Source organism: Pseudobdellovibrionaceae bacterium (genome assembly GCA_023954155.1).
Lineage (GTDB): Bacteria > Bdellovibrionota > Bdellovibrionia > Bdellovibrionales > UBA1609 > JAMLIO01.
Genome location: JAMLIO010000002.1, coordinates 1 through 57,671 on the forward strand (window position 1 = coordinate 1; position 57,671 = coordinate 57,671).

General features: G+C 42.3%; 46 protein-coding genes and 1 tRNA gene (1 of these 47 running past the window's edge). 9 read left to right on the forward strand and 38 right to left on the reverse strand.

Going from position 1 to position 57,671, the window contains the following annotated elements; all coding sequences use genetic code 11:
* Positions 1-108: 108 nt before the first annotated feature.
* The 3 genes from M9899_02810 to lgt form a co-directional block, all read right to left on the reverse strand.
* Positions 109-813, reverse strand: a complete 705-nt coding sequence (locus M9899_02810; GenBank protein MCO5113086.1) for a hypothetical protein — start codon at positions 811-813, stop codon at positions 109-111.
* Between the two features lie 288 nt (positions 814-1,101).
* Positions 1,102-3,132, reverse strand: a complete 2,031-nt coding sequence (locus M9899_02815) for a hypothetical protein (protein ID MCO5113087.1) — start codon at positions 3,130-3,132, stop codon at positions 1,102-1,104.
* A 269-nt stretch (positions 3,133-3,401) separates the two neighbouring features.
* Complete coding sequence (lgt, locus tag M9899_02820; GenBank protein ID MCO5113088.1) at positions 3,402-4,499, reverse strand: prolipoprotein diacylglyceryl transferase; 1,098 nt, start codon at positions 4,497-4,499, stop codon at positions 3,402-3,404.
* Positions 4,500-4,545: 46 nt separating this feature from the next.
* Between lgt and M9899_02825 the strand changes: the two genes are divergently transcribed.
* Positions 4,546-5,136, forward strand: coding sequence for a Maf family protein (locus tag M9899_02825; protein MCO5113089.1), 591 nt, complete (start codon positions 4,546-4,548; stop codon positions 5,134-5,136).
* A gap of 10 nt (positions 5,137-5,146) precedes the next feature.
* Here M9899_02825 and M9899_02830 read toward each other — a convergent pair whose 3' ends face one another.
* The 7 genes from M9899_02830 to cdd all read right to left on the reverse strand — a co-directional run bounded on the left by M9899_02830 (position 5,147) and on the right by cdd (position 17,202).
* Positions 5,147-5,803, reverse strand: coding sequence for an HD domain-containing protein (locus M9899_02830; GenBank protein ID MCO5113090.1), 657 nt, complete (start codon positions 5,801-5,803; stop codon positions 5,147-5,149).
* A 302-nt stretch (positions 5,804-6,105) separates the two neighbouring features.
* Entirely contained in the window at positions 6,106-8,706 is a 2,601-nt protein-coding gene (uvrA, locus tag M9899_02835) for an excinuclease ABC subunit UvrA (GenBank protein MCO5113091.1), read from the reverse strand.
* A 79-nt stretch (positions 8,707-8,785) separates the two neighbouring features.
* The gene (locus tag M9899_02840) at positions 8,786-9,355 is read right to left on the reverse strand and encodes a transcriptional repressor (GenBank protein ID MCO5113092.1); all 570 of its coding nucleotides are present in this window, start codon (positions 9,353-9,355) and stop codon (positions 8,786-8,788) included.
* A 20-nt stretch (positions 9,356-9,375) separates the two neighbouring features.
* Positions 9,376-10,296 (reverse strand): GTP cyclohydrolase FolE2, encoded by a 921-nt coding sequence (folE2, locus tag M9899_02845; GenBank protein MCO5113093.1) that lies wholly within the window; start codon positions 10,294-10,296, stop codon positions 9,376-9,378.
* Between the two features lie 534 nt (positions 10,297-10,830).
* Positions 10,831-15,615, reverse strand: coding sequence for a zinc-dependent metalloprotease (locus M9899_02850; GenBank protein MCO5113094.1), 4,785 nt, complete (start codon positions 15,613-15,615; stop codon positions 10,831-10,833).
* A 49-nt stretch (positions 15,616-15,664) separates the two neighbouring features.
* Positions 15,665-16,501 carry a hypothetical protein gene (locus M9899_02855; protein ID MCO5113095.1) on the reverse strand — a complete coding sequence of 279 codons (837 nt, stop codon included), beginning with the start codon at positions 16,499-16,501 and terminating at the stop codon, positions 15,665-15,667.
* Between the two features lie 275 nt (positions 16,502-16,776).
* On the reverse strand, positions 16,777-17,202 hold the full coding sequence (gene cdd, locus M9899_02860) for a cytidine deaminase (protein ID MCO5113096.1): 426 nt from the start codon (positions 17,200-17,202) through the stop codon (positions 16,777-16,779).
* 131 nt (positions 17,203-17,333) lie between these two features.
* Between cdd and cysS the strand changes: the two genes are divergently transcribed.
* Positions 17,334-18,827 carry a cysteine--tRNA ligase gene (cysS, locus tag M9899_02865; GenBank protein MCO5113097.1) on the forward strand — a complete coding sequence of 498 codons (1,494 nt, stop codon included), beginning with the start codon at positions 17,334-17,336 and terminating at the stop codon, positions 18,825-18,827.
* Here the strand turns inward: cysS and M9899_02870 are convergent.
* Positions 18,822-19,739 carry an alpha/beta hydrolase gene (locus tag M9899_02870; GenBank protein MCO5113098.1) on the reverse strand — a complete coding sequence of 306 codons (918 nt, stop codon included), beginning with the start codon at positions 19,737-19,739 and terminating at the stop codon, positions 18,822-18,824. The genes cysS and M9899_02870 overlap by 6 nt on opposite strands.
* A gap of 98 nt (positions 19,740-19,837) precedes the next feature.
* Complete coding sequence (locus M9899_02875; protein ID MCO5113099.1) at positions 19,838-20,767, reverse strand: hypothetical protein; 930 nt, start codon at positions 20,765-20,767, stop codon at positions 19,838-19,840.
* Between the two features lie 213 nt (positions 20,768-20,980).
* Here M9899_02875 and M9899_02880 point away from each other — a divergent pair, with 213 nt between their 5' ends.
* On the forward strand, positions 20,981-22,366 hold the full coding sequence (locus M9899_02880; GenBank protein ID MCO5113100.1) for a hypothetical protein: 1,386 nt from the start codon (positions 20,981-20,983) through the stop codon (positions 22,364-22,366).
* Here M9899_02880 and M9899_02885 read toward each other — a convergent pair.
* The 5 genes from M9899_02885 to M9899_02905 all read right to left on the reverse strand — a co-directional run bounded on the left by M9899_02885 (position 22,363) and on the right by M9899_02905 (position 30,166).
* The gene (locus M9899_02885) at positions 22,363-23,967 is read right to left on the reverse strand and encodes a hypothetical protein (protein MCO5113101.1); all 1,605 of its coding nucleotides are present in this window, start codon (positions 23,965-23,967) and stop codon (positions 22,363-22,365) included. The genes M9899_02880 and M9899_02885 overlap by 4 nt on opposite strands.
* Positions 23,954-24,415 carry a hypothetical protein gene (locus tag M9899_02890; protein ID MCO5113102.1) on the reverse strand — a complete coding sequence of 154 codons (462 nt, stop codon included), beginning with the start codon at positions 24,413-24,415 and terminating at the stop codon, positions 23,954-23,956. Before M9899_02890 ends, M9899_02885 begins: the two co-directional genes overlap by 14 nt.
* A gap of 109 nt (positions 24,416-24,524) precedes the next feature.
* A complete protein-coding gene (locus M9899_02895) occupies positions 24,525-26,669 on the reverse strand; it encodes a hypothetical protein (GenBank protein ID MCO5113103.1) in 2,145 nt (714 codons plus the stop codon).
* A gap of 195 nt (positions 26,670-26,864) precedes the next feature.
* Positions 26,865-29,228, reverse strand: a complete 2,364-nt coding sequence (locus M9899_02900) for a penicillin acylase family protein (GenBank protein MCO5113104.1) — start codon at positions 29,226-29,228, stop codon at positions 26,865-26,867.
* Positions 29,225-30,166, reverse strand: a complete 942-nt coding sequence (locus M9899_02905) for a lysophospholipase (GenBank protein ID MCO5113105.1) — start codon at positions 30,164-30,166, stop codon at positions 29,225-29,227. Before M9899_02905 ends, M9899_02900 begins: the two co-directional genes overlap by 4 nt.
* Positions 30,167-30,465: 299 nt before the next feature.
* Here M9899_02905 and M9899_02910 point away from each other — a divergent pair.
* Positions 30,466-30,542, forward strand: a tRNA-Asp gene (locus M9899_02910).
* Between the two features lie 117 nt (positions 30,543-30,659).
* Here the strand turns inward: M9899_02910 and M9899_02915 are convergent.
* The 3 genes from M9899_02915 to M9899_02925 all read right to left on the reverse strand — a co-directional run bounded on the left by M9899_02915 (position 30,660) and on the right by M9899_02925 (position 32,018).
* The gene (locus M9899_02915) at positions 30,660-30,908 is read right to left on the reverse strand and encodes an endo-1,4-beta-xylanase (GenBank protein ID MCO5113106.1); all 249 of its coding nucleotides are present in this window, start codon (positions 30,906-30,908) and stop codon (positions 30,660-30,662) included.
* Positions 30,909-30,963: 55 nt separating this feature from the next.
* Positions 30,964-31,713, reverse strand: coding sequence for a type I methionyl aminopeptidase (gene map / locus M9899_02920; protein ID MCO5113107.1), 750 nt, complete (start codon positions 31,711-31,713; stop codon positions 30,964-30,966).
* Positions 31,714-31,790: 77 nt separating this feature from the next.
* Positions 31,791-32,018: a hypothetical protein gene (locus M9899_02925; GenBank protein ID MCO5113108.1), complete on the reverse strand. Its 228-nt coding sequence runs from the start codon at positions 32,016-32,018 to the stop codon at positions 31,791-31,793.
* A gap of 159 nt (positions 32,019-32,177) precedes the next feature.
* Here M9899_02925 and M9899_02930 point away from each other — a divergent pair, with 159 nt between their 5' ends.
* Positions 32,178-32,639, forward strand: a complete 462-nt coding sequence (locus tag M9899_02930) for a deaminase (protein MCO5113109.1) — start codon at positions 32,178-32,180, stop codon at positions 32,637-32,639.
* A gap of 68 nt (positions 32,640-32,707) precedes the next feature.
* Entirely contained in the window at positions 32,708-33,256 is a 549-nt protein-coding gene (locus tag M9899_02935) for a hypothetical protein (GenBank protein MCO5113110.1), read from the forward strand.
* A gap of 9 nt (positions 33,257-33,265) precedes the next feature.
* Here the strand turns inward: M9899_02935 and M9899_02940 are convergent, their stop codons facing one another.
* The 10 genes from M9899_02940 to M9899_02985 form a co-directional block, all read right to left on the reverse strand.
* A complete protein-coding gene (locus M9899_02940; protein ID MCO5113111.1) occupies positions 33,266-34,393 on the reverse strand; it encodes a CapA family protein in 1,128 nt (375 codons plus the stop codon).
* A gap of 340 nt (positions 34,394-34,733) precedes the next feature.
* Positions 34,734-35,078 carry a rhodanese-like domain-containing protein gene (locus M9899_02945; protein MCO5113112.1) on the reverse strand — a complete coding sequence of 115 codons (345 nt, stop codon included), beginning with the start codon at positions 35,076-35,078 and terminating at the stop codon, positions 34,734-34,736.
* Between the two features lie 15 nt (positions 35,079-35,093).
* On the reverse strand, positions 35,094-35,585 hold the full coding sequence (locus M9899_02950) for a hypothetical protein (protein MCO5113113.1): 492 nt from the start codon (positions 35,583-35,585) through the stop codon (positions 35,094-35,096).
* Positions 35,586-35,725: 140 nt separating this feature from the next.
* Positions 35,726-37,063 (reverse strand): hypothetical protein, encoded by a 1,338-nt coding sequence (locus tag M9899_02955; protein ID MCO5113114.1) that lies wholly within the window; start codon positions 37,061-37,063, stop codon positions 35,726-35,728.
* A gap of 44 nt (positions 37,064-37,107) precedes the next feature.
* Entirely contained in the window at positions 37,108-37,662 is a 555-nt protein-coding gene (infC, locus tag M9899_02960) for a translation initiation factor IF-3 (protein MCO5113115.1), read from the reverse strand.
* Positions 37,663-37,719: 57 nt separating this feature from the next.
* Positions 37,720-39,675 carry a threonine--tRNA ligase gene (gene thrS / locus M9899_02965; protein ID MCO5113116.1) on the reverse strand — a complete coding sequence of 652 codons (1,956 nt, stop codon included), beginning with the start codon at positions 39,673-39,675 and terminating at the stop codon, positions 37,720-37,722.
* 153 nt (positions 39,676-39,828) lie between these two features.
* Complete coding sequence (locus tag M9899_02970) at positions 39,829-40,911, reverse strand: hypothetical protein (GenBank protein MCO5113117.1); 1,083 nt, start codon at positions 40,909-40,911, stop codon at positions 39,829-39,831.
* A 21-nt stretch (positions 40,912-40,932) separates the two neighbouring features.
* Positions 40,933-42,030: an alpha/beta hydrolase gene (locus M9899_02975; GenBank protein ID MCO5113118.1), complete on the reverse strand. Its 1,098-nt coding sequence runs from the start codon at positions 42,028-42,030 to the stop codon at positions 40,933-40,935.
* A gap of 14 nt (positions 42,031-42,044) precedes the next feature.
* A complete protein-coding gene (gene menE / locus M9899_02980; GenBank protein MCO5113119.1) occupies positions 42,045-43,544 on the reverse strand; it encodes an o-succinylbenzoate--CoA ligase in 1,500 nt (499 codons plus the stop codon).
* Positions 43,541-44,551 (reverse strand): ketoacyl-ACP synthase III, encoded by a 1,011-nt coding sequence (locus M9899_02985; protein MCO5113120.1) that lies wholly within the window; start codon positions 44,549-44,551, stop codon positions 43,541-43,543. The genes menE and M9899_02985 overlap by 4 nt, the downstream gene beginning before the upstream one ends.
* Before the next feature lie 141 nt (positions 44,552-44,692).
* On the opposite strand from M9899_02985, the gene fabG reads away from it, so the two are divergent.
* Both fabG and M9899_02995 read left to right on the forward strand, forming a co-directional pair.
* Positions 44,693-45,442 (forward strand): 3-oxoacyl-ACP reductase FabG, encoded by a 750-nt coding sequence (fabG, locus tag M9899_02990; protein ID MCO5113121.1) that lies wholly within the window; start codon positions 44,693-44,695, stop codon positions 45,440-45,442.
* A gap of 133 nt (positions 45,443-45,575) precedes the next feature.
* Entirely contained in the window at positions 45,576-46,394 is an 819-nt protein-coding gene (locus M9899_02995; GenBank protein MCO5113122.1) for an alpha/beta hydrolase, read from the forward strand.
* A gap of 183 nt (positions 46,395-46,577) precedes the next feature.
* Here the strand turns inward: M9899_02995 and M9899_03000 are convergent, their stop codons facing one another.
* Genes M9899_03000 through M9899_03025 form a run of 6 tightly spaced genes read right to left on the reverse strand, consistent with a single transcriptional unit; the run spans position 46,578 to position 53,833 of the window.
* Positions 46,578-47,780, reverse strand: coding sequence for a molybdopterin oxidoreductase (locus M9899_03000; protein MCO5113123.1), 1,203 nt, complete (start codon positions 47,778-47,780; stop codon positions 46,578-46,580).
* Between the two features lie 2 nt (positions 47,781-47,782).
* Positions 47,783-48,346 carry a cytochrome c gene (locus tag M9899_03005; GenBank protein MCO5113124.1) on the reverse strand — a complete coding sequence of 188 codons (564 nt, stop codon included), beginning with the start codon at positions 48,344-48,346 and terminating at the stop codon, positions 47,783-47,785.
* Between the two features lies 1 nt (position 48,347).
* Positions 48,348-48,869, reverse strand: a complete 522-nt coding sequence (locus M9899_03010) for a DUF3341 domain-containing protein (GenBank protein ID MCO5113125.1) — start codon at positions 48,867-48,869, stop codon at positions 48,348-48,350.
* Positions 48,862-50,229 carry a polysulfide reductase NrfD gene (gene nrfD / locus M9899_03015; protein MCO5113126.1) on the reverse strand — a complete coding sequence of 456 codons (1,368 nt, stop codon included), beginning with the start codon at positions 50,227-50,229 and terminating at the stop codon, positions 48,862-48,864. The genes M9899_03010 and nrfD overlap by 8 nt, the downstream gene beginning before the upstream one ends.
* Entirely contained in the window at positions 50,229-53,279 is a 3,051-nt protein-coding gene (locus M9899_03020; protein MCO5113127.1) for a TAT-variant-translocated molybdopterin oxidoreductase, read from the reverse strand. The genes nrfD and M9899_03020 overlap by 1 nt, the downstream gene beginning before the upstream one ends.
* Positions 53,280-53,299: 20 nt before the next feature.
* On the reverse strand, positions 53,300-53,833 hold the full coding sequence (locus M9899_03025) for a cytochrome c family protein (protein ID MCO5113128.1): 534 nt from the start codon (positions 53,831-53,833) through the stop codon (positions 53,300-53,302).
* A gap of 362 nt (positions 53,834-54,195) precedes the next feature.
* Here M9899_03025 and pepF point away from each other — a divergent pair, with 362 nt between their 5' ends.
* Entirely contained in the window at positions 54,196-56,079 is a 1,884-nt protein-coding gene (gene pepF, locus M9899_03030; protein ID MCO5113129.1) for an oligoendopeptidase F, read from the forward strand.
* Positions 56,080-56,349: 270 nt separating this feature from the next.
* Here the strand turns inward: pepF and M9899_03035 are convergent, their stop codons facing one another.
* Both M9899_03035 and M9899_03040 read right to left on the reverse strand, forming a co-directional pair.
* Positions 56,350-57,597 (reverse strand): hypothetical protein, encoded by a 1,248-nt coding sequence (locus tag M9899_03035; protein MCO5113130.1) that lies wholly within the window; start codon positions 57,595-57,597, stop codon positions 56,350-56,352.
* Positions 57,594-57,671, reverse strand: partial view of a hypothetical protein gene (locus tag M9899_03040; protein MCO5113131.1) — the 3' end only. It continues 594 nt past the right edge of the window; only the last 78 of its 672 coding nucleotides appear in the window; its start codon lies beyond the right edge, outside the window; it ends in the stop codon at positions 57,594-57,596. Before M9899_03040 ends, M9899_03035 begins: the two co-directional genes overlap by 4 nt.

Genomic DNA, 57,671 nt, shown 5'->3' on the forward strand with positions numbered 1-57,671 from the left:
ATATATGGTCGAAATGCGAGTTCGGCTTGGCATTCTTTTGCGAACGCAAAAGCATGCCAAACGTCACTGTCTGAGCATTTTGAGTATATATATCAATAGATAAGAATCTTAAGGCTGGGTGCCGTCGTAGTTATAGGCACACGAGTCTCTCAGACTCTCTGACCATAAATAGAATTTATCTTTAGGAATACCTGTACAACCTTTTGTTGTGGGCCCAGTGTTATAGGTGATAGGATGAAACGCCACACCTCTGGCTGAAGCATTTCTGTTTTTAGGCTCTAAGCCTGAGGTTTGAATATAATTAAATTTATTTCCGCGGGTATCTCTAAATATAGGCCATGTGTACCAAGCCCCATTTTCGCGGCGTCCATCGTACATGCCAAATCCGTTTAAACGCAAAAGACCTGAAGGAGACATATTAGATCCAGATTGATTACTAACACCTTTTCCTTGTCCCGTTTGAAACTGATCCACCTTAGTGTACTCACCGTTAGCACCTCTGCGTAGAATGTAAGTCATATTATTATCTGTTCCCGCACTGAGATCCGTAATTAAAATATAAGGTTTATTTAAACAGTCTTTAGAATACTTTGTAGCTGCTGCTTTAAAAGCCTTTGTGGCAGCCGCTAAGCCTCTTCCGCCACCTGAACCTGCGCTTCCAAGATCAATCTCGCCTACACCAGAGCGACCACAGAATAAACAAAATCCTGCTTCGGTTCCTGTGTTGCCAGGGTTTCTTCCTGCTCGTCCCCACGCCTCTGAGCCTAATACCATACAGCCCATCAATAAGAATAAAATAGATATACGAGTCATCTTAAGTCTTATATCGGGACGTTTTACTTGAATCTTAACTTTTAAGTGCGTCTCAGATTGAGACACTCTAAAAACTAGCCTCTAGTTGGTGTACCCTATTCGGTTTAACTTAAGTCAAAATCACAACGGGCTTTCCTAGCATCCTAATGCTGATGGGTATTATGTGGTGAGACACATGAATGGCAATACTCCTGGACGCGTGCTACAGTGGGTGTGGGCGCAAAAAAACACAAAAGGCCCATCAACACACGATGGCCTCATTGGGAAAGGGATTAGACACTTAAAATTTTATTCTACGCCTGAGCTGTCAGAAGGTCTATCCGAAGCAGGCACACTCATCAGAGGGTTATAGTCCTCTCTCTTACAAGAGATATTATAGAAAGAGAAATCTTTGTTCAAAGAAGCAATCTGTTCAAAAGGTTTTTTAGGGTTCACTTCAAAAGTTTTGGTTTGTTTATCCCCTGTGGCATCCCCTAATTGAGCATACAAAACCATTTTATTTCTATTGGCCTTAGCTTTATCTGCTTCACTGAGTTGGATATTGGCAAAGTCTGAAGTGTGCTTATCCATCATACGGATCGCTTCTTCGATCTTTTGGCGACCCTCAACAAGCAGCACACGCCCAGGAGTATTGCCATTCATGTGTCTCACCACATAATACCCATCAGCATTAGGACCGTAGATTTGAATTTGCAGATCAGTGGCCACATTAGACTCTAGTCTTACTGGCATGGTTATAGTTTTCACATGAGGCATACGCTGAGCCGATTCAAAACCAAATCCAAGACTGCACACTTTAGTTCGGTCATGACAGCTGATCGTATAACGATTCACTGCAGGTGCGGACTGAGAGACAAATCCAAGATGACCGTTTTGTAAAAATCTTGAGATGGCCTCATAACTGTCTTTTCTATCTTTTGTGACTTTTTCAATCACTTTATTTAAGGCATCATCATCCGAATAAGTCACCTGTCCCACAGAAAGCTTATAACATTTTTTATCATTTTTACTCATGGCCAGTACGGCATCACCTTGGTTAAGGCCAGAGCGCACTAGTCGTTCTATTGGAAGCAACTTACAATTTGGATTTTGATTCGTCAGATAGCTGAGATATTCAGGATTAGTACATGTAGACACAGGCACTTCTGCAGGAGCTGCTTCTGGCGCAGCCACAACTGCTGCGGCATCTTCAGGTTTAGCCTCATCCTCTTTAATCTCTTCAGCCGCTGGGCCTTGAGCCGTGCCATTGACTTTTACAGGTGTACTCGCCGTTAAAGTTTCACCACTTGTTGTCAGGAGCTTACTTTGAGGTACCATCAGTCGACGACGATCAAAACCATGAAGGAATTCAACCTCTCTCCATGTTTCACCATTGATAACTTCTGTTTTACCATCAGGAATGATTTTCACTCTTGCACCCTTAATCAAATCATAATTACCCGATTGAGAGGCTCCATTATTAGAAAGTATTTCCGCTTGTAAATTATCTTTTACCGCTAGAGTGATTCCTTCTAAAGCTTCTGTTGAATACTCTGCAAGCGCAGGACGAGGTTTAGGAATAGGAATTGGGGACGTAGCACCATCTGGAGTTTCTGGTTGCTCTCCAGCAGAGCTATCACCTGCTAAATCGACACTGATGTCATTACCAATATCTGAGGTGGCAGGAGGTGTAACGGTTTGACCTGTGGTGTCTGCAGGAGTCGCACCCGCTCCTTGTCCTTCTTCCACAACACCTTGAGCTTCAGACCCAGGCGCAGGCTTATAACCGTCTCCAAGATATCCTGCAGGCGAACTTACAGCCGCCCGATATAGATCTCTGTTCACATGATAAGGAGCCGCTTCACTACTAGGAGGAATGCCTTGAAGTGGTGTAGACAGATAGAGCCTTCTATAGGCATCAAAATTCTTTTCATAAAGAGACTGACTTGAACCCTCTTCATAAATATATCTAGCATCCGTGTAATAGGTCACACCGTTAATGACAATCGCCACTCCTGGCGTGTAGTACTTCACATCCGCATATTTATTTTCTAATATTGCAGGGCTTAGATTTTTAATTTCAACACTTTGATTATGACTTAAGAAAGTCGCATTTTCACTAAGCCCACCAGCTTTATCCCCTTGTTTCTCAGCATAGGGCTGATATTTAAAGGCAAGCAAAATATTATCTTGGTTTGTTACAGGTGGCAGAATGATTCTGTATTTAGGAGTGGTGTTAGACCAAGCACTCCAAGAGGAGAAGAATAACGTCAGCAGACAGACCACTCCTAAGAGTCTCTGATGCTGTTTTTTGAAATTCCACTGTATGCGTTTCATCATACTTTTCCCCACTTAATAACTATCCTACAAAAAAATTGGGGCTTCTGAAATACTTAGAAGTTCTACACGAGTAAAACTTCTGGACAAAATTTAAATGTGTAAGCACTTAAAACGCATTTAAAAGCACATAGGGTGATTTGTACTGTTTTGTCGCAACAAAAAAAATATTTTTTATGAAAAAAATGTTTCATTTTGAGACGTTTGAGATAAAAAACTTGAAAACGCTTTCACAATGTAGGCTTCGCACCCGCCCATTTTGCAGTTTTAGCCTAATTACGCTTCGTCCACCCACCTAAAGGTTGATTTTTTCTCGTCAATGAGAACCACATCAACAGAGCCGCAGCAGCCACCATGGCCACACTCAGCCACTGTCCTCGTGTCAGACCAAGAAGTTGAAATCCAATGTTAGAGTCTGGCATCCTGAACTGTTCCCCAGCAATACGAGCGAAGGCATATAAAAAGCCAAAACTTGCTGCAATCACACCTGGCTTACGGGGCACCCACCAGATAAGATTTAAAATCACAAATACCAAAAGCCCCTCTAAAATAGCTTGATAAAGCTGCGAAGGATGACGTGCTGTAAGTATATGCTGTAAGGCTTCAAGCACTTGAGCATTGCCCTTCATCGCTTCCATCTGAACATGATCAACAAATTGATTCACACTCCAGTTTGCATGCAGATTGATACGATAGTTGTTCACCCACTCCGTCCACTGTTCAGGAGTCGCTAACATAGTTTGCTCTCCATTTTCACCACGAATTTTTAAAGGGGACAACTTAGTGACCAAATCCCCTAAAGACAAAAGACTTTGAGGTGAGTAATACGTCCACTCTTTGAGCTCTTGAGGGAACTTCACCGCCCACTTCACCGCAGACTCAACGGGGCGACCATATAATTCCCCGTTAATAAAGTTAGCAATACGACCAAAGAAAAAACCTAAAGATCCCCCAAGGACTGTGATATCTAAACAATGCAAAACATTTAATTTATGTTTACGTGCAAACAAAAAGCAGGCCACAGACACACCAATGATTCCCCCATGGCTAGCCATGCCTCCTTTATGCACCTCTAAGACCCCCCAAAAAGGAAATCCTGAATGAAACTCTAGGAACAAATGAGGAGCATAGAACAGGCAATACCCTAATCTTCCACCAATAAAAATCCCAAAGGCCATCCAGGTGGCAAAATCTGCTAAAACCTCAGCCTTGATCTCCATCCTGCCTAATTTGATCATCTTCATGATGATAAAATACCCCAGAATGATCCCTGCCAAATAAGCTAGGCCATACCAGCGGATTCCCATAGTTTCAGTAAATTGTAAGGCAAACGGATTTATATGATGTACATAAGCATTGAAGTTTTCCATACCAATAATATTGACCTAACAAAGGCTCACTGGCAACTTGTGACTCATGAAAGTCATCTTAGCCAGCCAATCTCCCTATCGTCGTGCCCTCCTAGAGGCTTATGGCCTTGCCATCACTTGCATCTCACCTCTTGCTGACGAAGAGGTCCTTAAAAATGAGCTACTGAGAGTCTCTACACCACCTCAAGAGATAGGACTCAGACTAGCAGAAGCCAAAGCCTTATCGGTTCTAGAAACACAGTCTACCAACTGTGTGGTGATTGGCGGAGACCAACTGTGTGTCTTTAAAGATGAGATTTTAAATAAACCAGGAACTTTTTTGAAAAATGTAGAGCATCTGCGAAAGCTTCAGGGGCAGTCCCATCAACTGATCACGTGTGTATGTATAGCAAGCTCCACACATAAAGTGACCTTTGCGGACATCACCACACTCACAATGAAAGCCTTAACAGATGAAGAGATCAAAGACTATGTCACCAAAGATCAACCCATGGACTGTGCGGGAGGATATAGATACGAGCTTGATGGACACCTTTTGTTTGAAAGTGTGGTCAGCCAAGATCTTACAGCCATCCAAGGCCTGCCCTTACAACAGACCCTAGAAACCCTGCGCTCAGAATTTCAACTTCACATTTAGTGATTTATGACTAAGAGGCGACCTTAAGCAGGCTATGTGCGATCTGCTCGCCCTCTTTAATATTTTTAATCTCTTGGTTCCAAGATTGATAAGATTCAATATAGACCTTAACTAAAGTTTCATCAAACTGAGTGCCCACACATCTTTTGATCTCTTCTAACACACGATCCATAGACATGCCTTTTCTATAGGGGCGCGTGCTCACCATGGCATCAATAGCGTCCACTAAAGTGATCACTCTGACTTCCATACTGATGTCTTTAGATTTAAGACCATAGGGGTAGCCTAGACCATCTAGACGTTCGTGATGCAGTTCCACACCAGGAGCTACATCTTGAAAAAACGGATCATCCAATAGAGGTTTAATGATTTGCAAACTTTTTACAGGATGCATCTTCATCATGTGAATCTCTTCAGCACTAAGTTTAGCAGGTTTAAATAAAATTTGATCAGGAATACCCACTTTACCTACATCATGCAGTAGGCCCGAATACTCCAGAATATTTTGAGTGTACTCATCCATACCTGCTGACTTGCCAAGTAGTCTTGCATTTCTCCCCACACGACAACAGTGATAAAATGTATGCGGATCTTTTGCTTTTAAAGTTTCCAGAATGGCTCTGACTGCATTAAATGCCCAGCTTGGAATCTCTTTCCCACTACTCACAACGTTTCTCCCCAATCTAGGCTTATCTTTTTATTTATTATGTTCATATACCTAGTTTTTAGCGCTTGATAAGACCTTGGTATGACTGTCTATCACCCTGATGTCTTATGTAAACCTATCGGGTTTTTACGAAGAATTACTTTAAATAAAAATCACAATCTTTAGCGTAGAATTTCAATTTTTCTCAAAATTAGACACTTTTATTTACTGGCGTTTTCATCTTATTTGCAACTCGAGTTGGGGCGCAAATTTTGGGGAAAGAACAACCCAATAAACACCAACTGTTATAAAAGTGCTTTTGTTTAAAGTAGCTGTTTTAAGAATTGGGCTGTCACACTGTTTTTAGAAAGAAGCATGTCTTCTGGTGTACCTTGAAATAAAAGCTCTCCCCCACTTTCACCACCTTCGGGGCCAAGCTCGATCAAAGTGTCGCAATTTTTAAGAAGGTCTAAATTGTGCTCAATGACCACCACAGTATTTCCTTGATCTGTCAGACGATGCAATAGCTCCACAAGCTTTTTGATGTCCTCAAAATGCAAACCTGTTGTGGGCTCGTCTAAGATATAAAATGTTTTACCCGTGGCACGTTTTGAGAGTTCTTTACTGAGCTTCACTCTTTGCGCCTCACCCCCTGAAAGGGTCAAAGAGCTTTGTCCTAAACGCAAATAACCCAAACCTACTTCGTCAAGGGTTTTCAGTTTTTCATAAATCTTAGTGTGGTTCTGAAAAAAGTCTGCCGCATCTTTGACAGACATCTCTAACACATCACCAATGCTTACACCTTTGTACTTCACACTTAGAACGCTACTGTTATAACGTTTGCCATAGCAACTTTCACAGGGCACATACACATCACTTAAGAAGTGCATCTCCACTTTGACCTGTCCATGTCCCATACAGGTTTCGCAACGGCCCCCTTTGACATTAAAACTAAAATGTCCAGGCTTAAAACCACGAATCTTAGCTTCAGGAAGTCTAGCGTATAAATCCCTCACCAAAGGAAAAACACCCACATAGGTGGCAGGTGTAGAACGTGGAGTACGACCAATAGGTTTTTGATTGATCTGAATGACCTTATCTAAAGCCTCATAGCCTTCAATACTTGCAAAGGGTTGAGCACTCTTTTTAAATCCATACACTTTTTCTGACAAAGCAGGGTAAAGCGTATCAATGATCAAGGTGCTTTTTCCACTTCCAGAAATTCCAGCCACACCAATCAGATGCCCTAACGGAAATTCCACATCTATATTTTTTAAGTTATGTCCATGCGCCTTGGTGATTTTAATTTGTCCTTTGCCTATTGCGCGTCTTTGCTCAGGCACTTCAATTTTTTTAGACCCTGATAGATATTGTCCTGTAAGACTCTCTTGATGTTTAGCAATCTCTTGCAAAGTCCCTTGGGCCATCACTTGCCCGCCATACTCTCCAGCACCTGGTCCTAAATCGACAATATGATCGGCAGAGCGCATGGTGTCCTCATCATGCTCGACGACAATCACGGTGTTTCCGTGTTCTTTGATGTCATTGAGAAGCTTGAGTAATTTGTGATGATCTCTAGGGTGCAGTCCAATCGAAGGTTCGTCTAGAACATAAAGCACACCCACCATCGAAGATCCCAGTTGTGTTGCCAGACGGATTCTTTGGCTTTCACCACCTGATAAAGTGGCAGACCTTCTGGCCAAAGAAAGATATCCTGTCCCAATTTGACTTAAGTAATTTAATCTCCCCAAAAGCTCTTCAATGATCTTTTCCGCCACCACTTCCGAGCGGCCTTGCAGTTTGAGATTTTTAAAAAATTCAAGCAAGCGATTGATAGAAATACTTGAAAGATCAGCAATGTTTTTATCACCGATAAAGACACTCCGAGCACGCTCATTTAAACGTGTCCCTTCACAACTTGGACAAGCTTCAAACTCCCATGACAGCTCATCCTCTTCGTCCTCAAATTCTTCTTGAGTTTGTTTTTTTGTTTTTACACGATATCTTGTGATTTGGCTTTTTTGGCCATCTTGGGAGTCCACCACATAGGTGTCCTCTTCGATCTCTTTGGTACCAAGACCTCGGCAGTCCTCACACGCTCCTCTGGGATTATTAAAACTAAAATGGTTAGGATCTAATTCTGGAAAACTGTAACCACATTCAGGACACGAGGATTGCAAAGAGAATAGTTCTTTTTTATTTTCGTCTATAAACTCTATGGAAACCACACCATTTGTCAGATCAAAGGCTCTTGCAAGACTGCTTTTGATTCTTAAGCGGTATTTTTCTTCTACTTTTAATTGGTCTGCCAAAACATCAATATTATGAGGTTTAGTTTTAGCTAGCTTGGTCACATCGGCAATCTCTTGCCATTCACCATCAATAAAAGCTCTGACAAAACCTTTGGACTCCCAGTATCTGAGTTCTTTTTGAAACTCTCCTTTTTTTTGCTGGGCCACGGGAGCCATCACACGAATCTTTTTGCCCGCATGTTGAGTCAACAGTTGTCCAATGATCTCTTCTTCATTTGAAGCCTTCACTTCAATATGATGCACAGGACATTTTGGAACTCCTACACGCGCAAATAAAAGTCTTAAGAAGTCATACACTTCCGTGATGGTTCCCACTGTCGATCTGGGGCTTGCCCCAATGGTCTTTTGATCAATGGCAATCGCAGGTGAAAGGCCATAAATGGATTCCACCTCAGGTTTTTTAAATTGCATCATGTACTGTCTAGAGTAGCTAGAAAGCCCCTCTAAAAAACGACGCTGGCCTTCGGCATAGATGGTGTCAAACGCCAAAGAGGACTTTCCACTGCCACTCAGTCCTGTGATCACAACAAGACTGTTTTTAGGAATACTTAAACTTATATCTTTAAGATTGTGCTCTCTAGCGCCATTGATGGAAATTGTATTTTTAGACAACGAATGCTCCCTTAATCAAAGACATAAAACTCTCTGACTCTCACATTCTCATTTAAATTCTTAAAGTTCAAACAAAGGCTTAGTAACCTTGATCCTCTTGATGCTGTTTACGACACTCTGGGCTGTTGCAGACACCATAAAGTTCTAACACGTGGCTGGTTAAAATGAAGTTGTTCTTTTTAGCTGTTTCTTCTTGCAAACGCTCAATTTCAGCGTTTTCAAACTCCACAATTTTGCTGCAATACACACAAGTTAAGTGATCATGGTGACTCTTCGGAGTCAATTCGTAACGAGCAGGCAAACCACCCATTCTGACTTCAGTCACATAGTTATTTTCTGTCAATTTTCTTAAAAAACGATAGACTGTGGCAAAACCAATTTCGGGATACTTCTCGTTTACGATCTCATACACTTCTTGGGCCGTAACGTGGGCTTGTCCCATATTTAAAGCCTCAAGAATGGCCATTCTTTGCTTGGTCACTTTTAGGCTCATCTCGCGAATGATGCGTTTAACTCCTGCACCATCAAGTCTTTCTCTTGAAACCAACTCTTCTTTCGGGTTTTGCTCACCACGAATTAAAGAGGGTAAACTGTCTACCGTACTTACATACTGTTCTTGTTCGTGAAAACCTTTATATACATTGGCCATATTCTTGTCCCTTCAATAAATTAAATTCTTACACCAAACTTTGACACTTCACTGACGGCATTGTGCGCATGCAGACTCTCTAAGTGTTCTACTCTTAGCCAGAAATCCTGAATTCCTTCAGCGGATGACAAGGCGGAATAGATCTTTCTGGCGGCATCTTCACAAAACATTAAGTTTTGTCCGTTAAGTCTTGCGAATTCTTGTTCATCTTCACGCTTCACGGCTGTCTGTACAGGAGTTTTGAGTGTGCCTTCAATTAAATCTACAAACGGCATGATCTGAAGATCTTGGCCATCTTGAATTTTTAATCTCAAATGCGCTACACTTCGTTGAGCATGAGGTGTGGCAGCAATAGATTTTTCTTCTGTCAGCCACTGAGCCACATCAGCCACTGAAACTGTTTCTCTGTCACTAAACTCAGATTCCCACTGCTTCTTGATCAATTGTCTGGCCAGAGCGGCAGAGCAAGGGCATGTGCTTGAGTACAACACTTTAAAATCTAACACTTGAGTGACTTCACCACTTTCGCTTAGCTCCCATTCCATACGAATGGGATAATGTCTTAGACCTGCCAGATCGCTCATCAAAGCCTTTCTTTTAGCAGGCAAACTGAACTCCAAAGAGATACGAGCCTTATCACTAACTCCACCCTGGCTTTCCACCATGTCCGCCAAAAGGGTTTTGATCTCTTTTAAAGTTAAAGTGTTCGACTCAAAGGCGCGAGTAGCTAGTAGGTACACTCGAGACATGTGAATGCCTTTAGCACTTGGATTTTTAAGATTCACAAAGATATTGGCAATAGCGGGAAGTTGGTTGAACTTTTGAGACCCTTCAGAATGGTTTAAAAGGACTTCCACAGCACCCATGCCCACCCAGTCCAATGCAAGGCTTACGTTTGCCTTTTGGAGGTTAGTGACATCAGGCATGCTTTCTTTCGACACGGATAAGATCCTCACTGTGTATCCCTTTACTAAACCTTAACGGTTTTAAACACAAGTTAAATACAAGTCATTGTAAGGTAGCTTTCATTAAGCTTTTAATTCTGGCTAAAACTGGTTTAAACCCCTTACTTTGTGACCTTCTAACCCTGATTTTAAGAATCGTCATCAAAAAAGCCTCATTAAAATCGTTTTTACGCACAGCTGTCTGTAATTTTGATCCTAATTCTCAATGTGTGTGCTCGAATAGCCACAGTCTTTGTAAAAGGGCACCCACAGCCCTTTCTTTGAACGTCTAAACTCTATAGCGCACTCTACTCCTACCCATGGAAGGACAAGAAATTACAAAAAAAGAGGGCACAAGCAAGATAGGACGCTCACTCTAGGCGATCCACATCCTCCGGCTCTTCTGCTTCATGGGGGCACAAACCAAAAAAAAAAAGAGCCCCAACTTACGGTTGAGGCTTTTTATATTATTCAATTTTTAAGACCATTTTACTCAAAATAGGTCTCCTACTCGAAACCTATCTTTTTATCTTAGTTGAGCTTTCTCATTCTTTCGTAGTAAGCACCACGAAGTTTAGAGTACTTTTCTGTGCCCATGATACGATCCACATAAGCTTCTGCACTTAACTTTTCAGCATAAGTTCTAGGATCTTCATTCATGATTCTCACAAGGCCAGGGTTCACATCGGCGTTGTTTAAAGCAGCTAGCTCAAGGATTTGTCCTACATACTCAGACAAACCTGAATCGTACACTAGGATAGATCTTAATAAGTTCGCTTGAGAGATGTACTCTTCTTGGTTGGACTCAAAGTCTAACTTAGCAAGAGTTGCTGTCTCAATGATGTTTTTGATCTTAGCATCAATCTCTTTAGTGATACGAGCACCGATGGCTTTACTTGGAATCACCGCCACATAGTTAGGATCGCCAAGAGCTTGCTTTAACGCACCTTCGGCTTGTTTAAAGAATCCTGCCATATCTTGATTCATCTGAGCAAGTAAGTTGTTCAGCTGAGTCTGGAACTCTGTCACATCTTCATTCGCTGCCACACCTGCCTCAATACGGTCAGTCAGTGGTTTAAGCGCAAGCAGATACACACCAATCTCTGGAACTAAAAGCTCAAAAGCTAAGTTCACAAAGTATGGGTCTTCTTGAGCTTCAATGAACTTCATCACCGCATTACTGAATGCCAAGTAATCTTCTGCTGTAAGCGCTGAAGCATCCGCAGGAAGTTGGAAGACCAGAGGAGTAATACCACCTACGATTCCACCTTTAAGGGCCGCAGCGGTAGGCACAGGTAAAGCTCCTGTGTTGATCGTGTTTGCCACTTCATAGAATTTATTAACTAGGAACAAGGAAACAATGTTCTCTCTTCTGATGATCAACATCTGTCCTGAGTTCAGAGGTAAAACTTGTCCACCCTCTTTACGTACTTGCTCTAGCAAAGCAGGAGAACCTTGCTCCACAAAGCGTCCGTATCTTGTTGTACGTGAACTGTTGTTCACATAAGGGTTGTTAGCTCCATTCTCAAGAAGAGACCAAAGCGTTAAAAGTACAGGTCTTTCCATTTCATAGTTCTGAGCAAAAAGAGCCGCGTCTTCTGGCAATTGGTGACCCAATTTACGAATGGCATCAGTAAGCTCAACACCGTTGACGATACGGTTTAAAACTAAGCCTTCAAATTCTAAGAATAAATCTGGCTCATCAAGCATGTTCGGGAAGACTTTTTGTAAGAATCCTGGAACACCACCATCACGAGAGATGATGTTAAACATCGCTTGCACACGGTCCACAAACGTACCAATCACATCAATAGGTTCGTTGATCGCTTCACGACCATCTAGCATGAACTTGTAGTTATTCAGAGCAAAACCTACGTCGCCCACATACTGTAAACGGCCATCGCTTTCTATAAAGTCCTTAACAATGCCTTCTGCATCTTCACAGCTTGCAATTTTGGCTTTAGGGAAACGATGTCTTAATTGAGTTCTGATCTTTTCAAGCTCGATGGCTTTTAAAGAACCTAATTCTTTATCCAAAGCCACACAGTACTTGTTTTCAAGTAAGGTTACAGACTTAAAGAAATCAAAAATCTTACGTCTGACTTTTAAGTAGTCTTTTCCTTCAAAGTTAGGATCGTTCTCTAACTTTGCAAGCAATTGAGCGTACTGTTCAGGAGTGTAGTTTTCTAAGTACTCTTTTCCTGAACCTAAATAGTCAGCAAGTTTGAAGCGCCATTCATTATAAAAACGGTGCAAACTTTGTAAACGCATAGCACGTGACATATAGCCAGTGGAAGCCGCTACGTAACGGTCGTAACGATTACCTGTTAAAACTAAAGACTCATAGAACTGGTTAATAATGTCATCCACTGACTCTTCTGGTGTTGTACCATAGTCATGCAGCTGACACATTGGATCTAGGTTCATGTGAGCATGTTCGTCCGTACAGAATCTGTAGTCACGAATCTTCCATCTGTTAGCCTGAGCATTTTCTTGGATACTCCCTTGAGCACCTGGAGATGTATCAATCACTCCGTTATTCAACTCTACAAGAGTTCCAGAGTTTGCTGCACCTGTAGACTCAAGCTCTACTTTGTTAGCGTAACCATACCGGATGGCTGCGATGTCGTAGTGACCAGGATAGAAAAGTCTATCTTTGTCTGAAGGAACGTAATCCATCACAGATGAACTTTTTGGAAGATCGTTATCAGAAGCCACGTCAATATTATATAACTGCTTAACTTCTGCTTTTGTGAAGAAGTTCTTTTTGTCTGAAGACGCAAAGAAGTTATGACGAAGACCCAAGTTATGTCCCAATTCGTGAACGATGGTTGCCATCACCTTTTCAGGGATAAGTCTAGCCATACACTTACGAACCACAGGATACTCTTCAGCAGAAGTCACAGAAGGAACTTGTCCTTGTGCTGTGGCTGCTTTTTTCATTTGAACAAACTCTAAAACTTCAGGGCAACGAGTCTCAATGTCCTTAGTTAAGTTGTTCATCGTAGCAAGAGCTGAATTCTCAGCAGAGAAATAACGGTTGAAGAACTCAGGTCTGTATTTTTGTACAAACTGTGCTCTGTCAAAAGCATCTTTATAGCTTTCAATAGGACCTACATTGATGCGGTCGCCAGAAACAAGTCTGTCGTTTGTCGCGATATGATCACTGACCAACTGCAACTTTTTCATCTCTAAAGAATTAGCATTAAAATTACCAGCTTCAAACATGTTCACAGGGTCTAATGGACCGTAACCATTTAAGGCCGCTAATTTTGGCAAGTTGTTCACATTTAGATCTTTCATGAAGTGACCAAAGTGGTATTGACTTGCAATAAACTTTTTAAGTTTTTCTGGCAACAGGCGTCCCATTAAGTTATAGGGGTTACCAGCAGACACTGTTTCACCTAAGATCGTGCTGTTCGTCACAATGTTAGCATCTAAACGGTTAGAGCTGTCTGTGAACACACCCAATCTACTTTTGATAAAGGTACGCACTTCACTACTGATGATACTTCTAAATGGTGCCAAGTGAACGTTCATCGTCGTGTTCACAACTTCACCACTGTAAGGGTCGATCAAAGAAGGTCCCACACCTAATAAGTTACTAGATTGAATTGAATCAATCAGGTTCAGCGTATGGAACTCAAGATCTCCCAGAGGGGCATCAAAACAGTCGCCATTGGCATCTACTTCTTTAAGAACCACACGGCTCTTTGCACCAGCAGCTTGGAACGCGGCATCCCAGTATTGAACGGAACGACGACCGATCTCTCTGTAGTTGATGTTAAAATCAGTATCCACCATATCTTTTAATGATAAGTCGCCAGTTTGACGGCATCGACCATTAAGATCTTTCGGGGTTAAACTTGAGAAATAAAACACAATGTCTTTCTCAGGGTTATGTCTTTGAATAAGAACGTTCTTTTCAAAGTCTTCTTCTCTGTAATCTTGCTCTGGTCTTGGAATACGAGTTCTGTTGGCAGTAAAGAAACCAAACTGCTCACGATCACGCTTATAGTGACGACGAGGAGTATAACCTCTGTCATCTGCTCTTAAGAAAGAGTACTTCCATAAACGCCCAGAAGCCACATCTTCAAGAGTGAATGAAAAGCTATTGTTTGCAAATTTCACTTGCTTTAAGGCCCCTGTAGCTGTGTTTCCAAAGCCTACTAGAGGGTTAAACATAGATTCAAGTCTAGTTCTTAAAGTCGAAATATTCTCAAATGAAATATCAATGTACGGAGCACTCTCTAAATTCGTGTCATCAATAGTGATCTCTTGAAGCTGAGCCATGCTGCCCGTCTCAGCGATTTTATAATTTCTGCCCATTGCAGGAAAAGAGATCACAGGTGTTAAGTTCAATGTATTTTCTGTGCTTAACTCTTCATCAATAGCAATATTGTAACCTTTAAGTGTTCCCGCAGTTCTAAAAAATTTAATTTTAGAAGCAGGTCTGAAGTTTAAGTCATAGGCTCCATAGATTTGACCAATGGCCGTTTCCATACCAGGTTGTGAGTCCACAACACTCTCAGAGAAGTACCATTCGCCATTAAAGTACTCAGAAGGATAAACGTCCTTTTTATTTTCAATTCTGTTAAACTTCACAAAGCTATCTGGATTTAATGTGATGTAGTCTGCACATGTGCGACAGTTGGTCTTTAAAGAACCATCTTCATTAAACTGCATCTCTGCGTCGACCAAACGGAATTGGTTTGTAGGATCATTGTCGTTATTAAGAATCTTGGTCTTCTTTTGAGGATTGATCGCATATCCACCAAGTGGAACCGCATAGGTGTCATCACCTAAGTAATCCGCATACGGCATCTCGTAGTGAGAGATTTCTTTTTTCGATACCAGCTTCATCACCACCAAACGGTTAGGAGTCAATTTGTATTTGATTTTATAAGTTTTATTAGGCTCACCCAAGAAGTCCACGACATCAGTGAATTTTGTCAATAAAGGCGCATCTGTATTGAACTGAACTTTGTTCAAGTAACGAATCGCATCTAAATCCGAATCAATCACCACATCTCCCGCCAATGACATCCCCGCAGGAGTAGGCTCACCAAATGTTTGCGCATTGTACTGGCCGCCGTAATCGAAATGCTCTAGAACAGGTCGCTCTACACTTGTGGGACTGACGTTTCCAGCAGTGTTTGTGTTCACAACATACATGCCCTGAATGGACTTAACGTCGATGGCACGTCCTACTTTCACGCTTGCTCTAAGACCTTGTTCATCTTGGTTTGGGTGTTGTTTTACACAACCAGATAGAACCATAGCTACAATTGATAATGTGAGTGCTATATATTTCATTCTTTCTTTTCCTCTTTTAAAATCCTTTTTCCTTTAAACCCTTAAAAACCTAAAACATATAAATCGCGCCCAATCCTGTTTGAACTGTGTCGTCATCAAACAAGGAGTTGGTGGTGATCACCCGATCACGCCAGCTAGCAAAAGCCAAAACACTGAACTGAGGATTGATTTGATAAATCACATTCGAAGATAGACCTTGCATCAGTCTTGCTGTCCCCGAATAGTCCCATGAGTTCATAACAAAACCTGATAAAGTGGCAGAAATCTCTTTCCACACTTGCGCTCTGACAGTCCCCATCAGTCTTAGAGACACGGGGTTGTTTCTGTTATACCCAAATACATCTGCGGTTTCATATCTGTGATAACTTAAAAATAAAGTAGGTGCGGCAATAAAGGTAAAACGCCCTTTGCTGGTCACCGCATTAAGTGTACCAGCGACCATCCCAAAAGAATTAGCGTTTCTAGATGCGCCCGATACTGGCGCAAGATAAGTCACACGAGACGACACATTGAACTTAGATTTACCCACAGTAAAATCAAAAAGAAGAGGTGATGTGTAAGTCAAAGAAGGGTCACCCAATTCCCATGGATCTTTATTGGCAGTGTCTAAATCTAAAGGGTGGATGTAATCCGCACTAAAGGTCAACGAGCCTTTATCCAGCAAATACGTCGCAGAAGCAGCGTAGTACACATAAGTTTCAGAAAACTCTTGCATGGCTCGTCCTGCTTGAGTCATTACACTTAAAGACCATCTGTCTTTGACTACTTTTTCAATAGACTTACGATAGTTGGGAGACGTCGGGTCATTGGGGTCACTCGCAAATGCCATGATCGACCACATGCCGACAATAAGAAGTAAAACTGTGTTTTTTATTAAATTCTTCATCCCCAAATTTTCTTCGCCCCTCGGCTTCTAAAAAGTGCTGACTTTGTGCACTCTTGAAATTGATAAATCACTACAAACACACGCAACACCTAGACTTTCATCGTGGTGCCAATTTAAGACCGAAAATTACAAGTTATTGATTCATTAGGCAAAGATTCATTTTCAGAAATTTGTATTTTTGTACTTTTTTTGTGGCGCAGCATAAGCAACGCTTATATAATCAATAATTAACACCATAGAAATACAGTATTTTTAAGACTCTACATAAGATTTTCTTACAGCTCAAAGGGATGGGGCAAAAAATCTGTCCATTTTTTATGCAAAATTATGCCCTGAGAATTGGCAATTAAAAGCGGTGCTTCTTTAGGCATAAACTCCGAAAGCACTTGCAAACACATACCACAAGGCACATCCCCTTGTGGCGTAGAGGTGACTAAACACAAAGCTTCAATGTCTTGTGCTTTTTCTCCTTCAGATAAAGCCTTCCACACCGCCACACGTTCAGCACACACCGTAGCTCCATAACTTGCATTTTCGATATTGCATCCAGAGTATACTTTTCCATTTTTAAATTTCACAGCTGCACCCACCTTAAATTTTGAATATTTAGCATAGGCCATCTGTTGCGCTTGAAGGGCAATTTCAAATAACTCTTGATACTCCATATCTCCACCTTTACTGGGGTTTGCCCACTTGCACATCCGTTGTCTTTATAGTTTAGGTTCCTTATAAACTCTAAAGTTGATTTTATACACTTTAACTTTTCAAAGCCTTCAAACCATCTAGTTTTTATCTTACCTGAATGATAAACTAGAATTTTGTGGAGTAGTACATGTCTTTGATCATTCATAACACACTGACCAATCAACGAGAAACCTTTGTCCCTCACACCCCAGGACAGGTGAAAATGTACTGCTGCGGCCCTACAGTTTACGACTATCTGCATGTGGGAAATTTTAGAGGGGCCGTGTTTTATAACTTCGTTAGAAACTGGCTGGAGCAACTGGGCTATCAGGTCACCTTTGCTTATAACTTCACTGACATTGATGACAAAATCATCAATCGAGCCAAACAAGAAGGTACAACACCTGAACAGATCGTAGAAACTTACATTCAAGCCTTTTGGGACGACTTTAAAAGTTTAAAGTTACGCCCTCACGATATCAATCCTCGCGTGACAGAAAGTTTGGATGCCATCTTTGATGTGATCCAAGGTCTTATCCGTAACGACAAGGCTTATGTTGTCGACGGAGAGGTCTTTTATGCCGTCACAAGCTTTAAAGATTACGGCAAACTGAGCAATCGTAAACTTGATGACCTAGAATCAGGCCACCGCATTGAAGCCGATCCCAAAAAACAAAACCCCTTAGACTTCACCTTGTGGAAGCCCGCCAAAGAGGGCGAAATCTCTTGGTCCTCACCTTGGGGAGAAGGTCGTCCTGGTTGGCACATTGAATGTACCGCTATGATTTTTAAACATTTAGGCGAAAGCATCGACATTCATGGAGGCGGGTTAGACCTTGTGTTCCCTCATCACGAAAATGAAATCGCACAGGCAGAGGGCTGTACACATAAACCTTATGCCAAATATTGGATTCACAATAATATGTTTACCTTTGATGGGGCAAAGATGTCTAAATCCTTAGGCAATATCCGCACCATGAAAAGTTTTTTGGAAGAATACCCAGGAGAAGTTTTTAAATTCTTAACCCTCTCTTCGCATTATCGTTCCCAAACTGAATTTTCACAAAAGACCATCGTCAATAGCATTACGGGCTTGTGTCGTATTTACGAAGCCCTTAAGTCAGCCGCTATTTTTGTCAACTCAAATAAAGGGGGCCAAAGTGGCGAGGAGTCTCAAAAGTTCATTACATCTCTGGAGCACACCCGACAAAGTATCACTGAAAGTTTTAACGATGACTTTAACACTGCCAAAGCGGTCGCCTCTATTTTTGAGCTTGTAAGAACCTATAACAGTGCCTGCCCCGCAGGGTCCAAAATGACACCTGAAAAAGTGCAAATCTCTAAGGACTTTATAGGCTTTATTCACGAAATGGGAACTCTACTTAGTCTCTTTCAGGAGCCTGCAGAAGAGTTTCTAAAAAACATGGACCTTATTTTAGCGCAAAAACTTAAACTTGATGTGCACGAAATCCAAGATTTACTTACCAAACGTGTGGAACTTAAAAAAGCAAAGAACTTTACTGAAGCCGATAAATTGCGAGACGATTTAAATCAAAAAGGCATTCTGATCCGAGATGGTGTGGATGGCAGCACTTGGGAGATCAACAAACAGATGTTTCTAGAGCTTTATAATAAGTTATAATAACGAGTTCAACACTTCAAAAACATTTTGTGAACAATGATCTTGAGGAACATGGGCGCAGTCTTTAAGTTCCGTAATGCCTTTAGCACCTATCAGGGATTGGTACTTTTGATAATGATTCATCCCCAAAAATTCGTCCTGCATGCCCCAGACTAAACGTGTCTTGTCTTTGATTTTTTCTACAATGCCATCAATGAACTGATCCCCGATCAGTTGGGCTTTGATCATGGCCTCTACAGGAAAGTGGCGCAAACGCTCAGAAGCGTGCCTTGCGACAAACCAGGGTAAGGTCTGAGTTTTTTCTCCAATAGCATGAGAAAGCCTATAGGTCTCCATCACTGTTTCAGGCGAAGGAGACACTAACCCTTGTACGGCATGGTCATAAGGTAAATTTAATCCCGCAGGATTTAACAGAATATTTTGACTATAACGTTCTGGTTTTTGAGCCACCATCCAAGAGGTGATCCATCCACCAAAACTATTGCCCACAAGCACCACCTTACGGTCGCCACAAGATTGATTCACAAATTCATGCAACCGCTTGGCAAGGTGACGAACTTGGTATCCAGCCGCATCTTGAAGAGGCGGGCTGGCTCCTGCTCCTGGTAAATCTATCGCTACCATTTTTGACGGCACATGCAGCTTGGTTTGCATCGCCATGATCTTGTGCCAAGTGTAAGACTGATCCCCAAGCCCATGAACCATAAAGACGCACACACAAGGCTGTTGTCCTGAGCATGTGTCTCTTTCAAAATATCCTAGGTCATCAAGGGTTTTGTATCTGTAGCCATCAAACCACGTCAGCACAAAATAGTTCTTATAATCCACAAAAGCCAACGGCTGCCACACAAAGGCCGCAGCAAAAAGAAAGAAGGCACAAATAATAAAAAGGATTCCTACACGCGTTTTCATAGCTTACCGACCCCTGATATTGAAACACAAAGGCTTACAAATCAAGTGCTGAAAACAAAACCAAGCCCTAAGCTTGGATTTGTGCTATAAATTACAAACTAAAACATATAGAACGCAAGGGCCGTCACATTGATATTGTCACGATCCACTTTAAGCAGATCACCAAAATCTTGTTTAGGCACACGGTGGCTGACAGAAAGAATCATATTCCCAATGTTACCTACACTAAATCGCATCTGTGGACCAATGGCATATTCAGTCTCTGTATCTTTAAAACGATTTTGCAAAGGTGCTTGATAATAAACATCACTTCTAGCATAGAACTGCATTCCTAAACCAAAATCGTAAGAAAATTTATACCAAAGATCTAAACGGTTATCTACGCGCCACTGTCTGGTATTGGTGAGCACGTTTAATCTCTCCCCGACTTCTTCGTTCAAAGGAACATCTGTATAATATGTCGTTTTAGACTGGATATAATAATTCACATTACTGACCCAATTCAGCTCTAACTTTTGAGTTAAGTTTTTAGAAAGAATAAAATCGTTTCGCAAACGCATGATACGATTTTCCAAAAGACTTTGTTGGCCTACAGGAATATACACACGACCTTCCCAATACACTTGGATGTCACCAGGTAAAAGAATCAAGTTACTATCTACTAAACTGACAATAGGATCTTCAAAAAAAGCGTCTGCTTTATGATAAGCGGGAGCTTTATCTTCGTATTGTGACCATCCTGCACTAGAAATGATAAATGGAATACGGAGTGTGATCTTTTGCCCTTGTCCCAGTCTATAGTTTAAATTTACAAAACTGTATGTCGAAACTTGGCCTCCACCTACGTCCCACATACGCATCTCGTAGTCGGCTCTGGTGAAACCTGAAAACCAATAAGGGCTATAAAGGTTTGTGACCTTCTCTTGAACAGAAAAGGACTGTCCCCAGGCTGAAAACCCAAAGGCTAAGGCATTCACACACAACACTAAATTCAAAAACATACGACGTAACATTAACGGACTAAACACGGACACCCCAATCCCCTCGCTAATAGACTTCCCCTAGCGGCTGAACATTTTGTGCAAGTTCAACGTAAGCATCATCCTCAAAAAAAAATGGGATTTCAAGACTTTGTTATGATTTTAACAAAAGTCTGAAAAATCCCACGCCACAGCATTTTGAGGCTTTGTCTTGGATACAAAACGAGGTATAAGAACATACATAAAGGGTAAGGGGAACTCATGAAAAATCATTCTATCTTAAAGCATCTTTTATTAGCATTCGCACTTGGTGTTTCGACTCAAGTCGCTGCCAAAAATACAGCCACACCAGCTAAGACTCAATCAGTTGAATCTGACAGCCATTCTACTGTGAGCAAAGAAAAAGCCACACCCAAGGCGTCTAAGTCTACGGTGACAGTGAAGGATAAAAAGGCAGCAGCTCTCGCTCCTGAGCGTCTTAGTATTATGAGCTTTAACGTGGAGAACCTCTTTGACACCATTGATGACCCCACCAAAGAAGATGAAACCTACTTGCCTAAAAAGCTGAAGAAAAATAACCCTGAAATTGCCATGCGTTGTCAACGTTTACGTCGCGACTACTGGCGTGAACAGTGTCTAAAAACAGATTGGACAGAGCGTCGCTTAAAACGCAAGATGCACAGACTGGCCGATGTCATTCGCAAAGCTAACAACAAAAAAGGTCCCGATGTTTTAATTATGCCTGAGATTGAAAACCTTGGAATTTTAGAGCGTTTCCGTAAAGAGTATCTGAGCGATCTTTACCCCGAAAAGGCCATCTTAATTGAAGGTCCTGATACCAGAGGGATTGATGTTGGCATTTTAACCCGACTGAAACTTAAATCTGAACCTACACTTCATCAAATGAAATTTGTTGCCAACGAAATCATTAAAGAAGAGGACATCCGACCCACGCGTGGAATTTTAGAAACAGAACTACTTCTACCCACTGGTGAATCCTTGTTTGTTTTTGGCGTGCACTTTCCTTCTCAAGGAGCACCCACAGAACATCGTCGTCAAGCTTTAGCCCAATTAGTGGAGCTGATGAAATCTAAACCTCAAGACAGCTACATCGTGGCTGGAGGAGACTTTAATATCACTCGTGAAGAGGACGCAGACCACAAGTACTTTGTAAATGTACACGAAAGCGGAATGCAGGTTTCACATTTTGTGGGATGTAAAGGATGTCGCGGCACTCATTACTTCCACCCAAAAAGAAGTTGGTCTTTCTTGGATGCTTTAATCTTTGCAGGACGCTTCACCGATGCCAGCTCACCATGGCAATTTGAAAAAGAGAGCGTGCAAGTGTTTAACAAAAGTATCTATCAGGTCAACCGCTTTGGTTCACCTGCCCGTTTTGGTTTGGGCAACACCAAAGAAGGCGTTTCAGATCACTGGCCTATTATGGCAGACATCACTTATAAAAAGCCTATTCCTAAACCTCAGCTCATTTTAGGTGACTCAAGTGCTGTGCAATTAAAAGAAATCACAAGCTCTTCAGCTCTAGATAAAAATAACTCTGTACTTACAGATAGCAAAAAGAAAGTGATTCCGTTAAATAAAGCCGCAAAGCCTGAGTCGTCACCATCTTTAAAAAAAGCACTCTAATCTACCGTATGAGCGTCGGACTTCTTCTGTGGTTTTTTTTGCGGGCTTGGTGAAGGAGCGGTGGTGGGAGATGTCGTCCCCGTGTGATGGACGGTCTGTGAAGCAGGACAGATCACCTCTGAGTCAGGTGTACGAGAACATCCCAAGGCTTCTGCCACAGTAGGATTATTTAAAATAAGGTCCACCCTTCGTCTGTCAGAAGGATGGTCAGAACCACTAATGGAAGGGGCTCCCGAAATCTCCTCAGCACAAGCCTCGTCTAAATTATAAATCAGATACTCGTAACCTGGAGGGGCAGCGACTACACCTTCAGGCAAAGGCCTGTCTGGACTGGGCCGAGGAGGCGGATCTTTTTTAATAGTCTGTTCTAAGACTTGAGCCGCAAACCAATCACAAAAGATTTCATTACCCTGGCTAAACTCACAGGCCTGCGACTCACTTCTGACTGCACCATTTTGTGAAAGATACTCTCCTTGTCTGGTGTGAAAGTTTCCTAAACCTCGATTTAAAGGATGTCCTGTTCTTCCCTCACCTTGGTTGATTAAACAGTTATAGGTGTCACGAAAGGGATTTTGATCAATACTAAACGGGGCGCCCACAACTTCTGAACCCATCAATTGAGACTCTGAACCTGGCGGAAGCCTTATGCCAAAGAGATTGCCAGGATTATTTTGCCCTCGGTCTCTGGCTAACTGTGCAAACTCCTCTGAAGCCCTAAGCATTGTCGTGTTAGAACGACAAGGGTCAAAAGCATGAGCAAATTCGTGAGCCAAAGTTCTCTGTACGGCACCCGCAGGAAAGTAATTCATCTTAGGTCCAAGTTCGATAAAACCTTGTGCCGTGTTATTACGCCCTCCTTGGCCACGACCAGGACCACATAAAGAACCAGGTTGTCCGCTTGAGTTTTGAGATAAATAGTAAGCATTGACTCTTCCGATCACGGACTGCATTTCTGGGCTTAACTGTGAATCACTTTGTCCTTGCCTTAAGACCTCCAAAGCATTGGTCTTGACTTGATTAAATATAGCTTGGGTCTGCTGAGGTGTTCTTAGATACTCTGATCTTTGATCTGTATCCATAGACAAAGCCACGTGACGGTTTTGATTCTGATCTGAGGCTCGTAACAGTCGTAAAAGCCGATCTTTATCTATGCCCTCTTGCGATTCCATATAGTTAATAATCTGTGTCACAGAAACAGACTTAGCCTTTGCCCCTTCTTTATTCGGCGGCCAGGGTACAGACACCTTAGCTTCATTAGGATAAGTCAGATCACCCAAATTATTAAGCCCTAGTTCTGCCAGTCTTTGCTTAAAACTTGTAGACATCGCAGAACTGGGCAAGGAAGAAAGATAATCTCTTAACTCGACTTGTGACTCTTCTACTTTACCCATCGCCTCTTCGGCTTGCGCTGAAAACACTGCCGATAAGGTGCACGCAGGGACCTTTTCTCCATTAGCGAGTTGAATGATGTCTGTGGGTTTTAAGTTTTTAAAAAATTCACATTGATGGGTCACAGATTTAAAATCACATTTGGCTTGGACTTCAAAAACAAATCCTAAACCTATAACACCGATGAATACCAAATCTTTAAAGGAGATCATGGCGAGTCACTCCATAAAGTTTTTTATTCATTCCCGAAACAAGACCTCGTAGATTTTTTTGTGAGGCCGCAGACAAATGCGACCAACACACTGGTTTAGGGCTCAGTTCCGAAGATCTTTGGTAGGCCATCTGCTGGTGACAAGCGTCTTCGCTGGCTGTTCCTCGTTTTTTAGATTTAGAGACCAAAAAATTTTTATCCAAAGCTTTTTTATATTGTTCATATTGTTTTTTTGAAATGAGTACAGAACCATAAGTCTGCTTACCACGAACAAAAGATAAAAAGTATTCAGGTTTATTTTTAATTGTTCTTTCTTTAAGGACAAAGGCCTGCTCGCCTTGAACATCAAAATACAAAGCGATTCGATTTTTGGAATTTGGTATTTCAGTATTTTTTTGGCTCTTAGAGGCACCACTAACTTGAGCCTCCACCCCATGGGCTTGGGCCATCACCAAAATAACAACGAGTGAAGTTATAAAAAAAGAGAGTGGTTTAAAAACGCTCACTCTCTAAATATAACTCAATTCTTAGTTGTGCGCCCCAGACCTAGGTCGCAACTTAATTTCTAATAAAAATAACCGTAACAAGCTGATCCATAGTCACAGTTTTGCCCCAAAGCTGTGATAAAGCTGTGGCAAGTGTTGTGATATCTGCATAGCCCAGTTGTTTTAAGTCTTCGGCTGTCATTTCAGCAAGGGTCTTTTGCTCTACACGGGTCAGTCTGACTCTTTGATCTAAAACGGTCACGCCCGTTTCAATATGTGTCAGGGTCACAACAGAACCCACGGCCCAACAAGGAGTTTGCGATAACACATAAGCCTTCTTGTAAGATGACGTTGCAAAGGCCGCTTCATCTTGGGCGTTTACAAATAGCATGGGATTTACACTTTGCTGACATGAACTTAAAACATGCCCAGGACGCGAAGCCACGGCCCCTTCTACAACCACAGGAACATCTAAATTGTTTTCATCTACCACTTCACTGGCAAGAGCTGCGTTGTAAGGGACATACTCAAATACAGTCACGTGCACCCACTCTTCTGAACCAATATATGTCACCACATCTGATTGAGATTGGGCAGTGGCAGCAATGATCTCTGGTGTGAGGTCAGAAGCTCGCATCACAAAGACTTCCTTGATCAGAACTTGGCCCTCGTAAACCGTGCCATCACTAGAATGAATGTTTAAAATGTCTGTCGGCTGGTAGCAGTTGTTTTTACCTTTAGTGATCGCCATGGTTCTTTTTCCAGCGATCATTTCTGAATCCAGTTTTCTAAAACTTCTAAAGTCCGTCCAAGCTCTGTTCGACGTGCAAGTGCTTAAAAGCGCTTTGCGATTCACATACTCTGCCACTTGAATGTCGGCGTTCACACTTTCTACTCTTTGTATAAATGTGGAGTGTGTTGCTGGGTTAGTATTACTGACTGCTGGTCCTGGAGTGACACTAGGAGGTGTCGTCCCCTCGGCAGGCTCCTCACCTTCTGGTCCTGCAGGTATAACACTTGGAGGAACTGTCACCACAGCGGGATTAGGCTCCGCACCCTCTTCTGGCGCTACAGGAGTCGCTGCATTTAAGAATTGCGCTTCTTGAGTTGCCGTACCTCTTAAGTACTTAAACACTAGGTAGCTCAATTGCGTCTCTCCTGGCTTTAAGTATCTTTGTAAGCCTTCACGATCAAACCCTGCTTGTGCTAAAAGTTCGTCTGTTAAATCCTCAACATTAAAAATATAAATTCCTGTAACAACGGCTTCACCAAAGTGACTTCCATCACCCGCTTGCAGACTGCCAATAAGAATGCGCATGCCTACTGTATGACAGTTACGGGCGCGGTTGATGTCGGCAACACGCTCTCCAGTATAAATGTTTGAATACAGTGCTTTGTAGTCTTGGTCAGAAAGATTTCTGTCATACACACGAATGTCAGTCCAACCCCCTCTAGAGCATGTGGATAGACTTGCACCGATCTTTTCTACAGCCTCTACACTGTTCTCAACGATTAAGTCTTTGGATGGAGAATCAAGCCCTTCAAGGGAAGTCACTAAACTTCCTACCTGTCCTTCAGGCACACCGTTAGGCACCACCACATCAGCACTTAAAAATCGCTCTTCTGCAGGGGCAGAACCTTCTACATACTTAAACACAAGAATGCTCGCCGTCTGTGACTCTCTTAAAATAGAATCTAACGCAAAGTCATTGATATCCAAAGCGGCTTTCATCTCTTCTGTGATTTCACTACGGTCAATAAGCATTAACTTCGTCACCACAGCATGGCCATAGTTACTGCCCGTACCATCACTCACACTGGAAATCAGTACACGTCGGCCCACTTTATGGCAGTTGTTCGCAGCCCCTATCGCAGCCACTCTTTGGCCAGAGTAAATAGATTTATACACCACATCTTTTTTGGAACGGTCATGCACTCGGATGTCATCCCATACACCACCAGAACATGTAGAGAGCTGGGCTCCGACCTGATCTTTTACTTCTATATAATTCACTTTGAAATCAAAATTTTTAGAAGGCGATTTTACAGATCTGATGTTGGCCACCATAGATCCGACTTTACCTGCTTCGACGGTGCCATAACGAGGATCCACATCTCGCGGTTGACATCCAGCTAAACCCCACAGAACCAGAAAAATGGCTCCAAGAATGTGTGTGTGTGATCGCTGTGTTTTAATGATTTGTGTTGATGCCCCCACTTATGCCCCCTTAGCTTTTCATGGTCTAGGTTTTTGATCTGACCCCAAGAGCGTCTTAAGTTTTTCACCTAAGATCAAGCTTTGTCTAAGTGCTCAACCAAATCTTAATATTATCTCTGAACTCAGGCTTTAAAATGCGTAGAACTAGGGCTTTATGGGCTTTAAAAGTCACAAATGACCAAGCGCGCCACCTCACTATGACCCAAAGTCAGAGCGCACACCCGATCTCAAAAACGCCTCTTTGTTAAAAGGGATTTGAAGATACTCACCCTTAAGCCACAAAGGTGTTTGGTCGTTAGTGTTGGGACTGCTCAGCCAACCATCTTGCCCACCTAAAAGGATAAAATAATTTTCGTCTTCAGAAGACAAATCCGTCATCCATCTGGCCTGGGCACCATAACTGACAGGAGCTTTGGTTGCACTAAGGGGGTGGGCCGATTTCATCAAAGTTTCATTCCCACCACTATAGGGGCCTTCATAAAATTTAAATTTTTTCCCAATCAGAGGAACACGACTCATGGGATGCGCGAGTGTTAAAGGGTGAAAGTTTCCCCAGCTTTGATATTCATGCAAACGAACTTGTGTCACATTTAAATGCGTGAGCCACGCTTGGGCCTTCACAAACTCCTGATCCTGAGCCAAAGCCTTACCTAAATCTTCACGCCACTTTGTAGACCGAGTATAAAATTGGTAGAGCTCCTTCTCGGCTTCTGGTGAAGCTTGTAAATGTTTTTTAATCTTATCCCAGTAAGCCTCCATAAGCCTTGCGCTGAGAACTTCAAACACTAAGGCTCCTTGAGATTCTTGTTCATAGTAGCCATTCCACTCTTTAAGAGTCTTATACACAGGGTGAAGTAAAATCGCTTCCTCTTGATCCTCTAGTACTTTTAACAGCACTTCCGTTAGATCTTTTGCAGATGGGGAAAATGTGTCTAGCTGCACCTCGCGCACTTGGGACAAATTCACTTTAGGTGTTTGTGACAACACCTGAGTCATCCGAGACACTCTGTCATTCGGAGCGTGAAACAAAGATATGGGCAGCGAACCTTGATGCTTAAGAGCCTCGTTAGCACTGACCACAAAGCCTGATGAAGGGTTATAAACCTGCGGCAAGCTTGTGACGTTTTTAAATGTTTTATGCTTTATAGACTCAGGTAATGGGATTTTAAATTCTTGTTCTAACTGCAACTGCCTAAACGCCGACAGTCGCCCTACATTTCCCTTCTTATCGGCATACACAAAGTTTTGCCCTGAAGCGGCGTAAGTGACAAAGGCCTGCTCAAACTCTTTCCAGTTTGTGGCTTGATTGATTTTAAAAAATGACAGCACTTCATCAGAATCTTCCATGCCTACCCAGTACAAAGATAAAGCTTTGGGATAAGAAAACAGTGGAACATCGGTCACAATGGGTAGGCCCTTCACCTCTCGAAGAGTGACCTTTTGATCTCGGCCCCAACGCACTTTAATATGTTCTTCTCTGTGGGTGGCGGTCTTTAAATCGTCTTCAGACACTTCACTTAAGTGTGAACTGATCCCCCACATATTGGTTCCACCCCAGGCGATGTGAGCATTCCGACCGACTGCGGGTAAAGGAAATGTAGGCATCATAAATCCCATAGTTTTAAAACTCGGGGATTCAAGCACCATAAAGAGCCACATATTGGGAATCATGATCCCAAGATGAGGATCGTTAGATAAAATGGCCGCATCTCCAGTTTTTGATTTTCCTACAGCAAAGGCGTTACTTCCTGATCGAGTGTAGGCCTCGGTCAAAGTTTGCAATAAGAGCCTATCTTGATCCACACCAGAAGACTGAGTGGCTTGAGTTTTATTTTTGAAATCAAAAGGCGGCGATGAGTCCATCTCTTCTGAACCCAAAGACTTTGAAGGGACCACTGCCGCGCTTGAACTTTTGGACTTTAAATCTTGCAAGAGCAACTGGATGAAGGAGTCTTCACCTCTCCAAGAGTCCCAGAGCTTTTGATAGTAAGGCCTTTGTGCAAAATTCAGCACTTGCGCGAACATGATCCAGTTGACATCAATAGAGATAAATTTATGTATGGTGGCGAGATCACTGGCGGTCCATGAAGTAGGTGCAATGCCTGATAATTTTAAGTCTATGGCTCTTTGTGGATTTTGTTCCACGTAGTCATTCATCCCTCGCGCCATTTGTTCTAAAGCATTTTTAGTCTCTTCAGACACATGCTCCCAATTTTTTTGAGCGATCTTGGGAAAGTTAAGTGCACGTAAAAAGTAATCTATATTTTTGGTGGACCCACCCAACATTTCAGAGACTCGGCCTTGCGAGATCATTCTTAAAAACTCAAGTTGTGAGCGGCGCAAGTGCATTTGCAAAACACCGACTGTGTAAAACAAATCCGCATCTGTTTGGGCTGCCACTCGTGGTACACCGTAAGAGTTCCACACTACGTCCACAGGCTGCTGTGTATTGAGCCGCGTATTTTGAAATTGCGCTCTTCTATGCTCTAAAGATGTGTCCTTCGGACCAAGCGCGCAGCCTGACACCCACAAAGACAGCACAAGTAATTTTTTAATCATAAGTTCTTATTTACAAAATCTGTCACATAAAATCTAAGGGCTTTGTTCCCCTTAGGGTTTACAATATCTCCTGCCAACACGTGACGATCCCATTCAGGCTCAGAGATCAGAAGTTTCACTTTAGGTTTGATTTTATTGTAAAAGCTTTTGATCTGAGACACATCTAGGACCTCATCATCAGGAGAATACGCGATAAGCGTGGGAGTGTGCAACTGGGAGTAGTCTTGTTTTTTTAATGCCAATGTGACACGCATGAACTCTTGCAATGCGATAGCAGGATGTTTGGTGGTCCAGAAATAACCATGCGCTTTATTTTCTGCGGGGAATTCTCTATATGTGCCAAACATCATCTTGATGATAAATTTCCCCAAGCCCCCAGCAAGTAAAAATGCGGCTTTGTCTTTAATTCCAAAATTCGGTGACACCAAAACCAAAGCATCTGGAGGTTTCGGTGCATTGAGAGTCACAAGTGTTGCTAGAGTTCCGCCAAAACTTGTTCCCATCAATATGGTTTTGTTCCCCATCATTTGCGCCACAGTGAGGCACTCCATGGCATCATCAATCCAGTTTTGACCTTGCACTCGTTCCATAAAGTTGGGGTCTCTTAAGCCATGACCTGAAAGTCGTGTGACAAAAAGATTGGCCCGTAAGTCTTTGGCAATATTTGTAACCACAGGCTGAAGTTCCATGGGGCTTGCCGTAAAACCATGAATGTAACAGATCGACCATTCCGTCACCTTCTTAGAGCGTAGAAGTTGCTTTTCATTTCGTTTTTTAACTAAGTTCAACATGGCTGGATTTTCCCGCGCCATCTCGTTCATCTGTTTTTCTACGGGGGGCAAATAGATATAATCTGAACCCAAAAAAGGAGTCACAACACCGTAGGTCCCAACAAGGACTAGCACTGCAAAAACAGCAAGACTCAGCTTTCTACGCACAGACCCCTCCAAAATATCGCTGACATCGCAGCATCTATCACGAACCTCTAAGATGCGCTGTCATGGACCCATCAAAGTCCTAAAAACACTCAAATTTAAAAATGATTTTTGTGTTCCCTTTAAGACAATTAGACCTGATGCAAATGCTAACGTCTATCATTTTTTTATGCGTGCAATTTAAGCATGCACACAGAACTGATTGATGAGTTTTCTTGCATATTTAGGCGTTTTAGAAGGATTTTAAAATATTTTCTTTACACCACTTCATTTTATAGCTATCACTAATGCTTCAATGAGCTGGGGCGGTAGTTTAGTTGGTTAGAATGCTGGCCTGTCACGCCGGAGGTCGCGGGTTCGAGTCCCGTCCGCCCCGCCAGTTCTTTAATTAGTTGTACTCAATTTACATTTTCGCTGAGTTCTGAACTGCTAATATCGGTTCGCCTTCGGCAAGGCTATTATAGATAATAGATGTGAGTATGAATTTATATTTAACTCACTCTAAGCTCTCTAATAGCTTAGGGTAAATATGTGGTTTAGGATTATAATTTTTATCCCAAATATGGGCTGAACCAAAACCTGGGAAGTGTTTAGGAATCCAACTCACATGATCAGTAAATCCCCATGTTACAAATGAAGTGCAGTTTTCAGAAGCCACACACGCAGAAATATAATCTGAATATACTTTTTCTTGCTGTTGCAATTGAGTCGTTGTGGGATTAGCTCCATTAAGTAAAAGCGACATATCAAATTCAGATATACTCGATATTTGGCCAAAGTGAAAGGCTCTAAACTCCTCCCTAAGCTGGCAAGGTCATTATCAGAGGCTTACCCTTAGTAATGACAAGTGTATGCTCATACTGCGCCGTAAAAATTCCAGGATTTGTCATAAGAGTCCATCCATCACCGCTATCAAAAACTTCTCGCGCCCCAGAGGAAACGAACGGCTCAATAGTGATAACTTGGTTTTCTCTTAATACTCTCTTGTCTTTTCTATCATAATAACCCGCAATAAAATCAGGCTCCTCATGGAGAGCTCGTCCTACTCCATGACTTCCAATGTTTTCTATGACTGTAAAGCCATTTCTAATGGCTTCGGTTTCTATTGCAAGTCCTATACGATTTAACTTAGCACCAGCTCGCGCTTCTAACATGGCTTTCTCAAGAGCGCTCTTTGCAACGGCACATATTTGTAAATGTAATTTAGATTCTGGAGGAATGATGGATGAACCCCCTGTATCTGCAAAATAACCATCTAACTCTGCCGATACATCAATGTTTACAAGATCACCCGCTTTGAGAACTTTTGAACCTGGGATACCATGAGCAGCCTCTTCGTTCACACTTATACAGGTATAGCCAGGAAAGTTATAAGTGATCTTCGGGGCCGATCTTGCACCATGTGCGGCAAGAAACTCTCCCCCGATAGAATCTAATTCTGCTGTAGTTATTCCTGGCTCAAGTTTAGCTTGCATATGCTGTAGACAGCGGGCCACAACTCGACCCACCGTACGTAGCCCTATTAAATCTTTTTCTGAATTGATCGACATAATTTTAATATACTACAATGACCACTCACCGTCATCTGTAAACCGTGGACGTGGGTAACTTAGACAATATAAAAGAACTAAAACCCGCAGGTCTGAATGGCGTACTCTAGAGTGGCTTCTTCTTCGGTGAGGCCGTCGTCCATCACTTTTCCATTGAAAGCTAAAACGATCACTGCATCACCATCAACCCAAGAGTCCACGTAGGATTCGGTGTCGAAGTCAAAAAGCAGGTCTTGATCGTAGAAGTTTAAAATCTCTTGGTGAGCAGTTTTGGCGTCTACGTGTTTGTAACACAGTTCATACAAATACGTGCTTCTTTCCCGGATTTTTAATTTTGATCAATGAGCCCCCAAAATATGCACTGAGCATGAGGGCTCATTCCTCCAACTTCATATTGTCTAGCGGCAAATATTTCTTTATTTCAGCAAGGATGTCACACTGCTAGACCTACCACAGAGGCTCTAATGGAAACCACAAAGAACACCCCCAAAACTGAACGTCCCAGCTTTGAAGAGATTTATATGCAACTGGCTTTAACCTTGGCTAGACGCTCCACGTGTAAACGACTGAACGTGGGCACAGTCATCACCTCTACGGATTACCGCAAGGTTCTTGCTGTAGGTTATAATGGCAATGCGGCGGGCCTACCCAACACCTGTGATCGCGACGAGACAGGCAACTGTGGCTGCTTACACTCTGAAGAGAACGCCGTGATCAACTGTGATTCTCCTCGATTTGTGGAAAAGTATGTTTTTGTCACCCACCTTCCTTGCGTGGCATGCGCTAAACGTCTGATCAATCTAGGTGGGGTAAAAAAGGTCTTCTTCCGCCATGAGTACCGCTGTAGCGAATCTGTAGAGCTTCTTAAGTCTGTCAATATCGAAATCGTACAGCTTAACATAGAACCACCTGCGCCCAAGTCCTGAACTCATTCCAAAGAATTGTTTTGTCATTTTTAGCATGGCAAAATGACTCTATATACGGGAGCTTAAATATGAGAAATTTACTTGTGATCACAGTGTCCTTTTTATTTGCGGCAACTGCTCATGCAGGATTTTTAGATAAAGTGAACAACACACTTAAAACCATTGAATCTGCTAACGACACTGCCGACCGGGCAGAACGCGAAACCAAAAGAATCGACCGCTTACCTAAAACTAAAAGAGGCAAGGGCGATAAGGAGCTTTTTTCTGAATGGAAAGAGGATTTAAAAGTGGCTGAAAAAGGCGCCCAAAAATCTTGTAAAAAGAAGATTCGTTTTGAATTTGAACCCATTCGATTTAAAGGGTTTCTAGGAGCTTCACAAAGTCCTGGCGCTATGTGCGGAGACATTGCTAAAGCTTTAGAGTTTGACTTGTGCACTGAAAATCAATTTGCAAGCAAAATCAAAGGTAAACTAGATTCTGTAAAATGTTACTACACTTCAGCTTCAAGTGATGAAATCAAAATGCGCTTTAACGATAAAGAACTCATGGTGGGTTTTAGCGAAAACTCTAAAGACCTCTATGAAGAAAGTTTATCTTGGTTACAAAAGAACCTCTAATAACTAAAACTAATGACATTGGGGTCTGGCGGTTAATCGCTCTGAAGACCCCATCAAGGCTTCAGAATTTCGCATCACTTGGTTGACGGTCTTCCAAGAGTCATTTCGACCTTTTAATCGATCCAAAAAATCTACGCTTAAATACGACGCTGTCATATAAAGTGGCAAATACCTAGCTCCGTTCACCCACACCTTATTGCCTCTTTTAGATAAACCGACTACGGCCATCAGACCAATCTTATTCACTCCTGGTTGAGAGCTGACAAAGTTTCCTGTTCCGTAATAAATAGGAACTTCACGTCCGTCTCGAGTGTTATACTTTTCCATAGGTTGAATGCGATGGGCATGAGTCCCAATAATGACATCTGCTCCAGCTTCAGCAATCTGTGCTCCTAGATTGATCTGGTCTCTGGTAGGCTGAAAAGAATCTTCGTTGCCCCAATGAGGGGTCACCACTACGGCATCAGCATGGCGTTTGGCTACAGCAATTTCAGAGAACAAAAGATCACGCTGGGAGTAACAGTGTAACACTTGGCTTGCGGTTTTAGCTCCACCATTGACTCCGTAAGTGCAAGCAATAAACGCCACCTTCCAGCCTTTTTTATTTACAATAGTAATGTAAGAGTCTCTTGAACCTTTGCGACGAGTTCCAGTGTAAGGCAGTCCTGCCTCTTCCAAAGCATCGATGGTGGCATCAATACCAATAAGTCCTCTGTCTGCGGCATGATTGTTAGCTGTGGACACAACATCAAATCCACCTGCTTTTAAATTTTGTGCTAAAACTGGATGAGTGTTAAATGCAGGGTAACCCGAATAAATGTATTCCTTTTCATCCCAATACACACCTGGGTCCTTACGCTGAGTCAAATCCCTAGCTACACCTCTGGCAAGTGGAGTTTCCAAATTCGCATACATAATATCCATGCCACGCACATGCTCGCCGATGTTTTGCCATAAATACGAATAGTGACTTCTTTGTTTTTGTGCTGCCATGTGGATGTACTTATGAATCAACAAGTCACCCACACCTCCAATAATCAAAGTGTCATCACTCTTTGCACACGCATCCTTAAACTCAAACGCCAAAGCAGACGTTGAGAACCCTAAAACCACAAATATAAAGGCTAATGTTTTCATACCCTAGCAAAGTGCAAAACTAAGTCCCACCCAACTAAAATATACCCCAGCCCTCTGTTCAAAACTTATACAAGTCGCCTTTTTTGTCTCTTCCCAGTAAGTTCAATTTTAAATTCAGTTTGATTTTAGATTGAGTTCTACCTTAGATTTCAACCTCAGAAGTGAGCAATGCGTATCCGACACGCGTTGGCCTGTGGGGCCGAGGGCCCCAGAGGGTAACGCGTGCCGAAGACGCTTTGCACCCGTCTCTGCTGCGTTGGAATCTAAGGTAGAACTCAATCTAAAATCAAACTGAATTTAAAATTGAACTTACTGGGAAGGGACAAAAAAGTGGGTGGTGTTAGTATTGGACGGGGTAGCCTAGGCGGTTCCATTCGATCATACCGCCTAACATGTTATACACTTTATTAAATCCTAAGGTTTGCGCATAACCTGTGGCGTGGGCAGATCTGGCTCCGCTTCTGCATATAAAAATATAGCTTTGAGTTTGATCTAGGCGCCCTAATTCCTCTTCGAGCTCGGGGCCTAGAGTGATGAGCTTTGAGTTTTCGATATGGCCAAGCTCACCTGTGAATTCGTCAGGTTGCCTGACATCAATCAAAATGAAATCTTGTGTGTCTTTAGTTTCAAAAAGGGTCTGGCAACTGATCTCTTGAATGCCTAAGGTGTCGTTGGTGATAAACATAAATACTCTTAACTTTTATTTTTTCTCAGCCGTGGCTGGGGCTTTGTTATTATTTTTTGCATCTGAAGTGGCCATGGTTTTACTGCCAGACGTAGAGGGTTTAATTTGCACCACTCTATATCCTGCAACACTGACAAGCTCTTGAATTTTGGCATCACTTAAAGACTTGCCTTTATTAAAGTAAATATAGAGGTCTTTTAAACCTTCATGGTTCACCTTAAAAACCTCAGGGCTTTCTTGCAATACGGATTTGATCTTGTAAATGCAGGCATCACACACCGCTCCCTCAATCACCACCTCTTTACTTGCAAGCTGAGAAAGGTCGGCATTTTGACGATCCACAAAATCATCATCCTCTTCATCGGCCTGAGAGACGGCTTGTGCTTGCTTTTGAGTTTTAGATTTTGGCGTCGCTTTTTTAGCGTAAGCCGCAGAAGTCCATCCAGACAGAACACCCAGAGCCAGCACTAAAAGCATCACACTTAATGAATCCCAAATTACTCTCATAAAAAGCCCTTACTTTTCACTCGTTATATCCTCAATTCACAAACTAGTACAGGTCAAAAAACTGTATTAGCAACACCTTAGCAGCCTATGTAAAAACCCACAAATACGCAGCACAAATGAGAAGACTTCAAAACTAAAACTTAGCCACAAGACCAGTCTACGCGCATCAGCTTTAGGTCAATCTGCCCCACACCCTCACCCTTATGAATTCCACCAAAGTGTCCTTCAAGTTCTAAATAATACGGGCTGAGTCGCATTGGCGAGAGCAAAGCGCCCATAGTGCCACCTAAATGCGTCTTTCCTGCCCATCTGTCCAACCCTAGAGTGATCCCCTTAGAGCTAAACATAGGCACATACGACTTCACCTGACTTTCACTTGGAGGTAACCCCACGTTAGGATCAGCATCACGCTCTAGCACTTCTATTGGAAATGCCATCCCCATCACATCGGTATCTAAATATTTAAGCGGTAGACCGTTTTTATCAAAAAAGTAGAGTGACTTAAAATATGACTGTGAGTTTAACTTTAACCAACTTGGTGCAGAAACGCCTAGCAACAGTGTTTCGTTCTCTAAATGAGGCGGATCATAAAGCGGCCCCATAAACTCAGATTCCGTGCGCCACAACAAGACATACTCTCGGCCATTAAGGTCAGACACTCTAAAACTATGAGGGTGCTTGACTAAAGCGTGCTGCCATAAAAACTGATACTGCGCCTCTGGCACTTTATCCTTTTCAAAAGCAGTGACGATCTGAGCAAGGTCCACCAAAGAGCTAGGAGCCACGTACTCCCCGTGATCTTCCACAAACAGGCTTAAAGCCACATGCTCTGCACTGTACACACGATACGCTTGGGGAAGCTTTAAGGTGAACGCATGTCTTAGAGGATAGCCCGTTTTATAACTTAGAGGCCACTGAGCTGATGGCAAACCTGGGGGACGTCCTAACAACCAACCATTTTGCCATTGTCTTCCTGAGTGTTCTTTTAAGACCTGAGCAGGAAGAGCCGCAAGATCGTAAGCCGTCTTGAGTTTGGTCTCATGTGTAAACACATCGGGATACTCAGCTTCTTTATCTCTTAAACAAAACATATCTACTTGATCTTTAAAAAAGATGATTTCAAGTTCAAAACCCGAAGGCAGAAATGCGGAGTACCGAGTGCGGCTTAATACACCCTGTTCCTTTTCCACTTGAAATTGCATATGAGAAAACTGATCTTGCACTTCATAAAGAGGCATTCCAATATGAATCCCTTCAACTGCAATATGATATGGAAATTTATTGTGAAAATGCAGCTCACCGATACGAGCGTTTTTATCCAGCCTCACCCCAAAACCATATTCTGGAATCAGGGAAAAGAATCGACCTTCTAGGTCCTTATCTGGTTCTGTCCAAAAGTCTCCTAGGGCATGTTTTAGATCCCCAGTGCTCATATTTGGGCGCAGTGAGCTTAAGTCTTCAAAGTTGACTGTTCTCATTCGCTGCACCCTCCTAGTGTTTTTGGAACATATACCTCGTGCGTTTACCCTTCAGCAGGTTTTGCCGCAGCCTCTTCGGCCTTCTTCTTTTTATAGTCTTTAATTTTATTTGCATCAGGAGCAACAATGGCAAACAGCTGACGCCCTTCTTTTTTAGGAGGGACTTCCACCATGGCAATCTCATCGAGTCTGGATGTGAATTTATTCACAAGATCATAACCTAACTCTTGGTGAGCCATCTCTCTTCCAGAAAAACGCAGATTGATCTTCACCTTATCGCCATCTAATAAAAAACGAGTGGCGTGTTTAAGCTTAGTCTCTAGATCGTGCTCTTCCGTGCGAGGTCTTAATTGCACTTCTTTAATAGAAACTACAACTTGGTTTTTTCTGGCTTCGGCTTGTTTCTTTTTATTCTCATACTTCCACTTGCCATAATCCATGATTTTACATGTGGGGGGACTTGCTTGGGGCGCAATTTCGATCAGGTCCAAACCTTTTTCTTCTGCAAGTCTTACAGCTTCAGGCACTGTATAAACCCCTAACATTTCGCCGTCTTCGCCGATCACACGAACTTGAGGTGCTCTGATTTGTAGATTCATTCGGTGACCTAGGTCTTTTTGTGTCTTACGTCCTTTAATAACATTCCTCCAGGTTATTTAGTTATTCTCTTCTAGGTTTTCTAAAATGGTACTTTGAAACACTTTGTTTTCGATATCACTGGTGAGCATAGCAATCCATTTGATCAAAGAGATACCAGAACTCATTTTACCTTCGCGATTACGCACTGAAATGGTTGAGCTTTCTACTTCCTGATCTCCAATGATGAGCATATAAGGAACTTTTTCCAGTTGCGCTTCACGAATTTTAAAACCTAATTTTTCATTTCTATCATCAAAATGCACACGAACACCTGACTTAAATAAAGCTTGTTCGATGTTCTTGCAGTATTCTGTCTGCGCTTCAGACACATTCAAAATACGAATCTGCGTAGGGGTCATCCACAAAGGCAGACGTCCTGCTGTGTGCTCCAGATACACACCAATGAATCGCTCTAAGGAACCCAAGATGGCTCTATGAAGCATCACAGGACGCTCTTCAGAGTTTTGTGCTCCCACAAACGTCAAATTAAAAGCCTCGGGCATATTGAAGTCGCATTGAATGGTCCCCAACTGCCAAGGCCGCTTTAAGGCGTCCACAAACATAATATCTAGTTTAGGACCATAGAACGCGCCGTCGCCTTCGTTGATCACATAGGGTAAGTCCATGGCTTTAAGAGCGGCTTCTAAAGCCCCTTCGGCTCTGTCCCACACTTCATCTGATCCCATTCTCTGTTCAGGACGAGTGGATAAGTAAATTCGATATTCACTCATTCCCAGCTCGTTATACACTTCATCTAAAAAGCTCATAAAAGATTTAATTTCTGCCGCAAGGTCTTTGATATCACAAAAGATATGAGCGTCATCTTGGCAGAAGGTACGCACACGAGTCAGTCCGTGCATCACCCCACTTCTTTCATAACGATGCAGTCGCCCAAAATCGGCAATTCGATAAGGAAGATCACGATAGGATTTTTTATCAGAAGCGTAAAGCAAACAATGCCCAGGACAATTCATAGGTTTTACTGAAAATTCACGTTTGTCGATTTCAGTAAAGTACATGTTGTCTTTATAGTTATTGTAGTGACCACTACAGTGGTAAAGGTCCACATCATAAATTTGAGGCGTGATCACTTCCTGATAACCATACTTCACATACTTTTCACGCATATAGTTTTGCAATTGATTATAAATGATCGTCCCTTTGGGAGTAAAAAACGGAGACCCAGGCGCCAAATCATTAAAAGTAAATAAATTTAATTCTTTGCCTAGTTTTCTGTGATCTCTTTTTTTAGCTTCTTCTAATAGCTCCAAATGTTCTTTTAGGGCTTTCTTGTCCTCAAAGGCCGTTGCATAAATTCTTTGTAGACGTTCACGCTTTTCATCCCCACGCCAGTAAGCTCCAGCAATGGACATCAGCTTAATGGCTTTGATCTGCCCACTTCGTTGAACATGAGGACCACGACATAGATCGTACCAATTGTCCTGATGATAAATGCTGATCTCTGTGCCTTCGGGCAAGTCTTCGATCAGTTCAATCTTATACTTTTCCCCATGATCTTTAAATCGAGCCAGGGCGTCTTCCTTGGTCACCACTTCTTTAGTGATAGGAAAATCCTTTTTAATAAACTCTTCCATCTTCTTTTCGATTTTTGGAAGGTCATCAGGTGTAAACGCATGAGGGGAATCAAAATCATAGTAAAAGCCATTGTCAATCACAGGACCAATGGTGACCTTCACTTCAGGCCAAAGACTTTGCACTGCTTGTGCCATCACGTGAGCCGCTGAGTGGCGCAATACCTCTCGGCCTCGCTCGCTGTTATCCGTTACAATCTCAAGACGGGTTCCGTCCTTTAAGGTCATACGAAGATCTATGATCTCTTTTTCGCCATTGAGCAGACCACCGACAGTCGCCTTAGCCAGACGAGGACTAATGCTTTCTGCCACCTGCAAAATCGTAGGTTCACTATCAAAAACTTTTTCTGAATGATCAGGTAATATTATACGAACTGACATCGATTATAACGTGGTGGTAGAGGTGATATTAGATTGTAAAAATAAAGACTGGGCTTTTTTATGATACATACCTATAGAAAACGAGAAAAGCACTCAACTGTCAAGCAAAGTCTTGAAATCCTTAATAATTGGGCCCTGTGGCGGGGCCTCAAACTATTGCATTTGGTACCTAAGCCCCACTTGTCCATACCATTTCATGTCCACTTCGACGTTATCAATGTTATCAAATCCCTGCCAAAGTGGAGCCGCCACCAAAAGTTGCAGACTTGTAGACGCACTTAAAGGCACAGAAGAGGTCAGAGATAAAGTAAAATCCCAGTACTTGCGGTTATGATGATAAAACTCAGTAAACATATTGCGCCCAAAAGTCTCATCTTCGCCCTGGATGGCTTCGGTATTTTTTAAACTCCACTTGGCCATGGCCACTAGGTAAGAGCTAAAAATATACGAATACCACAGGCTATACATTTGCTCATGACCTAAGCGGTAGCCATTTTCATTCCTACCTGTACGCACTTTGGCTAAAGCCAAAGCCCCCAGTTGGTGTTTAGACCATAACGTCTTAAGAACAAGGGCTGAAAGTGTCGGGTCCCACGTCCCTGAACCCAACTGCATATTGTAGGGATAGTTAAGGCTTGTGTTATTCGCGTTTTTCTTATTCACAGACCCTGTTGGTGTAGAAAGTCCAACATCTATCAGTGCCAATGTTGAGGGATTAAAAATATGAGTATGACTGAGTGTTAGAAGCGTGTCTCCCCATCCCTTTGCACGGTCTTTATAGAGTGATCCCATAAAATAGGTTTCAGCATAATTTGTAATATAACTTCCCACTAACTTTATCGAAGTGAAAGCACTAAGGTCTAACTTGTAGGTCAACATCTGCATGTCCAAACTGACATCATCAAAACTATAAATGTCGCCATCTGCAGGTCTGACACCTGTAAATCTGTAACTGAGCTGATCTACACCTACGGACCAATTTTTATTAAAAGGCTTCCACGCCGAAGAGGAAGTGCCCCCAGCCATAGAGGTAGACTCGGCAGAAGTTGAGACTCCACCAGCAGCAGGAGCGACTTCGAGAGAGGTCAAATCCCCATCAGAGGTAGAGCGACTTTCAACAGGAGTTGATGCGACTTCCTCTGTAGGCGTGGGCGTGGCTCCCACTGTCCCTACTCCTAAGAACATGATAGCTGCTACACCCATAAAGACTTTCATCATTTGACAGACTTGTGTCATAAACCTTCCTCTACGGTTTTCTTATTTGGAACTGCTTGCAGAACTACTGCCAGACGAACTCCCCACAAACTGTTCACAAGCTTGACCTTTAGAGTTCACACACCCTTCCCACCACTGAGCAGAGTCAATACTGAAAGTGCTTTCTGGCTTAGTCACTTGCGACTCCAGTATGGCATCAGTGATCATAGACATCACTTTAGGGTAAGCTCCAGGAATGGCATGAGGCGCCCCATCTACAAAAATAAGTTGGCTGTTCTTTGCCGCTTGTTGTTTTAATTTCCAAAATTGCAATTGATCTTTTTGTAAGGGCGCATCCTCAATAGAGGCCATCACCAAAGTGGTCTTAGGCCACGCCTTATCGGCTTGATCTTTTAAGTCAAAGTACTTTGCAGATCGCGCCATCTGATAAACTCCATTAAAGAAGTTCTCAAACCCCACACCTTCTAAATCTAAAGTGGCAATCTGAGGTTGCATGATCAAACGCATAGACTGATAAATTTCAGCATCATAAAAATAGTCAGGATCGTAAAAAGGATTCACATTCACTTTGTGCTGTAAAAGATAATGAGCATGTCTAGAAGCCCCGTAAGGGATATAACGATTAGAAGAGATCACAGCTGGTGCCACCAAAATCACAGACAGCACTCGGTCGGCGTGGTGGTTGGCAATGTGGCTGCCCACAATTGACCCATAGGATAAAGTTAAAAGATGAAACTTTTTAATCCCTAAAAAATCAGCTGTTTTTAAAATATCACTGGCTAGGTCTTTAGTTTCCAAACCCTGCATCGAAGGCCCTTGCAAAGTCATAATAAAACGGCTGAAGTAAGGGGCCTCCCCTTCCAAACCACGCAGAGATTCAGGCTGGGTGCTGTAAGCCACCTGCAAAACACCATAACCTTTTTGTGTCATCTCCTGATAATACTGATCCCAATGTGAAATGGAGTAGATCAAACCATTAAGAAGCACGACTGTGGGTTTATCGGCCACGGGTTTAGTGTAACGGTAATACACAGTATGGTCTTTGGCCAATTCCAAAATCCCTTCCTCATCCACATTTAAAGCCCATGCTTGAGAGAGTCCCATACCCATCATCAAAATCAAACTTAAAACAAATTTCATATTCCTCTCCCTTTTTATAAACTCATCTCTTTTAAAATACGTTTTTGAATTTTACCTGAATCTCCTTTAGGAAGTTCAGACAAAAACACAAAGTGCTTAGGCACCTTGTAACCCGCAAGCTCTGCACGACAAAAATCTTTTAAGCTCTGTTCATCCAAGGCGGACTCTTTACACACAATAAAGGCTTTACCGACCTCACCCCATTTTTCGTCCGCAGTGCCTATCACAGCGGCCTCGGCAATGTGCGGATGACTTTGTAAGACTTTTTCCACTTCAACGGGGTAAACGTTTTCTCCACCACTGATGAACATGTCTTTTTTTCGTCCTACAACATAAAAATAATCGTCTTCGTCTTTACGAACCAGATCTCCTGTTTTTAACCAGCCTGAGTCCATTGTCTCTTGGGTGGCCTTTTCATTATTCCAGTACCCTTTCATACAACTTGGGCCCTTTAACCACAGCTCACCCACTTCTCCACAGGCGACCTCTTGTCCCCGATCATCCACCACTTGGGTTTGCACATAAAAATTAGGACGTCCAATAGAGCCCATTCTAGACTGCGCGTCTTTTTCACTTAAAGAAAAACAATTAGGTCCAAACTCTGTCAGACCATATCCTTGACGTACGGGAACACCCTTTTCATTCCAAGTTTGGATCAAGCCTAAGGGCATAGGCTCGCCCCCCACGATGACGTATCGTAAGGAACTTAAATCTGTAGCTTGGAAGATTTCTGCCTCTGCCATCATTGCCAGCATCGTGGGCACACCAAAAAGCAAAGTGACTTTTTCTTGGGCGCAAATTTCTAAAATCTTTGTGGCTTCAAACTTTTCAAAGAAGATGACCGTAGCTCCTCTATGGAAAAATGGAGTCATTAAAACATTCCATCCCCCTGTATGAAAAAGTGGGGCAAAGTTCACTGTTCTGTCATTGGATTCAATGTTTAAACTTAAAGAGGTGTTAATAGAATTCCAAAACATCATCTTCGGCGTTAAAACTGCACCTTTCGGAAAACCTGTTGTGCCTGAAGTGTATAAAATTAAACAGGGATCTTCAAAACCACAGGCAAAACCAGCATCTTTTTGCACCTCACAACTTTGAAGAATCAAAGAAGAAACACAAGTGCTATAATTTTCCCTCTCCCCTTCATACTTCAGGCTTTCAACCGTAGGCATTAAAGCCTCATCATAAAATAAACACTGAGGGGCACAGTCTTGTAAAATATAATCTAACTCTGGAGGTGATAAACGAAAGTTTAAAGGCACTAAGATGGCCCCTAACCTTTGCAAAGCAAAAAACATCATGATGGTTTCTATACGATTGTGCGCGAGGACTGCGACACGATCTCCATGCCATATGCCCTTTGACTGCAAATACGTTGCAAGCTCACAAGCCACGGAATACATCTGCGAGTAGGTGTAAGTCTTCCCCTCAGCATAATGAATCAGCGCAGGTTTATCAGGGGCATAGGTCTTCCACCGCTTAAGCCCATCTACTTCTATAGCCTCATGACTCATGAATCAAAACCCCATTCCATAGCCAGTGCAGCCATAGACATGCCACCCCCTGAGCCTAACATAAACACCAAGTCCCCTTTTTTAAGTTTCTTTTGTTCCACAGCATCAGCAAGAGCCATGGGAATGCACGCGCTTCCTGTATACCCAAACTTATCCATCACATTGTGGGACTTACTTCTGGCTACCCCTAGCTCATCTAGAGCGGCGTTGATGGTATCAATATTGAGTTGGGTTAAGAAAAAATGATCAATGTCTTGTGATGTCTTTTGAATTCTATCCAAAAGATTTCTACTCAGCCTTGGCCACTGAATAGCGTTAGTTTCTGTTGGAATTTTTTTGGCAAAATTAAGAAGGTGTTCTTTTTTTTCAATGGCATCGTGAGAGATAGGCATTGCTGTTCCTCCCGCATACACTCCCATATAGTCATAGTACTGCCCGTCAGCATAAAGCTCTGTGGCCATAATGCCCTGAGTGTCTTCCGCCGCACTGACAATCACCGCTCCTGCTCCATCAGCAAACATCGAAGCAATTTTGTAATCGTCCCAGTTTAAGTAGCGGCTCATACCATAAGCACCTACAACCAATATATTTTTATAAGAAACTTCTGTAGCAATATACTTTTGCGCTACATCTAAAGCCGTGACAAAACCTGCACACGCCGTGTTTAAATCAAATACGCCCGCATTTTTTGCTCCTAACTTATGTTGAACCACAGCCGCTGTGCTGGGCGAAAGATAATCAGGAGTGTCTGTGGCAACGATAATAAGATTTATGTCTTGAGCCGTAAGACCTGCACGCTTTAAAGCTTTTTCAGCCGCAGAGACAACCAGATCCGAAGTCGACTGTGTCTCATCCATAAAGTAACGCTGGTGGATGTTTCTTTTTTCTCGTAAAAAAGTGGAAATGTCTTTTTGATACTTTTCATCAAAATAACTGTTCTCAATCAGACGTGCTCCCGTAGATAGCCCCGTTCCCACTATAGTGGCTCTTCGTAATCCTTCGGCCATAGTCCCCCTCCTAGAAAGTTCGACAGTAAGCTTAGTATTGCTCTTTATTATTTGACAAGTATTTGACATTAAATTTGTCGCTCGATACTTTTCATCTGCAATCTATCTCTGCACTGAAGCAGAATTTCACTTGGGGGAAATGTGTCTATAAAATATAATTTTCAGAATAAAAAAGCGCTTGTTACTGGCGGAGCGCAAGGTATTGGTTTTGAGATCACAAAAAGCTTTTTGACATCAGGTGCTAACGTGGTGGTGTGGGATTATAATCCCCAAACCTTAGAAGTTATTAAAAAAGAACTGTCAGAGTACGCAGATCGTCTAGAGGTGGCCCCAGTGGATGTGACAGACTATCAAAGCTGTTTAAATGCGATTTCACAAACTACAAGTCTTGATATTTTAGTAAATAACGCAGGTATCACACGAGATAAAAGTTTTGCTAAGATGACAGTTGAAGATTTCACACAGGTCATCAATACTAACCTCACAGGACTTTTTAATGTGACCAAAAGCATTTTAGAACAAAATAAGTTCAATGAAACGTCTTCACATAAAAGAATCATCAATATGGCCAGTGTCGTTGCTCTTTACGGTAACTTTGGTCAAACCAACTATGCCGCAGCCAAAGCAGGCGTGATCGGTCTTACAAAAACATGGGCGAAAGAACTGGGACGCAAAGGGTTCACTTCGAATGCCATTGCCCCAGGATTTATCAGCACTAAAATGACAGAGGCCATGCCCGCAGAGGTTTTAACTGCGCTTGTGGAGAAAGTGCCTGTGAAGCGTATGGGTTTAGTGCAAGACATTGCCAACGCCTGTTTATTTTTATCTTCTGAAGAGGCCTCGTACATCAATGGCACAGTCCTCAGCGTAGACGGCGGACTGACTCTTTAAGAGCATAGCACCCGTATCGGTTTTGTTTTTTAAAAGATAGAATTTAGGTTTAGGTTTAGGTTTAGGTTTAGGTTTAAAAAATAGGACTTAATTTTTTTCTGCACAAGAAGGATTTATTTCACAAGGACGTTTTATGGCATATTTAGTTGTGAATGGATTTAAAGTTTATTATGAGGTCTATGATGGACTGGTGGATAAAGACACTCTACTGATTCATGGCAATTTAGCCTGTAGCATCTGGTGGCATCCCGTTATTGACGTACTCAAAGCTCAAGCGCTTCCTAAAAAGGGACGTTTGGTCTGTATGGATTGGAGAGGCTGCGGTCAATCCAAAGGGTTGACACAAAAATCAGAAATTAAGTTTGAAACCTTTGCGGAGGACGTTTTAAGTTTAATCAAGTACCTTGAATTAAAAGACGTGCAAGTGGTGGGACATTCCACGGGAGGCTTGATTGCCATGCTTGCCATTTTAAAAGATGCTACACCATTTGCGTCCTTAGTGCTTTTAGATAGCATTGGTCCTAAAGGTATCGTGTCTCCTGTACCCCAAGATGTGTTACTGGCACACTTTCATGCTCTGTCACAAGATGAAAATCTATCTAACACCACCATTGCCGCCACTATCGAAGGTGTAGATACATCCACAGACTATTTTAAAGCCTTGGCCAAAGCCACTTTTAATGTCGATGAACCTGTCTGGGTGGGTGTGCCTGAAGAGCTTTGCAACAATGTGGACATCACTCACCGCATGTCAGAGATCACTCTACCCACTCTCATTTTACATGGAGAAAAAGACATGGTTCTTCCTCTAGAAGGATCTATAGAGATGCACGAACTTCTGCCTCAGTCTGAGCTTGTAGTGCTAAAAGACAATGGACATTCTTTAAGCGTGGAAGATCCAAAAAAATATGTTGAACTTCTACAAGATTTTAATTCTAAACTAGAACATTGAGTTTTATCCCCATCGCAATGGGATCTCCCGATGGGATATCATTCCAGCAGGATACAATTTAAATCTCACTCTATCTTAGCAAGTAGACTAAAAAAATAAAATTTTTGCATAAATAAAAAAAGCCTAGAAAACTCTAGGCTTTTTATTTCTACTAAGACGCAGTCTATGAAAAGGTCACTTCGTCTAGTGATAGACCACTTCGTGAGCCGCAGACTCTTCGATGTAAGGGTCATTCATAGGAATCAGTGAGTTTTTAGACAGATAGTTTGTAAATGTCAGTCCAAAAATTCCCAAGAACCCTAAAAACACAGCCACATCAAAACCATTCAGCTGAACAGCGTGGTCATCAAAGTTAGGATAGATCAACCAATGAAGGTCTAAAAATTGTGTGATGATGATCAAACCACAAATGATTCGGATGTAGTTCATATCACGCTTCGCCCATCTTGGTAGGAGTGCAAGAAAAGGGATCACAAATTTCAAGATAATCAAAGCCACAGACATCACAGCCCAAGGACCTTCCATGCGGTGAACAAAGAAGATGGTCTCTTCAGGCAAGTTGGCATACCAGATCAACATAAACTGCGAGAACGCAATGTAGGCCCAGAACACGGTAAAGCCTAGCATGTACTTGGCCATGTCATGGATATGGTTCTCGTTCACCATTCCGTTATAGTACCCACGTTTGATCAGAAAGATCGTAGCGATGATCATCATGGCAAAAAAGGTTTGAGATGCTCCACCAAAAAGGTAAATCCCAAAGATAGTACTAAACCAGTGAGGCTCTAAACTCATCAAAAAATCTACCGCAAAAAAGGAGAAGCTTAAGGCAAAAAACATAATGTAACCCACGCTCTTAGGAACAATAGCTTTGACTAAAGACTTGTCCCCAGTTTGGTCTTGTTTACGAGTGCCATTAACGATGAAGTGGTTAAATAAAATCCAACCGCCAAAGAACACAATAAATCTGATCCAAAAAAATGTAGGGTTCAGATAACCTTGTTTGTGCAACAAGAGTGAATCTTTAGCCACAACCTCAGGGTTTAACCAACTGAAAAGATAACCCACACCAAAAAGCATAAGGATCAAGGTCAATACCGCAGCCACTGGGATATAGGCCGCTGTGGCTTCAAATAGACGTCTAACGTTCACACTCCAGCCTGATTGGGTTAAAAAGTGAATGGCAATAAAGAAAAGGCCTATAAGAGCCACAGAAACAAAATACACTGTACCCAAAAGATAAGACTGCCAAGCACGAGTCGGATCTTTAAATAATAAAAACACAAAGGCTAAAGCACCTAAAGCCGCTAGTGCTATGAAGGTCAGCTTTAGTTTTGTGGGAGTTTCAAATTTTTGAGGAGCTTTAATTTCAACGGTCTTATGCATGTCTATTCTCCTGACTCTTTCTTATTTTGTAGGCGTCTAAGATGATCCACCACAGCCCAACGTTCTTTCTCGTCATAGATTTGGTTACTGTAGTTGCCCATAAGTCCCCAACCATACGTGACCACATAATAGAGTCGTCCATCGGTGTAATCTTTAATGCGATCTTGAAGTAAGTTAGGTGGAGGAATCACAAAGCTCTTTCTTGCCACTTCCATCATCTTGCTGTTGCCATCGGCTTTATCACCGTGGCAAACAGCGCAGTAAATTCTAAATTTCTCAGCACCTATGGAGTTATACTTTGCTAACTCTTCTGCGGACACACTTCGAAGTGGATTCTTAAGCTTTCCTGCTTCTTCAGTGCCCATCTCTGGAACATAACGTAAACGCGGAATCGCATGTTCTGGAGGAAGTTTGCTGGTGATCTTACTGTCTTTATCACCTTCTTGGGCTTTAATATCTGGGCCTTCTAACATCGCAGTCCCTGGCAGATACTCTCTGTTAGGTTTAGTCTTGTCACAACCTGCAAATACCAAAAAAGCTAAAACTAAAATGCATGACTTCTTCATTCTAATACTCCACCACGTCGTGAACTGCATCTGCACCCAGCTCTTTAAATAAATTCTGAATTTCTGAAGAATTGTACTTTTGATCTTGATCATAAATGATCAAACCAAACTTATGTGATGTTAAATCAGGATCAACAACAGGTGGGTTCACTTTAGGTAAACCACAAGCGATAATCATAGCTCCCACACTGGCCAAAGCCGCAAATAAGATGGTCAATTCAAAAATAACTGGAATGAACGCGGGTAAAGACCACATGGGCTTACCCCCAATATTAACGGGCCAGCTGACAGCAGAGGTCCACCAAGTAAACCAAAGACCAAATAGACAGCCAGTCACACCTGCAAAGAAAGTAACCCATGGGATCCATGACCTGCTCAGGCCGCTGGCGTCTTCCATGCCGTGTACTGGATATGGTGTGATCGCGTCGAATTTTAAATACCCCTTGTTTTTAACTGTTTCAGCTGCATGAAGAATGTCCTCTTCAGCCAACCAAATGCCCATGATCCCCTTTTGACTAGCCATGGTGACCTCCCTTGCTGCTCTTTCCAAAGCCCAGCACAGGTTTGATCTCTGCTATGGCTACCGCAGGAATGGCACGGATGTAAAGTAAAAATAATGTAAAGAACATACCAAAACTTCCAATCAAGACCCCAAAATCATAGAAGGTCATGTCGTACATACCCCAGCTCGAAGGTAAGAAGTCCCTGTGCAGTGAAGTCACTGTGATCACATATCTTTCAAACCACATCCCAATATTTACAAAAATCGAAACGATAAACATGGTTGGGATATGACGGCGGGCTTTTTTGAACCAGAAGATTTGAGGAATCAATACGTTACAAGTGATCATCGTCCAATAGGACCACCAGTAAGGCCCAAAGGCTCTATTGGTGAAGGCATACACTTCGTACACAGAGCCTGAGTACCAAGCGATAAAAAATTCAGACCCATAGGCATAACCCACAAGCATTCCTGTGGTCATGATCACCTTGTTCATCAGCTCCATGTGATCCAACGTGATGTAGTCTTTAAACTTAGGCACGGCAATGCGAACCAAAGTCATTAAGGTCACCACCATCGCAAATCCAGAAAAGATCGCCCCTGCCACAAAGTAAGGAGGGAAAATGGTAGTGTGCCACCCTGGAAGCTGAGCCACTGCAAAGTCAAAAGATACGATACTGTGAACCGAAAGAACCAAGGGTGTAGAAAGGGCTGCAAGGATCAGATACACAATTTCAAAGTGTCCCCAGTCTCTCGCACGGCCTCTCCAACCTAAAGAAAATATTCCGTAAAGAGTCTTACGAATTTTGGTTTTAGCACGATCTCGAAGTGTGGCTAAGTCAGGCACCATCCCCACATACCAAAACACAATAGAAACTGTAGCATAAGTAGAGATCGCAAAAACGTCCCATAAAAGTGGAGATCTAAAGTTCACCCACAAAGGACCTCTTTGGTTCGGATAGGGAAAAAGCCAAAAGGCAAACCATGGTCGGCCTGTGTGAATGATAGGAAAAATTCCTGCTGTCATCACCGCAAAGACCGTCATAGCTTCCGCTGTTCTAGCGATGGAGGTTCTCCACTTTTGGCGGAAAAGATATAACACCGCAGAGATCAAGGTTCCCGCATGACCAATACCTACCCAAAATACGAAGGTGACGATGTCCATCCCCCAACCAATAGGGCTATTGACCCCCATCAGTCCCATCCCAATGCCTACGATCGCTGCGATCACCACAATATAGAATGCAAACACAGAACTAGAGGCGGCAATCATGGCTAACCATCGACCACCAGGAGGGGTTTCAACTAAGGATGCTATGTCATCCGTCACGTCTTTTAATGACTTATTTCCTTGAACTAAAGGCTTTCTAAAAGATTCCATCAGTGATGCCCACCTTTTTTATTGCTTTGATCATGACTTGCTGTCTTAAGCTCATCTACGTTTCTGACTTTAGATAAAAACTTTACAGCAGGGTACACGGCCAACTCTTCTAGTAAAGAGTAAGAACGTAAATTTCTGTGCATTTTGCCCACTTCACTGTTGGGATCATTCAAGTCCCCAAATACAAGAGCCTTTGTAGGGCATGTTTGCTGACACGCGGTTTTGATATCACCGTCTTCGATCTTGCGATCAGCCAGCTTCACTTCTGTCTTTTTGGCGTGAATTCTTTGAACGCAGAAACTGCACTTCTCCATCACCCCTCTAGTTCTTACCGTCACTTCAGGGTTAAGAACCATCTTTAGTGGGTTTTCAACTTTAGAGTAGTTAAACCAGTTAAAACGACGAACTTTATAAGGACAGTTGTTGGCACAATATCTTGTTCCCACACAACGGTTATAAGCCATATCGTTTAAGCCCTCATCACTATGAGCTGTCGCAATAACAGGACACACTGTTTCGCAAGGGGCATTATCACAATGCATACACATAATAGGCTGGAAGACCACGTCTGGATTTTCAGGACTTCCCGTATAGTAACGGTCCACACGAATCCAACTCATTTCACGACCATTTAGAATATGTTTTTTACCTACAACAGGGATGTTGTTTTCAGCTTGGCAAGCCACGATACAAGAACCACAACCATTACAACGGCTCAAATCCACGGCCATTCCCCACTTGTGTCCTTTGTACTTGTGCTCAGACCAAAGTGAGAAGACCTTATGCTTATGACGTCCCGCTGTGGGGTCTTTCATGATGTCTTTAAGAGTGGCCTCAACTACAATCTGGCGGCCTTCCATACTATGATGGCCTTGTACGTTAGCTAGGTCATACATTTTACTTGTGGTTTTTACTGTCGCGTTTAAACCTGAGTAAATGACCTTATCATTTTTTAGTTTAGCTAAATTGTAAGCATTTACACCCACACCTGTTGCCACTTGTCCCGCATCTTTGCGCCCATAACCGATGGCTAGGGCAAGGACCTTGTCTTCTAATCCGACTTGAATGTGGGCAGGAACTTTTAAGGTTTTTCCATCTACAGACAGCTCAACAATTTGTCCTTCACGAACTTTAAGCTGTTCTGCGGTTTTGATACTCATAGATACATAGTTGTCCCAGCAGATTTTAGTCACTGGATCGGGGAACTCTTGCAGCCAAGATACGTTAGCCAAAGTTCCATCTTTGATCCCAACTGTAGGGTAAAGTACAAGTTCAAACTCAGGAGATTGATCAAGTTGGAAGCCTTTTTGCTCGGTGGCTTTGTAACTGCGCGAACCTGATGCAGAAAGGTCTTTTTTACCCACTACACCTTTTTGTAAGAAGTCCACCCAAGCCTGTTCAGTATTTCCGACTTTAGACTGCACTGATTTTTTAAGATAAGTGTACCAGTCAGAGTCATTTCCTAAAGCACCAAGAAGAACATCCTCAAAAGCTTTTGTATCATAAAGAGGTTGAATCGTAGGCTGCTGAATGCTGTAAATGCCCTTCACCCCTTCAGCATCTGCCCATTTTTCAAGGTCATGATGGTCTGGGATGATGTAGTCACACACAGAGCCCGTTTCGTCATTGCGATCGCCAGTATAAAAAATAGTCTTTACTTTTGCTAAGGCCTCTCTGAATTCTTTCACATTAGGCAAATAGTAAAGAGGGTTAGTTTTATGAATGACAAGCGCATTGACCTTACCTGCTTCAATATCGGCCATCAATTCTGTAATCGCTGACACTGATCCTCGGTAAGATAAAGAGGGGCTAGAGTACTTGATCACTTTTCCATCATTACCCAAAATGCCATTTAAGTAGTTTACAACATCAAACAAAGTAGATTGGTTTTGAGTTAAAGAAGTCAGTCCTCCCGTCATCACTACTGAACGACCACGAGACGTCACTAAGCGTTCTGCCAACTGATCCAATTGAGCATCAGAAACTTTAAGTTCGGCTAAAATGTCTTTAAAGGAAGTCAGTAAGTCTCTCCATACTTGAGGATAACTGAGACCTAATTTTTGGCAGACTTTATGAGTCAGCACCATAGCAAGAGGCACTTGTTGACTAGGACGAATAGGATATCTTTGATCCGCATTCATTCCTGTTACAGATAACATAGTTTCAAACTGCACAGAGTAGTTCATGTTGGCATCAGGGAATCTACGGTTAGCAAACTCGCGTTGATACTCCATAGAATGCGGGCCAACACCCAAATAATCCACATCAATACCGACGATCACATCAGCTTTAGTGAAATCCGCATAAGGAACCCCTTCTGACTTATCGTGCACTCTTTTTTGTGAAGCGAGGTAGGAAGAGTAATCAATAGGTTCGTATTCAAAATACTTACCGCCACCTTTTTGTACAAATTCAGAAATCAATTTGCGAGAGGTCGGTGAAGCATTAGAGCCTGACAGCACATACACACCACTTCCTGCCACCGCATCTTTAAGTGCAGTTTCAGCTTGAGCCCATGTTAAAGACAAAGTGTCTCTGTTCGTTCGGGCTTTATTGACCAAGTTATGCACTGGAGATGTTAAACGGTCAGGATCATAAAGACTTAACACAAAAGCTTGTCCACGCGTGGAGAGAGCTTCACCAATTCCAGGATAAAACTCATTCCCTTCTAGCTTAATGGGACGCCCTTCACGAGTCTTCACCACAAGACCTGTCACATCACCCCCATCTACAAATGTCGAAGCATAGTAGTTGGGAAGACCAGGAACGATCTCTTTGGGACGTTTTGCAAAAGGAACAATCTTTTGAACAGGACGACGAACACAACCAAAAGATGTGAGCGCAATGCTTGCACCCATAAGCTTTAAAAACTCACGACGTGCCCAACCGCCTTGCGCGGCCTCTTCTTGTTCAATCTCATCTGCCATAGGAGATGACATGAATTCACGCTGCGCTAGTTCTTGGAAGTCAGGATCGTTTCTCCATTGATCCAAACTGAGCCAATACTTAGGAGCTTTATTCTCTGTTTTTTCTGTGGTTTCATTTTTCATGCGCTTTATACTCCTGAAAATTAGTAGTGACAGGTTGAACAGTTGATAGGAGCAGGAGGCTCTTGCTCTCTATGACAGTTAATACACCAGCCCATGGATAGGTCTGAGGACTGAGACACCGTATCCATAGTTTCAATCGCTCCATGACACTCTTGACAGTCTTTGCCTGCCTTAATGTGTGGTGCGTGGTTAAATTTCACATGATCTGGCAACATATGAACGCGATTCCATGCGATCGGCTCATCATTGTTAAAAGCATCTTTAAGTTGATCCAAAGCATCTGTTTTTGTTCCCACGTTTAAATGGCAATTCATGCAGATGTTCAGACTTGGAACAGAAGCATGGCGGGACTCAGAAGCAGCAACGTGACAGTATTTACAGTCAATTTCGAGGGTTCCTGCATGCCATTTGTGGGAGTAAGGCAAAGGCTGTTCTGGTGCATGACCTTGGTTGTAACCGATATTAAGCTTGTTATTTGTAAGGAGATAAAAAAATGCTCCCACGCCGAATAGAATGCCAAATCCTACCGCGGCACCTACTAACTTTTTAATCATAAGATGCGACCTGCTTGTTAACGTTTTACTCTGTCTAGTATTACTTTTCTTATTAGATATAAAGGAAATATAGAAATTTTCAATCAATTTTCATTTAAAAAAATCTGCTTATATTTTGCGCACAAATTCATCTCTCACCATGATCACATGTGAACATGTGCAGGACTGCAACTTAAGGTTGCACATGCTGGGGTCTATCCTCATTTTTCAGGTGTAAATGTAATTGTAACTGATAGCTATAATCAAAAATTACGCCTACGTATTTGCCTCCTCACCTCTTTAGCTTAATACTAGAGCGGCTGCGGAAAATTTACACAAAGTAAATGTTCTAAAGCTTACTCAACATATTCACGGAGGTCTGGATGTCGGTTCGATATTTTTTTATTGCTTTGTTCTTTTTTAACACAGCCCTTGGTCTAATGAGTGTCGCACACGCCTCTCCAAAAACTACTCCTGCCGCAGAATGGGACCTCACAGATTTAGTCAAAAATGAAAAGCAATGGACTGGGCAAGTGGAGCAGATCGAAAAACAGATTCCCACACTTGGAAAGTGCCAAGGCAAGCTCACGACAAGTGCTAAGCAGCTCGCAACGTGTTTAGATTTACAATATGGTCTGTATCGCAAAACGGGTCGAACTTGCTCTTGGGCATTTTTAAAACAAAGCACAAATCATCTGTTAAGTAAAAATACCGCTCACGCTCAAAGATGTCAGAATCTTTTTGCAAAGATCTTTGAAGAGAGTAGTTTTTTTGAACCTGAGATAGTTCAAGCAGGAACCACAAAGATTCAAGGTTTTGTACAAAACGAAAAAGCTCTTGAACCTTATTCGCAAATACTCAGACGAACATTAGATCAAGGAGCTCATGTGCTTTCTTCTTCTGAAGAGGCTCTTATTGGTGCTTTAAGTCCGTCGCTCAGTAAATCTCGCGAGACTTTTTCTTTTTTATTAAATACCGAAATGCCATGGTCCAAAGTGAAAATGAGTGACGGCGTTCAAGAGATCAATGTGGCGGGATACACCAAGTACAGAGGCTCTTCTCATCGTCCTGATCGACAAGCCGCCTTTCAAAGTTTTTACTCCACCCTCTCACAATTTGAACGCACTATGGGGTCTACATACGCTCAAACTGTGATCACCAGAAATACGTTAGCGCGATTAAAAAAACATAAGAATGCACTTTCTGCAGCGCTAAGTCCTCAGCAGATTCCCGAAGCCACTTATCGTAAAATGATTCAAGAGGTGAATAAAAGTCTTCCCACACTTCATCGTTATCTTCAACTGCGCGGAAAAATGTTAGGGCTTAAAAAACAAGAGTACTTTGATGCTTATCCCACTGTGATCAAGAGTCCAAAGACGTTTCCTATTGCCGAAACTCAAAAGATGACTTTGGATGCTGTCAAACCCTTAGGCACAGATTATGTGACAAAAATCACTGAAGCCACTTCTAAAAACTGGATGAGCATTTATCCTAGCAAAGGTAAAAGCAGTGGCGCGTTTATGTCTAGCAATGCTTATGATGTGCATCCTTATGTGTTTCTTAATCATCAAGATGACTACAGTTCTGCATCCACCTACGCCCACGAATGGGGGCATGCTTTACACTCTATTCTTAGTAATGCCCACCAGCCTTACGCCAAATCTCGTTACTCGATCTTTATAGGAGAAATCGCAGCCATCACTAATGAAGTCTTATTAAATGATCATGCTGTTAAGACAGCGCAGTCTGATGAAGAGCGACTCTATTACCTTAACGAAGCTTTAGAATCTTTGCGTACTACTTACTTTCGACAAGCTCAATTTGCAGAGTTTGAACTCGCGGTACATGAAATTGCTGCCAAAGAAGGAGCCTTAACGGGGCAAAAGATCAGCGAAGTGTACGGTGACATTCTCAGACGCTACTATGGTCACAACAAAAAAGTCATGAATGTCGATCCTCTTTATTTCAAAGAATGGATGTTCGTCCCCCATTTTTACGGCGGATTCTATGTGTATCAATACTCCACCTCTATGGCAGGAGCCTATTATTTTGCCGATCAAATCCTAGCAGGAAATAAAGACGTATTAAATAAATATTTACAAGTACTAAAAGCTGGAGGATCCAAGTATCCCCACGAAATTTTATTAGACGCAGGCTTGGACTTGTCCAATTCAACTCCATATAAAACATTGGACAAAAGAGCCAACCAACTTATGGATGAAATGGAAGTCCTAATCAAAAAAGTAGAACTCAAAACCCGCACCTGATCTCTACTAAAACGCTAAGACTTGCTTTTTTGTGTCCGAAGTTTGGATTGATTTTCAATTTGGATTTGGAACTTAGAACTTGAATTTTCGTATATATACTCAAAATGCTCAGACAGTGACGTTTGGCATGATTTTGCGTTCGCAAAATAACGCCAAGCCGAACTCGCATTTCGACCATATATACGAAAATTCAAGTTCTAAGTTCCAAATCCAAATTGAAAATCAATCCAAACTTCGGACACAAAAAAGCAAGCTTATGCTTGCCGTTTATCAGTTGGGGTAGCCGTAAAATTCTGTGCAGCGAGTGCGTGCGGAATTTGAGAGGCCCCATCTTAGGCTTTCATTGTCATTCGGGTGGAAGGAGATTTTGCCTGCGAAGAGTCCTTGTTTGAAACTAGCTAAATTGACGTCTCCTGCTCCTGTTTTTACTGGGCAGGCTTTATAGACTTGTTGTGCCTGCGATCCTGAAATTGTGCCTTTGGCGAAAATTACGGAAGCGTTTTTAAATAAAGTGGCGTCTACTTTTGCGCTTTGATTTTTTTGTACGATAGAAGCGTAATCTAATTCGAAGTTGCGATAGTTGTCTCTGATTCCGCTATCACGGCTTGGGGTGGAGTAGGTGTCATACTCTTGGTAGTTTAAACATCTACCTCCTACACCTCTGACAAACTTCACAGCATTAGTGACAATGCTCACTCTATCTTTGACTTCGTTGCAAATAGTATCAAAATTTCTTTTGGTCATCATATTTGGAGACTCAGTTACAGTTTGATGAATGCGTCTGACTTCTCTGAAAAACCCGATTTGACCTAATTTTTGGGCTAGGCTGTACTGGCTAAAATCCGCAAAATTTAAACTTTCTTGGGCAACACTAGCAAAACTTGGCAGTTTAGCGCGACGAAATCCCCAATGGTTTTTATCTACGCCTCCGTTGAGTGGCGCTTTAGTGAACATATAACTTTTATGACGGTTTAAAGGCAGACCCTTGTGCATGCGATCTTGTGTAGAGTAAAGCACATCAAAAGTTCCATCCACGTTAATGTTCTTCACGATATAAGTATGGCGAGTAAAATTCCCGTTTGTTCCCACTTTATACATAAATAAATCCCCAGGAGCGACTTCACGAACGGCTATCGGATAAGTGTCTTGATGAGCTAGACTTTCTGTCCCTAAACTTGAAGATAGAAAGTTAATAAACGCCGCGATCTTTTTGTCTCCACTAAGATGATTAAATCTGGTAGTGGCATTGGTGATCTTGCCCCCATTGACCGCAAAGTCTAAACCATTTTGATAAGAGAAATACACTTTTAAAGCGTAGTGGGCATCGGCACAGTCCATTTTTAACTTGGCGTACTCTCCACCCAGTTCTTTAAAAAACTGTGGCCCCACTTTGCTGGCAATCCACTGGGCATATCGATCTTGCCATACCGAGTTCCAAGATTTTTGCGCCACCCAAACTTGAGCTTGAGCAGAAAGTGTAAAGAATAATACGGTGAGAAAAAATATCACTTTTTTCATTTGTCCCCCATCACTTGTATATAAATATTAAACGATCCTGATTTATCTGTTTGAGCCCGAAGCTCCATAGATTC

Excerpts from the sequence above, each read along its gene's own strand:
- lgt (MCO5113088.1), bottom strand. The coding sequence starts at position 4,499 with ATGGAAAACTTCAATGCTTATGTACATCATATAAATCCGTTTGCCTTA.
- cysS (MCO5113097.1), top strand. The coding sequence starts at position 17,334 with ATGTCTTTGATCATTCATAACACACTGACCAATCAACGAGAAACCTTT.
- M9899_02815 (MCO5113087.1), bottom strand. The coding sequence starts at position 3,132 with ATGATGAAACGCATACAGTGGAATTTCAAAAAACAGCATCAGAGACTC.
- M9899_03020 (MCO5113127.1), bottom strand. The coding sequence starts at position 53,279 with ATGAAAAATGAAACCACAGAAAAAACAGAGAATAAAGCTCCTAAGTAT.
- M9899_03010 (MCO5113125.1), bottom strand. The coding sequence starts at position 48,869 with ATGGCTAGTCAAAAGGGGATCATGGGCATTTGGTTGGCTGAAGAGGAC.
- infC (MCO5113115.1), bottom strand. The coding sequence starts at position 37,662 with ATGAATCTACAAATCAGAGCACCTCAAGTTCGTGTGATCGGCGAAGAC.
- M9899_02900 (MCO5113104.1), bottom strand. The coding sequence starts at position 29,228 with ATGATTAAAAAATTACTTGTGCTGTCTTTGTGGGTGTCAGGCTGCGCG.
- pepF (MCO5113129.1), top strand. The coding sequence starts at position 54,196 with ATGTCGGTTCGATATTTTTTTATTGCTTTGTTCTTTTTTAACACAGCC.
- thrS (MCO5113116.1), bottom strand. The coding sequence starts at position 39,675 with ATGTCAGTTCGTATAATATTACCTGATCATTCAGAAAAAGTTTTTGAT.
- M9899_02945 (MCO5113112.1), bottom strand. The coding sequence starts at position 35,078 with ATGTTTATCACCAACGACACCTTAGGCATTCAAGAGATCAGTTGCCAG.
- M9899_02915 (MCO5113106.1), bottom strand. The coding sequence starts at position 30,908 with ATGTCGCTTTTACTTAATGGAGCTAATCCCACAACGACTCAATTGCAA.
- M9899_03025 (MCO5113128.1), bottom strand. The coding sequence starts at position 53,833 with ATGATTAAAAAGTTAGTAGGTGCCGCGGTAGGATTTGGCATTCTATTC.
- M9899_02950 (MCO5113113.1), bottom strand. The coding sequence starts at position 35,585 with ATGAGAGTAATTTGGGATTCATTAAGTGTGATGCTTTTAGTGCTGGCT.
- nrfD (MCO5113126.1), bottom strand. The coding sequence starts at position 50,229 with ATGGAATCTTTTAGAAAGCCTTTAGTTCAAGGAAATAAGTCATTAAAA.
- M9899_02870 (MCO5113098.1), bottom strand. The coding sequence starts at position 19,739 with ATGAAAACGCGTGTAGGAATCCTTTTTATTATTTGTGCCTTCTTTCTT.
- M9899_02855 (MCO5113095.1), bottom strand. The coding sequence starts at position 16,501 with ATGAAGAATTTAATAAAAAACACAGTTTTACTTCTTATTGTCGGCATG.
- map (MCO5113107.1), bottom strand. The coding sequence starts at position 31,713 with ATGTCGATCAATTCAGAAAAAGATTTAATAGGGCTACGTACGGTGGGT.
- M9899_03005 (MCO5113124.1), bottom strand. The coding sequence starts at position 48,346 with ATGAAGAAGTCATGCATTTTAGTTTTAGCTTTTTTGGTATTTGCAGGT.
- M9899_02975 (MCO5113118.1), bottom strand. The coding sequence starts at position 42,030 with ATGAAATTTGTTTTAAGTTTGATTTTGATGATGGGTATGGGACTCTCT.
- M9899_02940 (MCO5113111.1), bottom strand. The coding sequence starts at position 34,393 with ATGAAAACATTAGCCTTTATATTTGTGGTTTTAGGGTTCTCAACGTCT.
- M9899_02930 (MCO5113109.1), top strand. The coding sequence starts at position 32,178 with ATGGAAACCACAAAGAACACCCCCAAAACTGAACGTCCCAGCTTTGAA.
- M9899_02970 (MCO5113117.1), bottom strand. The coding sequence starts at position 40,911 with ATGACACAAGTCTGTCAAATGATGAAAGTCTTTATGGGTGTAGCAGCT.
- cdd (MCO5113096.1), bottom strand. The coding sequence starts at position 17,202 with ATGTGCAAGTGGGCAAACCCCAGTAAAGGTGGAGATATGGAGTATCAA.
- M9899_02850 (MCO5113094.1), bottom strand. The coding sequence starts at position 15,615 with ATGAAATATATAGCACTCACATTATCAATTGTAGCTATGGTTCTATCT.
- M9899_02985 (MCO5113120.1), bottom strand. The coding sequence starts at position 44,551 with ATGGCCGAAGGATTACGAAGAGCCACTATAGTGGGAACGGGGCTATCT.
- menE (MCO5113119.1), bottom strand. The coding sequence starts at position 43,544 with ATGAGTCATGAGGCTATAGAAGTAGATGGGCTTAAGCGGTGGAAGACC.
- M9899_03000 (MCO5113123.1), bottom strand. The coding sequence starts at position 47,780 with ATGCATAAGACCGTTGAAATTAAAGCTCCTCAAAAATTTGAAACTCCC.
- M9899_02890 (MCO5113102.1), bottom strand. The coding sequence starts at position 24,415 with ATGGCCCAAGCCCATGGGGTGGAGGCTCAAGTTAGTGGTGCCTCTAAG.
- M9899_02885 (MCO5113101.1), bottom strand. The coding sequence starts at position 23,967 with ATGATCTCCTTTAAAGATTTGGTATTCATCGGTGTTATAGGTTTAGGA.
- M9899_02995 (MCO5113122.1), top strand. The coding sequence starts at position 45,576 with ATGGCATATTTAGTTGTGAATGGATTTAAAGTTTATTATGAGGTCTAT.
- M9899_03035 (MCO5113130.1), bottom strand. The coding sequence starts at position 57,597 with ATGAAAAAAGTGATATTTTTTCTCACCGTATTATTCTTTACACTTTCT.
- M9899_02840 (MCO5113092.1), bottom strand. The coding sequence starts at position 9,355 with ATGGCCAATGTATATAAAGGTTTTCACGAACAAGAACAGTATGTAAGT.
- M9899_02825 (MCO5113089.1), top strand. The coding sequence starts at position 4,546 with ATGAAAGTCATCTTAGCCAGCCAATCTCCCTATCGTCGTGCCCTCCTA.
- M9899_02880 (MCO5113100.1), top strand. The coding sequence starts at position 20,981 with ATGAAAAATCATTCTATCTTAAAGCATCTTTTATTAGCATTCGCACTT.
- M9899_02935 (MCO5113110.1), top strand. The coding sequence starts at position 32,708 with ATGAGAAATTTACTTGTGATCACAGTGTCCTTTTTATTTGCGGCAACT.
- M9899_02810 (MCO5113086.1), bottom strand. The coding sequence starts at position 813 with ATGACTCGTATATCTATTTTATTCTTATTGATGGGCTGTATGGTATTA.
- M9899_02955 (MCO5113114.1), bottom strand. The coding sequence starts at position 37,063 with ATGAGAACAGTCAACTTTGAAGACTTAAGCTCACTGCGCCCAAATATG.